The 54322-nt window shown below is 60.1% G+C and carries 55 protein-coding genes; 21 read left to right on the top strand and 34 right to left on the bottom strand.

The window, feature by feature from the left end:
* Positions 1-135 precede the first annotated feature (135 nt).
* The 3 genes from ACRER8_RS05770 to ACRER8_RS05760 form a co-directional block, all read right to left on the bottom strand.
* Entirely contained in the window at positions 136-732 is a 597-nt protein-coding gene (locus tag ACRER8_RS05770) for a YceI family protein (RefSeq protein ID WP_431745386.1), read from the bottom strand.
* A 32-nt stretch (positions 733-764) separates the two neighbouring features.
* Positions 765-1316: a cytochrome b gene (locus ACRER8_RS05765; protein ID WP_431745385.1), complete on the bottom strand. Its 552-nt coding sequence runs from the start codon at positions 1314-1316 to the stop codon at positions 765-767.
* Between the two features lie 348 nt (positions 1317-1664).
* Positions 1665-3440 carry a flavin monoamine oxidase family protein gene (locus ACRER8_RS05760; protein WP_431745384.1) on the bottom strand — a complete coding sequence of 592 codons (1776 nt, stop codon included), beginning with the start codon at positions 3438-3440 and terminating at the stop codon, positions 1665-1667.
* A 222-nt stretch (positions 3441-3662) separates the two neighbouring features.
* Between ACRER8_RS05760 and ACRER8_RS05755 the strand changes: the two genes are divergently transcribed.
* Both ACRER8_RS05755 and ACRER8_RS05750 read left to right on the top strand, forming a co-directional pair.
* A complete protein-coding gene (locus tag ACRER8_RS05755) occupies positions 3663-5069 on the top strand; it encodes an adenosylmethionine--8-amino-7-oxononanoate transaminase (protein ID WP_431745383.1) in 1407 nt (468 codons plus the stop codon).
* Positions 5070-5217: 148 nt separating this feature from the next.
* Positions 5218-5937, top strand: coding sequence for a 16S rRNA (uracil(1498)-N(3))-methyltransferase (locus tag ACRER8_RS05750; protein WP_431745382.1), 720 nt, complete (start codon positions 5218-5220; stop codon positions 5935-5937).
* A gap of 281 nt (positions 5938-6218) precedes the next feature.
* Here ACRER8_RS05750 and hydA read toward each other — a convergent pair whose 3' ends face one another.
* The 8 genes from hydA to trhA form a co-directional block, all read right to left on the bottom strand.
* Positions 6219-7655 carry a dihydropyrimidinase gene (gene hydA / locus ACRER8_RS05745; RefSeq protein ID WP_431745381.1) on the bottom strand — a complete coding sequence of 479 codons (1437 nt, stop codon included), beginning with the start codon at positions 7653-7655 and terminating at the stop codon, positions 6219-6221.
* 13 nt (positions 7656-7668) lie between these two features.
* Positions 7669-8565, bottom strand: coding sequence for an allantoinase PuuE (locus tag ACRER8_RS05740; protein ID WP_431745380.1), 897 nt, complete (start codon positions 8563-8565; stop codon positions 7669-7671).
* A 54-nt stretch (positions 8566-8619) separates the two neighbouring features.
* On the bottom strand, positions 8620-9492 hold the full coding sequence (locus ACRER8_RS05735; RefSeq protein WP_431745379.1) for a MurR/RpiR family transcriptional regulator: 873 nt from the start codon (positions 9490-9492) through the stop codon (positions 8620-8622).
* Between the two features lie 18 nt (positions 9493-9510).
* On the bottom strand, positions 9511-10758 hold the full coding sequence (locus ACRER8_RS05730) for a cysteine desulfurase-like protein (RefSeq protein ID WP_431745378.1): 1248 nt from the start codon (positions 10756-10758) through the stop codon (positions 9511-9513).
* Between the two features lie 22 nt (positions 10759-10780).
* On the bottom strand, positions 10781-11515 hold the full coding sequence (locus tag ACRER8_RS05725; protein ID WP_431745377.1) for an amino acid ABC transporter ATP-binding protein: 735 nt from the start codon (positions 11513-11515) through the stop codon (positions 10781-10783).
* A complete protein-coding gene (locus ACRER8_RS05720) occupies positions 11512-12189 on the bottom strand; it encodes an amino acid ABC transporter permease (RefSeq protein ID WP_431745376.1) in 678 nt (225 codons plus the stop codon). The genes ACRER8_RS05725 and ACRER8_RS05720 overlap by 4 nt, the downstream gene beginning before the upstream one ends.
* A 52-nt stretch (positions 12190-12241) precedes the next feature.
* Positions 12242-13018 carry a transporter substrate-binding domain-containing protein gene (locus ACRER8_RS05715; RefSeq protein ID WP_431745375.1) on the bottom strand — a complete coding sequence of 259 codons (777 nt, stop codon included), beginning with the start codon at positions 13016-13018 and terminating at the stop codon, positions 12242-12244.
* A 368-nt stretch (positions 13019-13386) separates the two neighbouring features.
* A complete protein-coding gene (gene trhA, locus ACRER8_RS05710; protein WP_431745374.1) occupies positions 13387-14004 on the bottom strand; it encodes a PAQR family membrane homeostasis protein TrhA in 618 nt (205 codons plus the stop codon).
* 165 nt (positions 14005-14169) lie between these two features.
* Between trhA and ACRER8_RS05705 the strand changes: the two genes are divergently transcribed.
* Entirely contained in the window at positions 14170-15090 is a 921-nt protein-coding gene (locus ACRER8_RS05705) for a LysR family transcriptional regulator (protein WP_431745373.1), read from the top strand.
* Between the two features lie 174 nt (positions 15091-15264).
* On the opposite strand, the gene madM is transcribed toward ACRER8_RS05705, so the two are convergent.
* From madM to pilG, 16 genes are all read right to left on the bottom strand, one after another.
* On the bottom strand, positions 15265-16029 hold the full coding sequence (gene madM / locus ACRER8_RS05700) for a malonate transporter subunit MadM (RefSeq protein ID WP_431745372.1): 765 nt from the start codon (positions 16027-16029) through the stop codon (positions 15265-15267).
* Between the two features lies 1 nt (position 16030).
* Positions 16031-16465 (bottom strand): malonate transporter subunit MadL, encoded by a 435-nt coding sequence (gene madL, locus ACRER8_RS05695; RefSeq protein ID WP_431745371.1) that lies wholly within the window; start codon positions 16463-16465, stop codon positions 16031-16033.
* A 67-nt stretch (positions 16466-16532) separates the two neighbouring features.
* Entirely contained in the window at positions 16533-17468 is a 936-nt protein-coding gene (gene mdcH, locus ACRER8_RS05690; protein WP_431745370.1) for a malonate decarboxylase subunit epsilon, read from the bottom strand.
* Positions 17465-18103 carry a malonate decarboxylase holo-ACP synthase gene (locus ACRER8_RS05685; protein WP_431745369.1) on the bottom strand — a complete coding sequence of 213 codons (639 nt, stop codon included), beginning with the start codon at positions 18101-18103 and terminating at the stop codon, positions 17465-17467. The genes mdcH and ACRER8_RS05685 overlap by 4 nt, the downstream gene beginning before the upstream one ends.
* A complete protein-coding gene (mdcE, locus tag ACRER8_RS05680) occupies positions 18097-18900 on the bottom strand; it encodes a biotin-independent malonate decarboxylase subunit gamma (protein ID WP_431745368.1) in 804 nt (267 codons plus the stop codon). The genes ACRER8_RS05685 and mdcE overlap by 7 nt, the downstream gene beginning before the upstream one ends.
* Positions 18897-19748 (bottom strand): biotin-independent malonate decarboxylase subunit beta, encoded by an 852-nt coding sequence (locus ACRER8_RS05675; RefSeq protein ID WP_431745367.1) that lies wholly within the window; start codon positions 19746-19748, stop codon positions 18897-18899. The genes mdcE and ACRER8_RS05675 overlap by 4 nt, the downstream gene beginning before the upstream one ends.
* Positions 19741-20040: a malonate decarboxylase subunit delta gene (locus tag ACRER8_RS05670; protein WP_431745366.1), complete on the bottom strand. Its 300-nt coding sequence runs from the start codon at positions 20038-20040 to the stop codon at positions 19741-19743. The genes ACRER8_RS05675 and ACRER8_RS05670 overlap by 8 nt, the downstream gene beginning before the upstream one ends.
* A 1-nt stretch (position 20041) precedes the next feature.
* Positions 20042-20944, bottom strand: coding sequence for a triphosphoribosyl-dephospho-CoA synthase (locus ACRER8_RS05665; RefSeq protein ID WP_431745365.1), 903 nt, complete (start codon positions 20942-20944; stop codon positions 20042-20044).
* Complete coding sequence (gene mdcA / locus ACRER8_RS05660) at positions 20944-22617, bottom strand: malonate decarboxylase subunit alpha (RefSeq protein WP_431745364.1); 1674 nt, start codon at positions 22615-22617, stop codon at positions 20944-20946. Before mdcA ends, ACRER8_RS05665 begins: the two co-directional genes overlap by 1 nt.
* 102 nt (positions 22618-22719) lie before the next feature.
* Positions 22720-23862 carry a Fic family protein gene (locus tag ACRER8_RS05655; RefSeq protein ID WP_431745363.1) on the bottom strand — a complete coding sequence of 381 codons (1143 nt, stop codon included), beginning with the start codon at positions 23860-23862 and terminating at the stop codon, positions 22720-22722.
* A 167-nt stretch (positions 23863-24029) separates the two neighbouring features.
* The gene (locus tag ACRER8_RS05650) at positions 24030-24521 is read right to left on the bottom strand and encodes a chemotaxis protein CheW (RefSeq protein WP_431745362.1); all 492 of its coding nucleotides are present in this window, start codon (positions 24519-24521) and stop codon (positions 24030-24032) included.
* Entirely contained in the window at positions 24514-30519 is a 6006-nt protein-coding gene (locus tag ACRER8_RS05645; RefSeq protein WP_431745361.1) for an Hpt domain-containing protein, read from the bottom strand. Before ACRER8_RS05645 ends, ACRER8_RS05650 begins: the two co-directional genes overlap by 8 nt.
* 36 nt (positions 30520-30555) lie before the next feature.
* Entirely contained in the window at positions 30556-32598 is a 2043-nt protein-coding gene (locus tag ACRER8_RS05640) for a methyl-accepting chemotaxis protein (RefSeq protein WP_431745360.1), read from the bottom strand.
* Between the two features lie 179 nt (positions 32599-32777).
* The gene (locus ACRER8_RS05635; protein ID WP_431745359.1) at positions 32778-33317 is read right to left on the bottom strand and encodes a chemotaxis protein CheW; all 540 of its coding nucleotides are present in this window, start codon (positions 33315-33317) and stop codon (positions 32778-32780) included.
* A gap of 16 nt (positions 33318-33333) precedes the next feature.
* Positions 33334-33699, bottom strand: coding sequence for a twitching motility response regulator PilH (pilH, locus tag ACRER8_RS05630; RefSeq protein ID WP_093468272.1), 366 nt, complete (start codon positions 33697-33699; stop codon positions 33334-33336).
* 45 nt (positions 33700-33744) lie between these two features.
* Positions 33745-34155: a twitching motility response regulator PilG gene (pilG, locus tag ACRER8_RS05625; protein WP_110949460.1), complete on the bottom strand. Its 411-nt coding sequence runs from the start codon at positions 34153-34155 to the stop codon at positions 33745-33747.
* Positions 34156-34418: 263 nt separating this feature from the next.
* On the opposite strand from pilG, the gene gshB reads away from it, so the two are divergent.
* From gshB to ACRER8_RS05590, 7 genes are all read left to right on the top strand, one after another.
* Complete coding sequence (gshB, locus tag ACRER8_RS05620; RefSeq protein ID WP_431745358.1) at positions 34419-35375, top strand: glutathione synthase; 957 nt, start codon at positions 34419-34421, stop codon at positions 35373-35375.
* Between the two features lie 268 nt (positions 35376-35643).
* Positions 35644-36546 carry an energy transducer TonB gene (locus ACRER8_RS05615; protein ID WP_431745357.1) on the top strand — a complete coding sequence of 301 codons (903 nt, stop codon included), beginning with the start codon at positions 35644-35646 and terminating at the stop codon, positions 36544-36546.
* Between the two features lie 264 nt (positions 36547-36810).
* On the top strand, positions 36811-37380 hold the full coding sequence (locus tag ACRER8_RS05610) for a YqgE/AlgH family protein (protein WP_431745356.1): 570 nt from the start codon (positions 36811-36813) through the stop codon (positions 37378-37380).
* Positions 37380-37820 carry a Holliday junction resolvase RuvX gene (ruvX, locus tag ACRER8_RS05605; RefSeq protein WP_431745355.1) on the top strand — a complete coding sequence of 147 codons (441 nt, stop codon included), beginning with the start codon at positions 37380-37382 and terminating at the stop codon, positions 37818-37820. Before ACRER8_RS05610 ends, ruvX begins: the two co-directional genes overlap by 1 nt.
* A gap of 81 nt (positions 37821-37901) precedes the next feature.
* Positions 37902-38423 (top strand): bifunctional pyr operon transcriptional regulator/uracil phosphoribosyltransferase PyrR, encoded by a 522-nt coding sequence (pyrR, locus tag ACRER8_RS05600; RefSeq protein WP_431745354.1) that lies wholly within the window; start codon positions 37902-37904, stop codon positions 38421-38423.
* A 10-nt stretch (positions 38424-38433) separates the two neighbouring features.
* Complete coding sequence (locus tag ACRER8_RS05595; RefSeq protein WP_431745353.1) at positions 38434-39438, top strand: aspartate carbamoyltransferase catalytic subunit; 1005 nt, start codon at positions 38434-38436, stop codon at positions 39436-39438.
* Entirely contained in the window at positions 39435-40706 is a 1272-nt protein-coding gene (locus tag ACRER8_RS05590; protein ID WP_431745352.1) for a dihydroorotase, read from the top strand. The genes ACRER8_RS05595 and ACRER8_RS05590 overlap by 4 nt, the downstream gene beginning before the upstream one ends.
* A 198-nt stretch (positions 40707-40904) precedes the next feature.
* Here ACRER8_RS05590 and ACRER8_RS05585 read toward each other — a convergent pair whose 3' ends face one another.
* Complete coding sequence (locus tag ACRER8_RS05585) at positions 40905-41324, bottom strand: NINE protein (protein ID WP_431745351.1); 420 nt, start codon at positions 41322-41324, stop codon at positions 40905-40907.
* A gap of 250 nt (positions 41325-41574) precedes the next feature.
* Here ACRER8_RS05585 and ACRER8_RS05580 point away from each other — a divergent pair, with 250 nt between their 5' ends.
* The gene (locus ACRER8_RS05580) at positions 41575-42315 is read left to right on the top strand and encodes a C40 family peptidase (RefSeq protein ID WP_431745350.1); all 741 of its coding nucleotides are present in this window, start codon (positions 41575-41577) and stop codon (positions 42313-42315) included.
* A gap of 158 nt (positions 42316-42473) precedes the next feature.
* Here the strand turns inward: ACRER8_RS05580 and ACRER8_RS05575 are convergent, their stop codons facing one another.
* Entirely contained in the window at positions 42474-43508 is a 1035-nt protein-coding gene (locus tag ACRER8_RS05575; protein WP_431745349.1) for a type IV pilus twitching motility protein PilT, read from the bottom strand.
* 54 nt (positions 43509-43562) lie between these two features.
* Here ACRER8_RS05575 and ACRER8_RS05570 point away from each other — a divergent pair, with 54 nt between their 5' ends.
* The 9 genes from ACRER8_RS05570 (at position 43563) to ACRER8_RS05530 (ending at position 50414) form a co-directional block, all read left to right on the top strand.
* Positions 43563-44249, top strand: a complete 687-nt coding sequence (locus ACRER8_RS05570) for a YggS family pyridoxal phosphate-dependent enzyme (RefSeq protein WP_431745348.1) — start codon at positions 43563-43565, stop codon at positions 44247-44249.
* A gap of 25 nt (positions 44250-44274) precedes the next feature.
* Positions 44275-45093, top strand: a complete 819-nt coding sequence (gene proC / locus ACRER8_RS05565) for a pyrroline-5-carboxylate reductase (protein WP_431745347.1) — start codon at positions 44275-44277, stop codon at positions 45091-45093.
* 10 nt (positions 45094-45103) lie between these two features.
* Entirely contained in the window at positions 45104-45694 is a 591-nt protein-coding gene (locus ACRER8_RS05560; RefSeq protein ID WP_431745346.1) for a YggT family protein, read from the top strand.
* 330 nt (positions 45695-46024) lie between these two features.
* Positions 46025-47164, top strand: coding sequence for a homoserine O-succinyltransferase MetX (gene metX / locus ACRER8_RS05555; protein WP_431745345.1), 1140 nt, complete (start codon positions 46025-46027; stop codon positions 47162-47164).
* Positions 47165-47171: 7 nt separating this feature from the next.
* Positions 47172-47792 carry a methionine biosynthesis protein MetW gene (gene metW / locus ACRER8_RS05550; protein ID WP_431745344.1) on the top strand — a complete coding sequence of 207 codons (621 nt, stop codon included), beginning with the start codon at positions 47172-47174 and terminating at the stop codon, positions 47790-47792.
* A 23-nt stretch (positions 47793-47815) separates the two neighbouring features.
* The gene (locus tag ACRER8_RS05545) at positions 47816-48265 is read left to right on the top strand and encodes a DUF4426 domain-containing protein (RefSeq protein WP_431745343.1); all 450 of its coding nucleotides are present in this window, start codon (positions 47816-47818) and stop codon (positions 48263-48265) included.
* Positions 48262-48858, top strand: a complete 597-nt coding sequence (rdgB, locus tag ACRER8_RS05540) for an RdgB/HAM1 family non-canonical purine NTP pyrophosphatase (RefSeq protein WP_431745342.1) — start codon at positions 48262-48264, stop codon at positions 48856-48858. Before ACRER8_RS05545 ends, rdgB begins: the two co-directional genes overlap by 4 nt.
* The gene (hemW, locus tag ACRER8_RS05535) at positions 48855-50069 is read left to right on the top strand and encodes a radical SAM family heme chaperone HemW (protein ID WP_431745341.1); all 1215 of its coding nucleotides are present in this window, start codon (positions 48855-48857) and stop codon (positions 50067-50069) included. Before rdgB ends, hemW begins: the two co-directional genes overlap by 4 nt.
* Before the next feature lie 21 nt (positions 50070-50090).
* A complete protein-coding gene (locus ACRER8_RS05530; RefSeq protein ID WP_431745340.1) occupies positions 50091-50414 on the top strand; it encodes a DUF3392 domain-containing protein in 324 nt (107 codons plus the stop codon).
* 67 nt (positions 50415-50481) lie between these two features.
* On the opposite strand, the gene ACRER8_RS05525 is transcribed toward ACRER8_RS05530, so the two are convergent.
* The 5 genes from ACRER8_RS05525 to ACRER8_RS05505 all read right to left on the bottom strand — a co-directional run bounded on the left by ACRER8_RS05525 (position 50482) and on the right by ACRER8_RS05505 (position 53544).
* Positions 50482-50922, bottom strand: coding sequence for a hypothetical protein (locus ACRER8_RS05525; protein ID WP_431745339.1), 441 nt, complete (start codon positions 50920-50922; stop codon positions 50482-50484).
* A gap of 230 nt (positions 50923-51152) precedes the next feature.
* On the bottom strand, positions 51153-51866 hold the full coding sequence (gene trmB / locus ACRER8_RS05520) for a tRNA (guanosine(46)-N7)-methyltransferase TrmB (protein ID WP_431745387.1): 714 nt from the start codon (positions 51864-51866) through the stop codon (positions 51153-51155).
* Positions 51867-51921: 55 nt separating this feature from the next.
* Positions 51922-52716 (bottom strand): thiazole synthase, encoded by a 795-nt coding sequence (locus tag ACRER8_RS05515; RefSeq protein ID WP_431745338.1) that lies wholly within the window; start codon positions 52714-52716, stop codon positions 51922-51924.
* 69 nt (positions 52717-52785) lie between these two features.
* Positions 52786-52986, bottom strand: a complete 201-nt coding sequence (thiS, locus tag ACRER8_RS05510) for a sulfur carrier protein ThiS (RefSeq protein WP_431745337.1) — start codon at positions 52984-52986, stop codon at positions 52786-52788.
* A 174-nt stretch (positions 52987-53160) separates the two neighbouring features.
* Complete coding sequence (locus ACRER8_RS05505) at positions 53161-53544, bottom strand: DUF423 domain-containing protein (protein ID WP_431745336.1); 384 nt, start codon at positions 53542-53544, stop codon at positions 53161-53163.
* A gap of 79 nt (positions 53545-53623) precedes the next feature.
* On the opposite strand from ACRER8_RS05505, the gene mtgA reads away from it, so the two are divergent.
* Positions 53624-54322 (top strand): monofunctional biosynthetic peptidoglycan transglycosylase (mtgA, locus tag ACRER8_RS05500; protein ID WP_431745335.1); only part of this gene is annotated, 699 nt, incomplete at its 3' end.

Raw genomic sequence — 54322 nt, 5'->3', positions numbered from 1 at the left:
GGCGAAGGCTGTGTGTCAGGTACATAAATGCCAGCTGACACACCACGTTCGCCAGCAAGCCACTCCTACGATGGCCCAGTGAAGCCTCCAACAAAAACGCCGACCCTGAGGTCGGCGTTTTAGTAGCAGCCCGTCTTACCTGGCTTTGACGCCTTCGAACGTGATGTCCAGGGTCATGGTGTCGGACTGTGGACCCAGGTCCATCATCTTGCCGAAATCAGAGCGTTTGATGGTAGTGGTGCCTTCAAAGCCTGCGCGGTAGCCGCCCCACGGATCGTTGCCTTCACCCAGGAAGGTGGTCTTGACGGTAACCGGCTTGGTCACGCCGTGCAGTGTCAGGTCGCCGATCACGTCAGCGGTGGTCTTGCCATCGGCATTCTTGCCAACGTTGGTGATCTTGGTGGAAACGAACTTGGCGTCAGGATAGGTCACGACGTCCAGGAAGTCCTTGCTGCTGATGTGCTTGTTACGCTCGGCGTGGTTGGTATCAACGCTGGCGGTTTTCACATCGATGCTGATCTTGCTGTCTTCAGGCTTAGCGGCGTCGAAGCTGAACGTACCGCTCCAGTCCTTGAACGTGCCGTAAATGAAGCTGTAGCCCAGGTGGCTGATCTTGAAGTTGATGAAGGCGTGCTGGCCTTCCTTGTCGATGGTGTAGTCAGCAGCCATGGCCTGACCGGCCGACAGCAGCGCAGTACCGAGAGCCAGTGCAGCAAGGGTCTTTTTCAACATACGTCGTCTTCCTGTTTGAGTTGAATTGAGCATCAGGCCTTGCGGCCAAGCATACGAATAAACGTTGCATCACGATCGATGAAGTGATGCTTCAGGGCAGCCAGTCCGTGGAGTACGGAGAAAATCACCAGAATCCAGGCCAGGTACAGGTGCACTTCACCGGCAACGTCCGCCTGGTCGGGCAGTCCGCTGATCAGCGCTGGCACTTCGAATAGTCCAAACACCGGTATCCCGACGCCTTCAGCGGTGGAAATCAGGTAGCCGGCGAACATCACCAGAAACAGATCCAGATAGAGAAACGCGTGTCCCCATTTGGCGGCGAGCCGCACGAAACGGCTGTGACCGACCGGAGATGGCGGCGGTGGGCTGACGAAGCGCCAGACCACACGGATCAGCATGAGGAGAAACAGCACGATACCGACGCTCTTGTGCAGATCAGGACCGGCCTTGCGCCAGCTGTCGTAATAGCCGAGGCCGACCATCCACAAACCCAGGGCGAACATTCCGAACACAGTCAGCGCGACGCCCCAATGCAAAACGATGCTGACCCAGCCGTATCGAGAAGAAGAGTTGCGTAACTGCATGATTGATTTCCCTGTAGAAGCTGAGCGAAAGACTATCGGTTTACCTATCGAAAGAAAGCGCAAAATTTCGCTTTGAAATATCAGAAAATACGATAGAAATTTTCTGTCATATTTTTCTTCACAGTGGATTAACGCAACGTTATGCGGGGTCTGGGCCTAACAATTCACCGTAGGAGCGAATTCATTCGTGATGCAGCAGTACAGCCGATAAAGATCTAGCGGATGTACCGGCCAATCACGAATAAATTCACTCCCACAGGTTGTGGAACACCCAAGCCCCCGCCGTTATTCACCAGACGAAAAAAAAGCGCGGTATTAACCGCGCCTTTTCATTTCAGCAGCTCAGTATCAGTTCTTACCATCGGCCGCTGGGGTTGCAGCCTTATCGCTTGCCGGCTTGGCCGGGGCTTTCTTCGCTGCATCGGCTTTGGCAGGCGCCTTGTGTGTGGCTGCCGGTTTGGCCGGAGCCTTTTTAGCGGGCTCTTTCTTGACCGGTTCTTTTTTCGCTGGCGCCCTCTTCGCAGGTTCCACCGCGGGCTTGGCAGGTTCGACCACCGGAGCAGGCGGTGGCGTAACAGGCGCAGGCGCTGGAGCCGGTGCAGGGGCTGGCTCCGGTGCCTTCTCGACCGGTTTGGGTTCTGGCTTGGAGCCGCCGAACATGTTGGAGAAGAAGCCGCCGATACCGCCGCCACTTTCTTTGGCAGGTTCAGGCGCTTTCGGTGGCGCAACCTTCACAGGCTCGAACGATTTACCCGCTGCCAGATCCTGCACTTGGCCTGCCGCGCGCTGACCCGTGCGCAATGCTCCTTCGAGCGTGCCAGGGTACAGGCTGTCGGTGTGTTCTCCAGCAAAGGCGACACGCTGCAGCGGCTTTTCCCACAAGCGCCAGTATTTGCTGATCTGGCCCGGACCGAACGCCAGATACGCCCCGCCGGTTGAAGGATCGACACTGGAGCGACGGATTTCATAACCGGTAAACGCACCGCGAGCCTGCGGATAGAAAGCGTGCAGACGAATCAGCACTTGGTCCACCAGCTGTTTGTCGCCAAACGCCTGCATGATCCGTGCGTTGTCGCCCGACAGGTTGATCACGGCATTGGCACCGCCTTTCAACGCAGGCTCGATCCAGAGCATGCCCAATCCGGTGTTGCTGTAGATCTCACCGGACATGCGCGCCTTGCTGTCCCAGACCGGCGTCTTGAACTTGAGCATGATCTGGTCATGCCAACCATAGTTGGTGCTCTTGATCGCGCCCTGATGCTGCGCGTCCAGCGCCGGGGTCAGTTGAATCCTGCTCAGCGCGCGCAGCGGCACGGCGAGGACCACGTACTCGGCTTCATAACCCACCGAGCCGACCTTGACGGTCACGCCATCCTTGTCCTGATTGATGGCCGATACCGGTGAGTTGGTCTTGATCACTTTCAACTGTTTGACGAATTCCTCGGCCAACACTGCGCTGCCACCCGGCAGGCGTGCAGCACGACGATCACGGTCGTCGATATCGCGATTCACGCGAGACTGCTGAGCCAGATACAGCAACGACAGGCGCGAAGGCTCGTCATAACGGGTGCGAATCTGCTGATTGATCAGCTGTCGCGCGGTCGGCGGCAAGGCCAGACGATCCAGCCAGTTGGCGACGTTGATCTGGTCCAGCGCGAACAAAGTGCTGTTGGCCGCCGGGTTTTCCGGATCGGTGATCGAACGGGCCATGTCATCCAGCGCCGCTTCATAGCGCTTGATCGCTTCGGCGGTTGCAGGTTGTTTGGTGGCCAGATCCGCAGCAGAGAAATACTCGCCCTCGATCAGATAGCCGGGAGTGCGCACGAATTCCGGGGCAGGAACGGCTTTGAGCTTGAAGCGATCCAGGTACTGATTGAGCACTGGCTGCGCCTTGGCATTGCCGATCCACTCGCCACCTGCCAGGCCCGAACGGCCGCCGACAGCAGGTTTGGCTTCCAGCAAGGTGACTTGCCAGCCCTTGTTTTGCAGCTCATAAGCCGCCGTCAGACCCGCCAGGCCACCACCAACGACGATCGCCGTATGCGGTTTATCCACAGCGAGCGCCGAAGCGCTGACCAGCCCAACCATCACCAGCGCACAGGCGCGCAGCCAACCAGAAAGCATTCAGCAAACTCCGGATTAAACGAGGGAATTGTCGGATTTTATTGTCCGATTCTTCGAAGAGCGCGAAGGATACGCCAGCCGTGATACGCCCGCCAGCAATGTCCGTCGGGCTTATTTCTGGCGCCAGTCATGCGCTAAAGGTTGTCCCGCTGCCATGCATTGCATAGGCTTGCGCGATTGTTTCGCCCTCGCCTTGCGCGAGCCGTTAGCTGGAGATTACCGATGGGCCTTAATAACGACTGGATGCAGCGCGACCTCAAAGTCCTGTGGCACCCCTGCACCCAGATGAAAGATCACGAAAACCTGCCTCTGATACCGATCAAGCGCGGTGAAGGGGTGTGGCTGGAGGACTTCGAAGGCAAGCGTTATCTCGACGCTGTCAGCTCTTGGTGGGTCAACGTTTTCGGCCACGCCAATCCGCGCATCAATCAGCGCATCAAGGATCAGGTCGATCAGCTGGAGCACGTGATTCTGGCCGGCTTCAGTCATCAACCGGTAATCGAGCTGTCGGAACGTCTGGTGGCGATGACCCCGGAAGGCCTGACCCGCTGTTTCTATGCCGATAACGGTTCTTCGTGCATCGAAGTCGCGTTGAAAATGAGCTTTCACTACTGGCTCAATCGCGACAAGCCGAACAAGAAACGCTACGTCACGCTGACCAACAGTTATCACGGCGAAACGGTGGCGGCGATGTCGGTCGGCGATGTGCCGCTCTTCACCGAAACCTACAAGGCGCTGCTGCTGGACACCATAAAGGTGCCAAGCCCTGACTGTTACCACCGCCCCGAAGGCGTGAGCTGGGAGGAGCACACCCGCACGATGTTCGCGGTGATGGAGCAGACCCTGGCCGAGAACCACGACACAGTCGCGGCAGTGATCATTGAGCCGCTGATTCAGGGCGCGGGCGGCATGCGCATGTATGACCCTATCTACCTCAAGCTGCTGCGCGAGGCTTGCGATCGTTATGGCGTGCATTTGATTCACGATGAAATCGCCGTCGGTTTCGGTCGCACGGGAACGATGTTCGCCTGCGAACAAGCCGGCATCCGCCCGGACTTTCTGTGTCTGTCCAAAGCGCTGACTGGCGGTTATCTGCCGCTGGCGGCGTGCCTCACCACAGATGACGTCTACGATGCTTTCTATGACGACTACCCGACACTGCGCGCCTTCCTGCATTCGCACAGCTACACCGGCAACCCGCTGGCCTGCGCGGCAGCCCTGGCGACGCTGGATATCTTCGAGCAGGACAACGTCATCGAGAACAACAAGGCCCTGGCCCAGCGCATGAAAACCGCGACGGCGCATCTGGTCGATCACCCGAACGTCGCCGAAGTCCGTCAGACCGGTATGGCTCTTGCCATCGAGATGGTGCAGGACAAGGCCAGCAAAACGGCTTACCCCTGGCAGGAACGTCGTGGCCTGAAGGTTTTCGAACACGCCCTGACCCGCGGCGCGCTGCTGCGACCGCTGGGCAGCGTGGTGTACTTCCTGCCGCCGTACGTCATTACGCCCGAGCAGATCGACTTCTTGGCGGAAGTGGCCAGCGAGGGCATCGACATCGCAACGCGCAGCAGCGTCAGCGTGGCAGTGAGAGAAAACTTCCATCCGGATTTTCGCGATCCGGGTTGATTGAGATAGCAAACCAACCTGTGGGAGCGAATTCATTCGCGAACAATGGTAAGTCCGATAGAGATGTGTCGGCCGTCCAGCCCTATCGCGAATGAATTCGCTCCCACAGTGCGAATGCCGCAACTGAAGAATTCACAGAGAAACAACCATGAGACTCTCCCGCTTTTTCATCGACGCCAACCTGAGCATTGGCGAACACGAACTGCCCGAAGCCCAGGCGCATTACATCGGGCGGGTGTTGCGCATGGCCGAGGGCGATGCGGTGCAGTTGTTCGACGGCTCAGGCATGGAGTTCCGCGCCACATTGGTGGAAGTCGGCAAGAAGCGGGTACGTGTTCAGGTGACCGAAAGCTTTCCGGGCTTGACCGAATCATCGCTGCAGATCCATCTGGGCCAGGGTTTGTCCCGTGGCGAGCGCATGGATTGGGCGATTCAGAAGGCCACCGAGCTGGGCGTAACGCAAATCACCCCTATCGTCAGCGAGCGTTGCGAAGTGCGCCTTAAAGACGAGCGAGCGGAAAAACGCCAGGGCCATTGGCAACAGATCGCGATCAGCGCCTGCGAGCAATGCGGCCGTTCCGTGGTGCCAGTGGTCAACCCGCCGGTGACGCTCAGCGACTGGCTGAAACACACCGAAGCGGATCTGAAACTGGTACTGCATCCGGTGGCCGAGCCGCTGGTCAGCCATGAAAAGCCGGCGACCCTGGCGTTTCTCATCGGCCCGGAAGGCGGTTTGAATGATGCCGAGGTGGATCAAGCGCAGGACGCAGGCTTCCATGCCGCCCGCCTCGGCCCGCGCGTGCTGCGCACAGAAACCGCACCGGTCGTGGCGCTTAGTGTCGCGCAGCAGTTGTGGGGCGATTTTTAGTCCCAGGTGACGCAAATCATCCTGTGGGAGCGAATTCATTCGCGAGAGAGCGCTACATCCGATGAGGATGTAGCGCCTGAACTATCGATTCGCGAATGAATTCGCTCGCACAGGTTTTGTGGCCGCACACTACACATCTTGCGGGAGCCGGCCTGCTGGCGAACGCGGTCTATCAGACACATCAATGGCGACTGGTACTCGCGTCGTCAGCAAGCGACTCCTACAGTCAGGCCCGCGTTGACAATCCCCGTCGGCCGGTCAATGCGTTTGAATCCCGGCATTCATTCCGGCAATTCCGACTGCCTCCGCCGTGCCTTCGCCGGTTCAGGCCGAGCGCAGGGCAGAAACTCACCCCTGCCCGGCGCACCCAGCGCGCTGCCATCCCAGACCGGTTCCCCGCGTGCGAAAGTCATCGCGGGCCAGGCACTCAAACGCATGCCCTGATAGGGGGTGTAGTCCACGTTGTGGTGCAGCCGCTCGTTGGTCAGCTCGAAGTCCAGGCCTTCATCCCAGATCACCAGATCCGCGTCGGCGCCAATAGCGATGCTGCCTTTGCGCGGGTACAAACCGTACAGCCGCGCGGCATTGGTAGCGGTCAGCGCGACAAACTCCTGCGGGCTGATTCGTCCCTTGCAGACGCCCTCGGACCACAACAACGCCATGCGCGTCTCGATCCCGGGAATGCCGTTGGCGACCTCGGAAAACGGCGCATCCGCGCCATGGGCGCGCTTGCCGTCCGAGCCTGCGTAACGAAACGGCGCGTGATCCGATGAAAACACCTCGAACGAGCCATTCTGCAGGCCGTCCCAGATCACCTGCTGATTCCCGGCGTCTCTGGGAGGCGGACTGCAAATGCATTTCGCGCCTTCAAAACTGTCATCGCAGCCCAGCGAATCCGCCGTCAGAAACAGGTACTGCGGACAGGTTTCGCCATAGACCTTCAGGCCATGACTCTGCGCCCAGCGAATTTGCTCGATGGCTTCGCGACCCGACACATGCACGATGAGAATCGGCACATCGATCAGCTCGGCCAGCGCAATCGCGCGATGGGTGGCTTCTCGCTCGACCAGCATCGGTCGTGACGTGGCGTGATAACGCGGCGCGCTGTGACCGGCAGCCAATAACCGCTCGGTGAGCCAGGCAATGCAGTCGCTGTTCTCGGCGTGCAACATCACCATCGCGCCTTCGGCACGGGCCACCGAAAGGGTTTCCAGGATCTGCCGATCATTGAGTTTCAGCGCGTCGTAAGTCATGTAGATCTTGAACGAGGTGTAGCCCTCTGCGATCAGCTCCGGTAGTTCGCGGCGCAGAACGTCTTCAGTGGGATCGGTGACGATCAGGTGAAACGCGTAATCGATCAGCGCACGGCCTTCGGCGCGGCGGTGATAGTCCTCCACCGCGGCGCGCAGGCTTTGTCCCTTTTGCTGGCAGGCAAACGGAATCACCGTTGTCGTCCCGCCGCAGGCCGCAGAGCGTGTTCCACTTTCAAAATCGTCGGCCATCACTGAACCATCGCCGGTCGGCTGATCGAGGTGAACGTGGCTGTCGACGCCGCCCGGCGTCACGCTGCGGCCCAGCGCATCGACTTCTCGCGCCGCGCCCTGCAAACCCAGACCGAGCGCGGTGATGCGGCCGTCCTGCACGCCGATATCGCACAAAAAACTGTCCGCGGCAGTCACCACATTGGCGTTGCGGATGATCAGGTCGAAAGCCTGCATGTCGTGCTCTCCCTCAGACGCGGGTCAGCCAGGCCCTGGCGATTTCTTCGCGGGTGGTGAACCAGACGCCGCCGTGGCTCTGGGCATACTCAATGAAGCGTTTGATAGCACGCACCCGGCCGGGACGCCCGACCATGCGTGGGTGCAGCCCGATCGACATCATGCGCAAGCCGTCGGCAGCCTCTTCATACAAAACGTCGAAACTCTCTTTCATGTATTCGAGAAAATCCGAAGCCTGGGACAACCCCGGCGAATTCCAGTAACGGAAGTCGTTAACGTCGCTGGTATAGGGCACGACCAGATGTTGCTTGCCCTCGACATCGACGAAATACGGCACGTCGTCGTTGTAGGCGTCGGAGTCATACAGAAAGCCGCCCTCCTCGGCCACCAACCGCCGCGTGTGCACGCTGGCGCCGTAACGGCAGTACCATCCCACCGGGCGCTTGCCGCAGGTGCGCTCGAAAGACTCGATCGCCAGACGAATGTGCTCGCGCTCTTCGGCCTCGCTCAGACGGAACACCTCTTCCCAGCGATAGCCGTGGCTGCAAATCTCATGGCCCAGTTCAACCGCTGCTCTGGCGACATCCGGGTTCTGCTCGAAGGCCACCGCGCAGGCATGGAAGGTCGCCGGGACGTTGGCCTGTTGCAGGATGTCGAGAATGCGCCAGATACCGACCCGGGCGCCGTATTCGTACATCGACTCCATCGCCAGATTGCGCACGCCATCGGGAAACTGATAGCTGCCCCATTCGGTCATGCTTTCCTGATCGGGGTCGCCCATCGCCAGCGAGCGCTCCGAACCCTCCTCGTAGTTGATGACGAAGTTGATGGCCAGTCGCGCGCCGTTTGGCCAAGTGCCTTGCGGGCGCTGCCGGCCGTAGCCGACCAGATCTCGAAGAGGTAAAGCCATGGAACCAGTCTCCTGCAACGTCAGAACATTCGGCAAAAACCGCCAGGCGACGCCTCAGCAGTCGATATTTTTCAGGGCATCGTGATCAGGGCCGTCGAGGTTCTGGCCGTCGCGAAATGCCAGGCCCATCGCCAGCGTCTGGGCAATGCAGAACGCGGCGGTCAGCGAACGAAAACCCAGGAGTTCGGCGTCGTTAACCTCGATCATTACCGATGCCTTCTGCCCGACAGGGCTGAGAATGCTGTCGGTAATTGCCACGATCGGCGTCCCGGCAGCGACCGCCTGCTGGCACGCATCGATGGTTTCCTGCGCGTATGGCGGAAAACTCACCGCCACCAGCACGTCATCGCCGTGCAATGCGCCGACCTGTTCACGCAAGCTGCCGCCCAGGCCGCTGATGTGCACGGCACGACGCCCTACACGACTGAGGGCATAGCTGAGGTAGGAAGCCATCGGAAACGAGCGGCGCATACCGACCACGAACGTCGTGCGCGCCTGCTGCAGCAGTTCGATGGCCTTCTCGATGGCCTCGACCTGTTCGCCTTCGGCCAAATGCTCCAGCGAGACGATGTTGGCCCGACTGAACGCGGTAAGCATGGCGCCGACATCCGTCGGATCGTCCAGCAACTGCTCGCCGCGATAGTGACGAATACGCTCCTTGAAGCTGCCCTGTCCGGCCTGCTGCAAAGGCTGTTTGAACAGTTTCTGCAGGTCGCTGAATCCACCGAATCCCAGGCCTTGCGCCAGCCGAATGAATGCCGAAGAGGGGATCCCGGAAATCTTCGCCAGCGCGGCCACGGTGTTAAGCGCAACGTCGTGCGGGTGCTCGGTCAGGTAATGCGCCGCATCACGCTGCCGGGCCGTCAGCCGCTCCTGATGTTCGACGATGGCTGAACGCAGCTCGGCGAGGGTTTGAGGTACAGGCATAAAGTCGCTCGATAAAAGTCAGGATGGACGCAGTTCAGTGATCGCCTCGCCCAGGTGCTGAACCAGACGATTCAACTCATCGACGCTGTTGTAGTGGGCAATCGATACACGAACCACGCCGCCGTAAGGGGTCAGCCCAAGCTGTTCGATCAGCCTGCGGGCATAGAAGTCACCAAAGCGGATACCCATGCGATGGTCATCGACGCGACGCACGATGGCTTCGGACTGAACGCCCTCGACGATGAAGCTGATGGTCGGCACACGGTCGCCATGGCTCACGCAGGATTTACCGATGATGCGTACGCCAGGTGTTTCCCGCAGGAATGCAAGCAAGGTCTCGGCCAGCAGATCTTCCTGCACTTCGAACGCATCGAACGCCGCCTGCATCAACTCGCGTTGGGTGCCGCTGGCGCCGAGGCGTCGGCCAATTTCGATCAGGTAGTCGCTGATGCCGATACAGCCATAGGACAGCTCGTAGTTGAGATTGCCCGGCTGCAGCTTGTAGGGAATGACCTCCTGACCGATGAAAAAGTGGTTCAGGCTTGGTAGCTCCAACAATGCCTCGCGTTTGCCCCACAGCACCGCGAAGTGCGGGCCGAAGGTCTTGTAGAAGCTGAACACGTAGTAATCAGCGCCACTGGCTTGCACATCGACCAGGCGATGTGGCGCATAGGCCACGGCATCGACGCACAACTTGGCACCCACCGCATGGACCTTTTGCGCGATTTCGGCCACGGGGTTGACGCTACCCAGAATGTTCGAGGCGTGGGTCATGGAAACGTAGCAGGTCTTTCCATTGAGCAACCCATCGAGGTCGGCCAACTCCAACTCCATGCTTTGCGGGCTGACTTCCCACACGCGCAGGGTCGCGCCGCGCTCTTCGCAGAGCCGCACCCACGGACCGATATTGGCTTCGTGGTCGCAGTTGGTGACGACGATTTCATCCCCCGGCTGAATCGATGGCGCAATCGCGCGGCAGAGGATTTGCAGTAGGTGCGTGGTCGAGCCGCCCATCACGCACTCTTCCGGGTAGCGGGCATTGATCAGCTGCGCCACTGATTCACGCGCGGCCATCACTCGCGCCCCGGCGTCCACAGACTCGCTGTAGGACGCGCCCAGTTGCACCGCGCTGTTGAGCAGATAATCAGTGATCCGGTCGGCTACCGGTTTGAGCACGGCAGAACCGCCTGCGTTGTCCAGATAGGCATAACCGCTGCTCAGCGCGGGAAATTGGCTGCGTACGTAATCGATGTCCAAGGCATTCAAGGGAGTGTTCTCCAAGGTCTGATCAGTGATGCAGGATGGCCTGCAAAAACGCGCGCGTTCTCGGCTCTTGCGGGGCCGTGAAGAAATCGTGCGGATTGTTCTGTTCGATGATTCGGCCGTTTTCCATGAAGATCACCCGATCGGCGACCTTGCGCGCAAAGCCCATTTCGTGGGTGACCACAACCATGGTCACGCCGGAGCGAGCAAGGTTCTGCATGACGTCCAGTACTTCGCCGACCATCTCTGGATCAAGCGCCGAGGTGGGTTCGTCGAACAGAATCACCCGAGGCTCCATCGCCATGGTGCGCGCGATGGCAACCCGCTGCTGTTGACCGCCCGACAACTGGCCGGGGTATTTGGCGGCGTGGGCGCCCATGCCGACCTTTTCCAACAACAGTCGTGCACGCTCGTTGGCATCCCGGCGCGACATGCCTCGCACGCGCACCGGCGCCAACGCCACGTTGGCGAGCACGGTCAGGTGCGGATACAGATTGAAATTCTGAAAGACCATGCCAACTTCGCAGCGAATGTTCGCCAGTTTCGGTCCATTTTCGACGCGCTGACTGGCCACGCGGATGTCACCCTGCTGGTATTCCTCAAGCAGGTTGATGCAGCGGATCAGTGTCGACTTGCCCGAGCCAGACGGCCCCAGAATCACCACCACTTCGCCCTGATCGACCGTCAGGTTGATGTCGGTCAGCGCCTGAAACGGCCCATAGAACTTGTCGAGGCGTTCGATCTCAATGACGGTGCTCATGCGCTTTTCCTCCCTGCGCCGCTGCGCCGCTCGTTCCAGCTCACCAGTTGCACCAGCGGCAACAACAGCAGCAGATACATGACCGCCGCGCCTACCAGCGGCGTGGGGTTGGCCGCCAGCGCTTGGGCTTGCGTGGCTTGTTTGAGCAGATCGGGCATTGCCACCACCGATGCCAGGGCAGTGTCTTTCATGACGTTGATGCAGTTGCTGGTCATCGGTGGCATCACAATGCGCATGGCCTGGGGCAGGATGATGTCGCGCATGGTGTTGAAGAAGCTCATGCCCTGGGATGCCGACGCTTCGAACTGCCCTCGCGGGATGGCTTCGATGCCTGAACGAAAGATTTCCGCCGAATAGGCGCAGGACACCAATGACAGCGCTGCCGTGGCCGCGGCAAACGACGACAGCCGAATGCCCACGAAGGGCAACGCGTAATAGATCAGTACCAAGAGAACCAGCAGCGGGATCGAACGCAGCACATCGATGTAAACCCGCGCCAGCGCACGAATGGGCGCGTAGGCATAGAGGCGCAGCATGGCCAGCAACAAGCCGCCAACCAGGCCGAGAATGATGCTGATCACGCCCAGCATCACTGTCACGCCAAGGCCGCGCAGCATCAGTGGCAGCGCATCGACGAAGACGCTCCAGTTAAAGAAAGTCTCTAACAACTCCATTGCGATTCCTTGGTGTCGGGCAGCGGCTGGCGCGGACGTTGAAGATCAGACGTTACTTGAGCACATCGACCACTTTGACGGTGCTCGACTCAGGGTCTGCGTCAGCGCCGAACCATTTCTTGTGCAGGTCGGCGATCACGCCTTCCTTCTTCATGGTGGAGATGATGTCGTTGACCTGACCGGCGGACGCCCAGCCCTTGGCATGCATCAGCGAATATTTTTCGCCTGTGGGAATGCGCGCGACCACTTTGTACTGTGGCTTGTCCTTGATGTAGTACAGCACCGCAGGAATATCGCTGATGTAACCATCCATGCGGCCGGACGCGAGATCGAGCATCGCAGGAGACAGACCTTCGTAACGTGAGACTTCCTTGAACTTGTACTCGGCCTGATGGGCATTCACCCACATATCGCCCGTTGAGCCGGTGTCGACCCCAACGATCTTGCCATCCATGTCCTTGAGGTCCGTGATGTCGGACTTGGCCAGCACCGACAGCGATTGGTCACTGTCGTAGTACGGTTGGGCGAAGCCGACCGATTCAAGGCGTTTCGGGGTGATGGTGATCGAAGAAATGGCGATGTCCGCGCGTTTGGACTGCACCGCGCTGAACAGGCCATTGAATGGGATGTTGACGAATTCGACCGTCTTGCCGGCGCGCTTGGCGACTTCCTTCACGACATCGACTTCAAAGCCTACGATATCGCCCTTCGCATCCTGAAATTCCCAGGGGACGTTGCCGACGTTGGCGCCGACGGTCCAGTCCGCAGCCCAAGTGGAAGCGGAAAATGCGGTCGCCACGGCCATGCTCAAGAGTACTTTCACATTCATGTCTTGCTCCCCGATTAATCAGTCAGTCCAAGAAGGCCGCCTCACCACTTGAGCAGGCGTTTCGAGGCTCAGACTATGATGACGAATCAAATAATTCAACAAATAAAACAAATGAATTAAATGCTTCAATCAGGTGCGAAAGTATTCAGCTTTGGTGCGACGGCGCTAGCACATACAGGCTGTGGGATGAGCAGAAAGTGATCAGTGAATGTAAGACCTACATGCACTGAAGGAGCGCATGAATGTGCAGATCACTCTGTAGGAGCCGGCTTGCTGGCGAACGCGGTGGGTCCGATGCGTCAATGTCGACTGACACTCCGCATTCGTCAGCAAGCCGGCTCCTATAGACCTATAGAAAAGCGGCAGCGCTACAGCACGTACCAGGTAATCGCCACGAAATGCAGCAGACTCCCGGCGATCACGAACAGATGCCAGATCCCGTGCCAGTGGCGGAAACGCTTGTCGTAGGCAAAAAAGATAATCCCCACCGTGTACAACACCCCGCCCAGTGCCAACCAGGTAAACCCGGCGGTTCCCAAGGCGGCCGTCAGCGGCTTGACTGCCACCAGCACGATCCAGCCCATCACCGCGTAGATCACGATGGACATCACTCGGGCTTCTGAACGCGGTTTGATTTCTTGCAGAATGCCGATCACCGCCAGTCCCCAGACGATCCCGAACAGCGTCCAGCCCCAAGGCCCGCGCAGGGTCACCAGGCAAAATGGCGTGTAGCTGCCCGCGATCAACAGATAGATCGAAAAGTGATCGACCTTCTGCATGATCGCTTTCGCCCGGCCACGCACGCTGTGATAAACCGTCGAGGCGCTATAGAGCATCACCAGCGCCACGCCATACACCGCCACGCTGACGATCTTCCACACATCACCGGCCAGGCTGGCGATCACCACCAGCCACACTGCGCCGATGGCCGCCAGAACCGCGCCCACAAGGTGGGTCCAGGCGTTGAATTTCTCTCCGTAGTACATCCGCAAAAACCTCTCTCAGTTGCACGACATTCGACAAGGCTCCAGTTTATGACCCGAAAGCGCAATGCGTGTGTCAGGGTTAATGAGAATTTAATGCAGCCAGCGTTGTTCGAGTTCGGCACAATCGGCCATTCGAATAACAAAAATCCGCCGCGGAAACACACGATGCAGATCGACGAAGAACTGACCCTGAAGAAGCTGGAGATTTTTCTGGCATTCATGCGCACCGGCAATCTGGCACGCGCGGCAGTGGACTTGCAGACCAGCACCGTCAGCGTTCATCGAGCGATCCATTCACTGGAAAACGCGTTGCGCTGCCCGCTGTTCAAACATGAGGGGCGCAATCTGACGCCGCTGGAAAGCGCTTATGTGCTGGAGGAACGAGCACAGAAACTGGTGCAGGAAGTGTTGAGCACGGTCGAGCAGACCCGAGCCGCCGCCGGATTCTCTGCCGCGCGTTTCAAACTCGGCGCGTTGTACTCCTTGACGGTCAAGACCGTGCCGCAACTGATCATGGGCCTGAAGATCCGCCGTAGCGAGCTGAACATCGACTTGATTCTGGGCTCGAACATCGACCTGTTTTACAAGCTGAAGAACATGGAGGTCGACGCGATCCTGGTGTCACTCAACGAGAGCGTCAACGATCCGGATTGCGAGCAACTGCCGCTGTTTTCCGACGACATCTTCCTCGCTACCCCCGCCGACTCGCCCTTCGCGAGACAGAGCGAGGTGGACCTGAGCGATCTGCGCGAGGCGACGTTCATCACCCTGACCCAGGGTTTCGCCACCCATCGCGACGGTGCGCGTGTGTTTCAGCAAGCGGGGTTCGAGCCGAAAGTGGCGATGCAGGTCAACGACATCTTCACGTTGCTGAGCATGGTCAGCTCCGGGGTGGGGTATGCGCTGCTGCCCGGCCGGATCGCCGCCGTGTACGAAAACCGCGTACGTCTGATACCGCTGCAGGCGCGTTATCGCATGTTGCAGCATATCGGGCTGGTCTTCCTCAAGGCGCGGGAGCGCGATCCGAATCTGCTGGCGTTGCTGGCGGAGTGTCGGATGTATTCGAATCGGTTGGAGCAGGGTTAGCCCCTGCCTCATGTGCGATGCGCGGTTCGACCTGTGGGGGCGAATTCATTCGCGAGAGGCCGGTACAGCCGACCCACTTACATCGACTGAAAAACATTCTGCGCGAATAAATACGCTCCCACAGTGAATGCAGCACGCACACGTATTTTTCCATATCCGCAAAAACTGGGCTTCTTATCCCAAAATCCCGCGAACGATGAAATACAGCAGCGAAGGCCCGAGCAAGCAGCCTAATCCGGTGTGAAACGTCGCGGTCAGCGCGCCGTACGGCACCAGGCGTCGATCCGTTGCCGCAAGCCCTGCGGTCACGCCACTGACGGTCCCTGCCAGCCCGCCAAACACCATCGCCGAACGCGGGTTGTCCAGGCCCATCCAGCGTGCGGCCATCGGCGTGCCGACCATCACCAGAATTGCCTTGATCAGGCCGGTCGCGATCGACAGCGCCATGACATCGGACGTAGCCCCCAACGCGGCACCTGTCACCGGTCCAACAATGTAAGTCACCGCGCCCGCGCCGATGGTGGTGATACTCACTGCATCGCGATAGCCGAACGCGTAGGCCACACAAGAGCCGACGATAAACGGCAGCACGGTGCCGAGAAACAGCGAAATCGCGCCGATCAGACCGGCTTTCTTCGCCTCGGTAGCCTGCACCTCGAAGGCCGTGGCGACAATGGCGAAGTCACGCAGCATCGCGCCGCCCATCAAGCCGATCCCGGAAAACAGCGCCAGATCCGCCAGCCCCTTCTGCCCGCCGGTCATGACCCCGCCGACCCAGGCCAGCACAAGGCCGATCACGATAGCGATGGCCGAGCCGTGAATACGGCCGAAGGTCAGTCGCTTGGACAGCACCACGGAAATCCACATCACCACCCCCACCACCGCGAAGGCAGTGACCAGGCCCTGGCTGATCAGGTCTTTCTGAATGAGATCCCACATATCAGCGGCCTCCGGCTGGCGAAACGGTCGGCGCGATCGCCGAAGCCTGCTCTACGGGTTCGTCTTCGCGGGGCAACGGTTCGCCCTTGTTGGTGCGACTGATGACAGCGATCGTGCAGGCGCAGATCACTACCGAACCAATCGCAGCAATCACCGCAATCGGGCCACCCTTCAATGCTGTAACGACGTTCTGTTGTGCGGCCATGGCCACGACCACCGGAATGTACATCGCGCCCCAGAAGCCGACGCCCATTTCGCAGCCTTCGCTCATGCCACCGCGTTTTTGCATGTAGAGGCGGGCGCAGATCAGCAGGATCATCGCGATCCCGACTCCGCCCACGTTAGATTTGACGCCCAGTAGCACACCGAGCAGATCACCGAGAATCACCCCCGCGAGGGTGCAGATTGCCAATAACGCAACGCCATAAATAACCATTGTTCTTATCCTCAATTTGCATCGTCGAAGTTGTTGTTTTTGTGTTCCTTCGAAAGCAGCAACCGGTTTATGAGTGGCGACGTTCCTCCTCTCGCGACAGCGCGCTCAGCGTATCCAGCCGGGCGCCCTGAAAGGCGACTGCGGATCCTTGTTCGAAGACTCGTCGCGCCAGCCCGGTGAGCACGGTGCCGGGCGGTAATTCGATCTGCAGCCGGGCGCCGCGCTCGTAGGCGGTTTGCACGGTGCTGCGCCAGTCGATGACCCGGCACATGTTGAACGCCAGGTCTTCACGCAATTTGTCGGCCGTGAACAGCGGTCGAGCCGTGCTGCCACTCAGATATCTCAGCTTCGGCGCCTGGACAGAAACCTTCGCCAGGGCATCGGCGAGAACCTGCGCGGGTTCGCTCAACAGCTCACAATGTGACGGCACGCTGACCGCCAGCCGTTTGGCCGTTGCAGCCCCCTGCTCTTTGGCCAACGCGGCGATTTCGGCCATCGCCTGATCACTGCCCGCAACTACGAATTGATTCTCGGCATTGATGTTTGCCAGATAAACCGGCGTGTCCTCGCTATGGACTCGCTCGACCAGCGCTTCTACCGTGCCCTGATCCAGTCCGATCAATGCCGTCATGCCATAGCCCTGCGGATAAGCGTTTTGCATCAGTTCACCGCGCAGCGCCACCAGCCGCACTGCGTCGGCGAAGGTCAGCGCACCAGCGACCACAGCTGCCGGATAAGCACCAATCGACAGGCCGGCGACATAGGCCGGCGTACTGCCCTGAGCCATCAACATGCGAGAACAGGCCACGCCAGCGATCAACAGGCACAGCTGAACGGCGCGGGTCGACTGCAAAGCCTCAGGAGTATCCAGATCCATGACGTTTTCATTCAGTGCATCGCCGGCTTCGCGCAGGCATTCGGGTATCAAAGGATCATTCGGCAGCGCGTGGAGCATGCCCGGCTGCTGCGCGCCCTGACCCGGAAACACCCAGAAGCTGCTCATGCCGCGCGCTCCTGAAGTTGCCACGGGTTGCTCACCAATCGCGCGCCATCATCGGCCTTGAGCAACACCTGACGCGCCGACCCGGCCCACTCACGCAACGCCACGGCGCCGGCCGGGGTTTGCAGTTGCAGGTCGATACGACAGACCGCGCTATCCAACACTCTGACCAGGTCAGCCGCCTGCTCGCGGCTGAAGAATTCGTCAGTGCGCAGGATCAAATCCAGATCGCTGTCCTGATGCAAAACCCGAACGCCGCTCGCCAGTTCAAAACCGACACTGCCTGCTACGCCCCACGGCAACGCTTGCGCATGCATGATCGGACGAATCTGCCGCAGCGCGTGCAAAGCCGGCCAATCAGCTGCTGCGTTATCCGCCGCGTCGATCAACTGTTCAGGCTGAACCCGTCGCGTGATATCGGCCATCTTCATCAGCGTTGCAAAACGCTGATCCCGCGAATACCCACGCACGCCAACTGCCACCCGACCTTCTACGACCTGTGCCCGACGGACTACCACCGGACGCCCCAGCGTCAACACCTCTAAAGCCCACGTCGGAGCGTCGGCAGGCAAGGCCGCCACAGGCATGCCCCACAACAGATCATGGGGCCGCACCGGCAGCTCGATGCGCATTACCACTGCGCCCGCAGCAGTTCACGCACTTTCGATGAGGCGCTGCGATTGGCCGCGCCCAGTCGCGAACTCAGGTCATTGCCGCCGCGCTGAACGTCCTTGACCGCTGCGATCAGGCATTCCTTTATAGCGGCGATATCTGCGGCGGACGGTTGCTCGATCTGACTCACCGACAGTGTTTCCCAAAGCAAGCCAAGCCCTGCGTAGCTGTCGATGTCGTAAGCCATTGGCGCAATGCTCGCGGCGAGCTTCTCCAGTTCCTCCACGCTGCGCATCGTCACCCGCGCAGCCGACGCTTTGCCCATCGCGTGTACCATCACGCCCGGATCACGCAGGGCAATCAGCCGATTGGCCTGATAACCGTGGGCGAGAAACGCCCCTGACATTGCCTTGCCCACCAGCAAGCCAATCACCGGATGCCCGGCCAGACGCGCGCGAGCATAGGCGTCGACCGCGCCAGCCAGCGCCTGATGAATGCCCAACGCTTCTTCCCGACGACCGTAAGCCTGGCTCGGCACGTCGATGATCGCGACCAGCGCTCGCTTGTTCGGATTCTGTCGATCCAGCTCGATTGCAGCGTCGACGGCTTTTGCCAGGCCCCAGCCCTCCAGCAACCCGACTTCACCGCTTTGTGCGCGAGGAAATCGGTTTTCAGGATCGGCGACTACGGCCAGAAAGCGCGCGGGTTGATCGCCGAGTGTGCCGTCGGCGGCCTTCACTGAAGTGGGCAGACCGACGACTTCCGCAGCGCCGGCACTCAGCGCGTTGAACCAGTTCAAGCCACGGATGGAATAGCTATTCACGGCTGCTCTCCTTGATACAGGCTACGCACAGCGGCGGGATCGATCTGGGTAGTCGTGTCCAGCTCGGCCAGACGTTGCAGGAACACAGCGTATTGGCTGCTGCGCTCTTGCTCGGGTTTGCCCTGTTGCAACAGGCCTTCAACCTGCTGCTGAATCGCCTCGATGTCATCGGCGACGTACGCGTCCACCAGGCCGCTGGCAAAGCGTTGCTCACCGCCAGTCAGGCTCCAGATGAAGGGCCGGTCGCGGGAATCGTATTCTTCGATGCCCGCCTCCTGCTCAATCACTTGCGGGCCGTTCAAGCCCAACCGCGCTTCCTGAGTGACCACCAGATAACTGCACAAGCCGGCGGCGATGGACATGCCGCCGAAGCAACCAACACTGCCCGCCACCACGCCGATCACTGGTTGGTAGCGGCGCAAGTCAACGATAGCGGCGTGAATTTCAGCGATGGCGGCGAGACCCAGATTGGCTTCCTGCAAACGTACGCCTCCGGTCTCCAGCAACAGCACGGCTGCCGTGGGAATGCCTTTGCGATTGTCTTCGGCCGCGAGCTCCAGCGCGCCGGCCATTTTCGCACCGCCGACCTCGCCCATGCTGCCGCCCTGAAAAGCGCCTTCGATGGCGCAGATCACCACCGGCTGACCACCGATCGAGCCTTTGGCGACGACCACGCCATCATCGGCTTGCGGCACGACGCCCTGCCGGGCGAGCCAGGGCGACGTGATGCGTGCGAACGGATCGATGAGTTCACGAAAGCTGCCTTCGTCGAGCAGAGCGCGGGCACGCTGCCGGGCGCCAAGCTCGACGAAGCTGTGTTGTTTCAATAGGCGAGCGCTGTCAGTCATGGCCGATCTCCTCGAAGCCTTGCTCCAGACGTAGGCGAACCACGCCAGGCGTCGCGCCGAAATCGTGGATGTCGATGCTCAGTGCGGGAGGCATTTGCCCATCGAACATACGCTCGAACAGATGCTGCCACCGCGCTGAACTGCCGTTGACCGAGGTCAGCACCTGGATGGTCAATTTGCCCGGCAAGCCAGGTTCAAGCAGTACTTCGAGGTCACCGGAGCCGACACAGCCCACCAGCGCACGCCCTATAGGCGGCTGACCGGCAGGAAATTCAAAAGACAAAGTTTCCATTTCAAATAGTCCTCGCTTCATCGCCGAGCGCAGGCTCAAGGCAATCGATAAACAGGCAAGCGGCAAGCAGATCGGCAGCGCCACCGGGGGATGCGTTCAAGCTCAGTAATTGCCGATCAAGCGCGTGCAGCGCGCGACGACCGCTGAGAGTTGCGCTACCACCTGCATCCAGAACCCGTTGGGCGCCCAGCTGCATGGTGCGCAAGCCTTGCTCGCCTGCGCGATAGAGCACGCAGGTGTCCGAGAGTGTGGTCATGATCGCCAGCAGCGCATCGAGCCGCGCGTTCTGTTCGCCATGACGGGCAGCGCGGCTACGTTTGAGTTGCGGTAGGCCGGTTTGAGTGACCGCCGGGAAGCCCATTTGCGCTTGCTCGCGCGCGCCCATCGCGCCGAACCTGCGAGCAACCTCAGCGCCATGGCTGTTGAATGCGGGCTGCTGACGATCTTCGATCAGCGCCAGACAACCCGCACGCAGGCCGAGTCCGGCAGGCGACAGATCCGAAGGATCCAGTGCCGCCGCCGTGACCAGCAAACCAAGCGCCCAGATCGCGCCGCGATGAGTGTTCACGCCGTCGGTGGTGCGCATCATCGCCGCTTCGCCTTCGCGCCCGATGCGGCCGATTGCTTCTCGCAAAGGCTGGCCAATCTCGCCGATCTGGATCGCGGCTTCGGCCATTTCCTTGAACGCGGGCCACAGCGACAGCGCCGAAGAGTGCATCAAACCCAGATGCAAATCCTGGTGCGCACCACTGCTGCGGCGATCGACCAGCGCGGGTTTGGGCGAGAGATCGGCTTCGTCGATCAGCGCATCCACCGCCAGATCGGCCAAGCGCTCGGCCAGGGACAACGCAGGTGGCGCGTCCGTGAACGCTACGTTAGTGAAAGCTACGTTGAGTGCAGGCATCACCAGCTCCTGAATTTCGCGGGCGGGTTGTACAAACCACCGGACCATTCCACCAGCTCGGCGATGCTTTTGGCCGCCAGCAGTTCTCGACTGGCGTCGGTGCGGCGAATGCCCAGATCCTCAGGCAACGCGATCAACCCTTCGCGACGCATGCGCGCCGTGTCCTTGGGGTTGTGGCGCAGGCCGATGGCAGTCACGCCAGCCACGGCAGCAATCATTGCCTGACGCTCTTCCAGACTGCGTGCCTTGTACAAATAAGCGATGCCTTCTTCGGTCAACAGGTGGGTCACGTCATCGCCGTAGATCATGATCGGCGCCAGCGGCATACCGCTTTTCTTCGCCACATCGACCGCATCAAGGGTTTCGACGAACGTGGGTTTGCCGCCCTCCTGGAATGTCTCGACCATCTGCACGACGAGCTTTTTGCCACGCTCCAGATAGGCGTCGGTGTCGGGATTCTGCTGGCGCATATCCAGCCAGGCGGGCGTGCTGTGACGACGACCGTGAGGGTCATGCCCCATGTTCGGCGCGCCCCCGAAACCGGCCAGGCGCCCGCGGGTCACGGTCGAGGAATGGCCGTCGCCGTCCACTTGCAAGGTCGCGCCGATGAATAGATCCACCGCGTACTGCCCGGCCAGCTGACACATCATGCGGTTGGAACGCATCGAACCGTCGCGGCCGGTGAAGAACACATCGGGCCGCGCCGCGATGTAGTTCTCCATACCCAGTTCGGTGCCGAAACAATGCACGCTCTCGACCCAGCCGCTTTCGATGGCGGGGATCAGAGTCGGGTGCGGATTGAGCGTCCAATTGCGGCAGATCTTGCCTTTTAGTCCAAGGGATTCGCCGTAAGTCGGCAAAATCAGCTCGATCGCGGCAGTGTTGAAACCGATGCCATGGTTCAGCGACTGAACGTTGTGTTTCTCGTATATCCCGCGAATCGCCATCATCGCCATCAAAACGTGGACCGGCTTGATGTGGCGCGGATCGCGGGTGAACAGCGGCTCGATATAAAAAGGCTTGTCAGCCACCACCACGAAGTCGACCCACGAAGCAGGGATGTCCACTCGTGGCAGGTCGCTCACGTCGTCGACCAACTGATTGACCTGCACGATAACGATGCCGTCGCTGAACGCGGCCGGTTCGATCAGGGCCGGGGTGTCTTCGGTGCTGGCGCCGGTGTAAATGTTGCCGGCGCGGTCGGCCATGAAACCGGCGGACAGCACGACGTTGGGAATCAGGTCGACCAGCAGGCGGGAATACAGCTCGATGTACGTATGAATCGCCCCCACTTCCAGCAGGCCGTCTTCCAGCAACTGGCTGATGCGCAGACTCTGCGTACCGGCGAAAGAGAAATCGAGTTTGCGGGCGATGCCGCGTTCGAAGAGGTCCAGGTGCTCGGGACGACCGACACTGGGCATGATCATGTGCAAATCATGCAGCTTGCCCGGATCGGCCTTGACCAGCGACCGGGAGAGGAAATCCGCCTGCTTCTGGTTGTTGCCTTCAAGCACCACACGGTCACCCGGCGCAATCAATGCCTCCAGCGCCGCGACGATCTTGTCGGTGGGCAGAACCACGCCATCGGCGAGGGAACGCACTTGCTCGAGCCGCCGCAGCTTTTCGCTGCGACGACGCGACCAGCGCGGGTCAAGTTTCGTTGTTGTAGTCATGCTGACTCCACGAGTTCGCTGTCGTGGGCCACATTAGGAGTTATGAGCTGGAGGTATCAATCAAGCACAAGGTTGGATCGTTACGGTTGGAGTAATGATTGCTCACCAGTCGATTTGATAACGTGTACTACGCCCCCCGCCAGGCAGCTTCAGCAAGCAGCGCTTCTCCAGCAAATCTGCCAGATGACGGGTCGCGGTGGCTTTGCTGACCTTGGCGACGGCTTGATACTGCGCCGCGCTGATACCCGCTTCGAATCCGCCGCCGGCCTTTTCGGACAATAGATCGCCATTGAGCAAACGGTTAAGCACTTTGATCTGTTCCGCAGACAAACCGTCGTCTCGATGTTTTTGCCAGAAGCGCGCCTTGGCCAACACCCGGTCAACTCGCTGCATGGCTTGCTCCAGCGTATGGAGCAGGGTTTGCAAAAACCAGGTCAGCCAGGGCGTGAGGTTCAAATCGCCACGTTGAGTGGACTCAAGAATCTGGTAATAGCCTTGTCGGGTGCTGAGGATGCTTGCAGACATGGCGTAAAAGCGGATCGCTTGATTTTCGGCCTGAGCCATTGCGAGATCCGTTATGGCACGAGTCAGGCGGCCATTGCCGTCGTCGAAGGGATGCAAGGTCACAAACCAGAAATGCGCGACGCCAGCGCGAATGAGCGGGTCCAGCGTAGGGTCGGACCGGCTGCTATTGAACCATTCGAAGAAGTCGTTCAGCTTCTTTTCCAACCCATCACGGGGGGGAGCCTCAAAGTGCACTATGGGTCGATCGATACGGCCGGACACGACCTGCATGGGTTCTGCGCCCCTGAGCGCTCCAACCCGCATGCCATTGCTCAGTAACGATTGTGGGTCAGGGAACAGCAGGCTGTGCCAGTACATCAAGCGGCTGGGGTCCAGGGGTTTCTCGTGCCGCTGGGTGGCATCCAGCATTAATTCTGCAAGCCCTTCACTGCGCGCAGTGACTCGTTCACTGCTGGCGAGCCCCAGCCGTTTAGCCAGCGAAGAACGCACCGAGCCGACGTTCAGCTGCTCGCCCTCGATGGCGGACGAAGTGATGACGTTCTGCAGCAAGGCATCAAGTTCGGTTTGCGCGCTGTCACCTACGTCCGATGCGCGGATCATGCCCAACAGTTGCCCCTGTGCCTGGGTGCATGCCCTCAATAACGGCGCCAACGGCTCTACGTCCCATGTAAACGTGGGCCAGCCAGGGTGTTGCCAGATCCATTTGATCGAGTCGTTCACCGGGACCTCTGGGCTATATGAGCCGAATGGGAACATATTCGGCTCGCTTAATGAGCCGAATATGCAGATTATTCGGCTCATAGTCCAGTATCGGGGCTTGGGGGAAGCGGTAAATATTTACCACTTTTAGGCGATATAGCCAGATAGCCTATGGCCTCGCCACTGCCTCAAATCCCCGGCCCCACCACCTGCACCAACCCCGCATCCACCAACCATTGCTCAAGCGCCACAAGATCCGGGATCTTTGCCACGGTCTCGCCCACTTGCACCGCCGCCAGTTCCAGCTCGGCGAGCGGTACATCGACGTAGCTCAATTGGCTGTCGAGCTTGCAGGAGCGCGGGATGCCCTGTGTCAGCAAGGCGATGAATTTCAGGTCCGGGCGCCCACCCAGCGCGTTGAGCACCACGATTCGGGCGCGGCCGCCCACGCGTGCGCGACTTCCGCAGGCCGCCTCGAAGCTCAGTAACGGCAGGCTGCGATGGCGCCAGTTGATCGGGCCCAGGTACCACTGCGGTGCAGCGGGATCGGCGATGCTGTCCTGATAATCGATCAATTCCGCGACAGCGACGTTGGGCAGCAACAAATGCCGATCGCTCAGAGGTATGAGCAGTCCAGTCAGGCTGGTCAGGCGCGTGGTTTGGGTGGTGGTGTCAGACATGCACGTGGCTCCAGTGGGCAATGCTCTCCAGCAGAGCCGCTTCCTGATAAGGCTTGCTCATGTAATCGTTCACCCCAAGCGCCATGGCGCGGTCGCGGTGTTTCTGGCCAGAGCGCGAGGTGATCATGATGATCGGTAAGTGCTTGAGCGCTTCGTCTTCGCGAACTTTGCTGGCGACTTCAAAACCGTCCATGCGCGGCATTTCGATGTCCAGCAACATCACGTCCGGGGTGTGCTCCTGCAACAGCGCCATGGCGTCAACCCCGTCCTTGGCGGTCAGTACGTTCATGCCGTTACGTTCCAGCAGACGCCCCGTCACCTTGCGCACGGTAACCGAGTCGTCGACCACCATCACCAGCAACGGACGCGCCTGTTCAATCTCGACATAGCGGGACGGCGCCTGCCCTGAAACCAGCAACGCCAGCATCCGCGCGTGCAGACGCCGGATGTGGGCGAACAGATCGAGAATCAGCACCACGCGACCATCGCCAAGAATCGTCGCGCCGGAAATCCCCTGCACCCCGGCGAATTGCGGGCCAAGGTTCTTCACGACGATTTCCCGCGAACCCGCCAGCGCGTCCACTTGCACCGCCACCCACTGATCATGCACGTGAACCAGCAGCACCGGTAGCGGTTGGGTCTGGCCGATCAGCTTTGGTGGCTGGCCGTTGTTGAGCAGCTCACCAAGGTAACGCAGTTCATAAGTTCGCCCGCCGTACTGATAGCGCGGCGGCGTGGCCTGGTACCAGCCTTCCAGCTCGCTGGGCATAACGCGCACGATACCTTCAACGCTATTGAGTGGCACGGCGTACTGCTCTTCGCCGCACTGCACCATCAGCGCCCGGTTAACCGATACCGAGAACGGCAGACGAATACGAAAACGCGCGCCCTGCCCCGATGTCGAGTCGATGATCATCGAGCCGCCCAGCTCCTTGACCTCCGCATGCACAACGTCCATGCCCACGCCCCGCCCGGAAATCTGAGTGATGGTTTCGGCGGTGGAAAAGCCAGCCTGCAGAATGAACTGCAAGGTATCGTGCTCGCTCAGCTCGGCGTCAGGACCGATCAGGCCGCGCTTGATTGCCTTGCGCCGCACGGCTTCAAAGTCCACCCCGGCGCCGTCGTCGCTCATTTCGATGACGATGTCGCTTCCTTCGTGAGCCAGGCTCAGCGTGATGCGCCCTACCTCGGGCTTGCCCGCCGCCACGCGTTTTTCAGTGCTTTCCAGACCGTGATCGATGGCGTTGCGCAACATGTGCTCCAGTGGCGCGACCATCCGCTCCAACACGTTGCGGTCCATCTCGCCCTCGGCGTTGACCACATCGAAGTTGACCTTCTTGTTCAGCTCACCCGATACCTGCCGCACAATCCGACGCAGGCGCGGCACCATACGCTCGAATGGCACCATGCGCGTGCGCATCAGGCTTTCCTGCAACTCGGTGTTGACCCGCGCCTGTTGCAGCAACAGGGTTTCGGCGTCATGGGTTCGGGTGTCGAGGGTTTCCTTGAGGTCCATCAGGTCGGATGCAGATTCAAACAACGCACGGGACAGCTGCTGAAGCTGTGAGTGACGATCCATTTCCAGCGGGTCGAATTCTTCGTAGCCCAGTCGCTCAGTGTGATGATCGCGACTGAGAATCCGGCCCTGAGTCTCGATATCCAGCCGCCGCAACTGATCGCGCATCCGCTCGATGGTGGTTTCCATCTCGGCGAGGGTGATCTGGGCGTCGCTGACCTGCTGTTCGATACGGCCGCGGAAGATCGAAGTTTCACCTGCCAGGTTTACCAGATCCTCCAATTGCTCGGCCGGCACCTTGACCGTTTCCGGTCCCGCACGCTCGCTGTCGGCGTCCGGTGCCGCCGGAGCGGGTTCAGCGGCAATCTGCGCGTCAAGCGTTGGCGCTTCCGGCGCTTTGGCTACGACTTCCTGAACGCTGCCCGATGATGAATAGTGCGTGATGCTGTCCATCAGCAGCGCCGGGTTGGGCAGCGGCTTGTACCCGCGGACGGCGTCGACCATGTCGGCCAGCATGTCGTGGCCGCTTTGCAGCAGGCCGTTGAGCAGCGCACTGTTTTTCAGCTTCCCGGACGCCAGGCCCTCGTACAACGATTCCAGCTCATGGGCCAGATCACCGATGGGGACAATTTCCACCATGCGCGCGCCGCCCTTGAGCGTATGCAGATCACGCAGCAGGTTTTCCACTTCCACGGTGTTTTGCGGATCGGCCTGCCAGCGTACCAATGCGGCACTCGAGCTTTCGATGATGTCGTCGGCTTCTTCGAGAAAGATCTCCAGCAACTCGGGATCACGTTCGTCCAGCGACTGAATCATCGATCCGACGTTACGCGGTTCGACTTCGGCAGCGGCGACACTGCCGCTGGATTGGCGGAATTGGCGAATCGACTCGATCAGCGCCTCGGGAGGCGCCAATTTGGTTCGGTTCTGCAGCTGTTCGAGCATCATTGCCAAGTGATCGTGGCTTCGCATCAGCAAATCGGCCAGCGCGGGCGTGTAGCTGCAGCGCCGATCGATCAAGCCTTCGTAAAGCGATTCGAGCTCATGCCCCAGATCGCCGACCGGCCCGATTTCAGCCATCCGCGCGCCGCCCTTGAGGGTGTGCAGATCACGTTGCAGCGACGACAACGGCAGCGGGTTTTCCGGGTCATCCAGCCAGCGCTGCAAGGCGTGGCCCGCACTGTCGAGGATATCGACGGCCTCTTCGAGGAAGATATCGACGATTTCCTGATCGATCTCATCGCGCGGCGGCTGCTCGATTTGCTCAGGCTGGCTGTCGAGGCTCTCGGTGGCCTGGCTCAGCTCTGTGACGCTGGTCGCCAGCCCGCCATCGCTTTTGATGACTCCCATCGCGTCGGGGTCCAGCGCCTCTTCCAGTAACTCATGCAACGCCCGCACGCGCTCCGGACACGGATCGACCTGCTGTCCGGCGGCGACCTGATCGAGCATGTTGATCAGTGCTTCATGGGCATTTTCGGCTTCATGAAAAAACCGCTCGCTGACCGCAAGGCTGCTCTCTTCCACTGCGCCATACAGATCGAGCAAGGCTTCACACAATTGATCCATTTGAGACAGGTCGGCCATGTGCGCACCGTGGCCGAGCATGGTCAGCTCATCGAGCAGCGCATTGAGTTCCTGCCGCTCGCCAGGATGCTGCTGCCAGCGTTTGAGCAGGTTTTCGGCGTCCAGCAGGATGTCCATGCCTTCGGCCAGGAAGCTGGCGATCAACTGCGGATTACGACGTACACGCAGGCCATTGTTGTCAGCGCTCAGGGCTGCGGCCATACGCTCGTCGAGTAGATCGTGGGCGGCGGCGATGAGCTGCGCGGCACCTTCGATAGGCATCAATGGGTCGACGTGCAGCTGCGTCAGCCCTTGATGAAACAGCGGCTCGGCCGAACGCAACAAGGCGATCTCGGATTGACCCACGGCAATCAGATTGGTCTTGAATTCACGCACCAACTGATCCAGCGGGCTTGCCAGTTCCGCTATCGGGAGCACACCCGCCATGTAGGCGCTGCCCTTGAGGGTGTGCAGCGCGCGCAGCAAGTCATCGCTAAAGGACGGCGATGGGTCATGCTGTGCCGCGTCAAGGTAGCGATCGAGAACGTCCAGATGGGTCTGGGCTTCCTGGCGAAAAATCTCCAGCAACTGCGGGTCGAAGCCTTCTTCTTCGGCTTGCGTCTGCACTGTTGGCGCAGGTTGCGCAGGCTCGTCGCTTTCCCCTTGGGCCAGCGCATGGGCGCGTGCGGCTAATTCATCCACATCATCACGCTGGCGTTGAACGTCTTCGGCAAAGTCACGAATCACGTCCGGCAGCAGGGCCAGCACGTCCTGCAGCACTTGCTGAACCTGCGCATTCGGCTCGACGCTGCTCTCCAGCACGCGATTGAGCAGGTTTTCCACCGACCAGGCCAGTTCGCCGAGCACCAGCGCCCGAACCATGCGCCCGCTGCCTTTGAGGGTGTGGAAGGCTCGGCGGATTTCACCCAGCGCCGAGAGATTCCCGGTATCGGCCAGCCAGCGCGGCAGGTATTCAAGCAGCGCCTGGAGTACCTCGTCGGCCTCTTCGAGAAACACGTCGCGCAGCTCATCGTCCACCGCCTGCTCGCCCTTGGGGGGTGGCAGCAGACTGGCGGGCACGTGGCGCGCGGGCGGGTTGACAGCTGACAGGGGGCTGGCCAGCACTTCGGCGATGCTCGGGTTGAGACTGGCATTGAGCGTGGCCTGCTGCTCGCGCAGCTGCTGAAGCTCCTCCTGGCTGACGACCTCGTCGAGTACCGGCACATCGGCCGTATCGGCGACCGGGGAATAACCGAGTTTGGCCAGGCTGTCCTGCGCCAGATCAAGCACATGTTCGCCGGGCGCTTCCGGGTCTTCGGCCATGCGTTCCAGGTAATATTCGATGCCGATAATGACATCGGCCAGATGGTCCAGTTGCGACCAGGCTGGACGCTCATTGTCGTTCAATAAATGCTCGACGATGTATTCATTGCAGGCTGCCAACAGGCCGGAAGCACGGGCCAGCGGGATCATTGCCAGCGCGCCACGCACCTGTATGAGTTGCTCGGTTACCGGTGCCAGACGCTGATGGTCGAGTTCGCCGTCGATGTAATCGTCGATGACATCCTTGGCTTGCTGCAGCACGGCGCGCGCTTCCTTGATCACCAACTGATGAATCTGGCTCAGATCGGTGGTGGGCAAGCGGCTTTCTTCCGGGCTGCTCTGATCGACGGTCCCGGCCATGCCCGCCAGCGTCGCCTCGACATAGAGCAAGGCCCCGGCGACATCCATCAGGGTCGGGTCGCTGGGTTCGCGTTGGCCTTGAGCCATGCCTTGAACCACCGCCAGCTGGTCGATGATTACCTTTCGCGGCTGGCCGAAACCCAGCACCGCCAGGGTATCGGCGATCTGCCGGAGCGGCGGCAGGAGAGCGTTGAGCTCGCTGACATGCAGGCGATCGCCACGCACGAAAACATCGAGCCGTTCCTTGGTGCGTACCAGTTCGTCGCACAGCGCAACGATCACCGAGCGCATGGCATCGCGATCGGGGCCGGCCATGCGCGCGCGCTCTTCATCCACCAGCGCGCTTTCCGGCAACGCGTCGGCCAGGCCGTACTGATCCTTCAATTCCATCATCCTATGGGCCTGGCTGTCGGATTTGGCGATGTAGAACAGCAGGCTTTTGAGCAGCTCATCCGGCGCTGGCTGATTGATCCCGGCGATGCCCTGCTCCAACAAGCGCTTGAGTTCCTTGTCGGCATCCTTGAACAGACTGCGCAACGCAGGGCCGTTGGTGAAATTGCCGCTGGCCATGGTCTCGACCAGCGCCGAAGCGATACGCCACAAGGGCTCCAGTGGCGCGTCCTTGCACAGCGCTTCGAGCCGCGCGAACACCTTGGTCATGTAACCCAGTTGCGTCTGCACATCCTGTTCACGCAACAGACCGACCAGTGCGGTCTGCAGCGTCTGGCGCAGCTTGCGCAGTTTTGCCGGCAATTCCGGGCTGTCACGCTCTGCGAGGGTTTGATCATCGAGTGCGGGGATTGACAGCAGTTGGGGCGAAAACAGGCTGGTTTCCGAGAGCAGGCTCTCGCCCCGGGCGCTGCGCAGGTCGTTGAGCAAGGGCAGTACCACCAGCGGCAGGTCGCGGCGGGCCGAATGCGCGCGGTCCAGATAGATCGGCAATTGGGTCATTGCCTGATCCAGCAACTGAATGGCTTCGGTTTCCTGAACCACATGCCCTTGCTTCAGGGCCAATGCCAGCTGTTCGATTTCTTCGGCAAACAGGGCCGCGCCGTAGAACTCGATCATCTGCAGGCTGCCATGAACCTGGTGAATGAACTCCAGGCAGACATCCATAGACGCAGGGTCGTGCGGGCGCGCGACGAAGACGTCCAGCGCCTGCCGGGCATGCTTGAGGGTTTCGGCTATTTCACCCTTGACCCACTCCAGGGCCACATAGTCGTGACGGTCAGGCATGGTAGCTCCCGTTGCCCAAATCTTGTGACCTGACGATCAATGCTGATCCCGCGAAGGCGGCAGTTTAAAACCGGACACCGAACGACGCATCTCGCTGGCCATCTTTGCCAGATTGCCCATGCTCTGCGCAGTGGCCGCCGTTCCCGATGTGGTCTGCGTGGTGGTCTGCTGGATCACCGTCATGGTCGCGGAAATCTGCTGACCCAGCGTCGCCTGCTGCTGAGCGGCGTTGGTGATGCTCTCGACCAGCGCAGCCAGCACCTTGGAAACACCTTCGATTTCTTCCAGGGCAACACCGGCATCCTGCGCCAATCGAGCACCTCGTACCACCTCAGTGGTGGTTTGCTCCATCGAGATTACCGCTTCGTTGGTGTCATTTTGAATGGCGCGAACCAGCGTTTCGATCTGCTTGGTCGCCGACGACGAACGCTCGGCCAGACGCTGCACCTCGTCTGCCACGACTGCAAATCCCCGACCGGCATCGCCCGCCATCGAGGCCTGGATCGCGGCGTTGAGAGCAAGAATGTTGGTTTGATCGGCAATGTCGTCGATCAGGCTGACAATATCGCCAATTTCCTGGGAAGACTCACCCAAGCGCTTGATCCGCTTCGAAGTGTCCTGAATCTGTTCACGAATGTTGTCCATGCCGTTGATGGTGTTGTGCACCACCTCGTTGCCTTTATTGGCAATCGCCACGGAACGCTCGGCAACTGCCACCGACTCCGACGCATTGGCCGACACCTGCTCGACCGAACGGGACATGTCATTGACCGCATTGGACGCCGCGGCGATCTGCAATGCCTGATGCTCGGAGGCCGCAGCCAGCTGGGTGGCGGTGCTTTGGGTGTCCTTGACCGCTCCAAACACCTGCTCGGCCGTGAGGTTGATGGTCGCAACCAGTTCGCGCAGCTGATCGATGGAATAGTTGATGGAGTCTGCAATGGCGCCGGTGAAGTCTTCGGTTACGGAAGCGGCTACGGTCAGGTCGCCATCGGCCAGGTCTTCGATTTCGTCGAGCAGGCGCATGATCGCGGTTTGGTTGCGCTCGTTCTTTTCGGCGGTTTCACGCAACTGTCGATTGGTTTCCCGAACCATGACCAGACCGATCAGGATGATCGATGCCAGCGCCAACAAGCCCAGCACGTAACCCACGTAGATATTCGCGGCACGACCACCCGCCATGTGCTCGAAGCTGTTGGCAAGCACCGACGCTTCATCGAGCAGGGTCTGGGAGAGCGTGAAGATGCTCCCCGCCGACTCGCGCACATCCAGCAGTTCCGGCGACGTTTCCAGAATTTCGTCGACCGATCCCGAAACGAACTGGAACAGCTCGGAAATTTCGGCCAATCGCGCCCGGGCGTCGCGGTCTTCGACTTGAGTGATTTTCAGAGACGCGTTGCCCTCAAGCATGCCGTTGAGCACGCGACCGAACTGGCTGGCGTCGCGACCGAAGGCATCGGCTGCCTGAACCGCGGTTTCATCGCCCGACAGCACAGTGTTCACTGCACCGAGAATCCGCTCCGCCAGCAGCGACTGACGCTGAGCGACGGCCACTTGGCTCGCGGGCGCGCGGGTTTGCAGAAGAATATCGACGACCTTTTCCGACTCGATCTGCAATTGCGGAATGGTCTCGGCCAGGGTCGCCGCGACTTGGTGCAGGGACAACACGGTCTGCTCGCGAGCAAGGATGACATCGGTGCTTTTGCGCAAGTTTTCCCAATCGATCTGCACGGCTTTCAGTTCATCGGCAACAGCGGAAGGCGCCGCTGGCAAGCCGGTGTTCTTGTCGCCCTTCTTCAGATACCCCCAGCGCGTGTCGAAATCATTGCGCGCATCGGCCAGCAGCTTGAAAGCGGCGGCCTTGCCAGCGGCGGCTTCGGTGGCGTTCTTGGCGATACGCTGGGACAGCACCCGCAACTCGCCCGCGTGACCGATGTACTGCTTGTCGTAGTTGGACTGCGTGCTCAGGTACGCAAAATTGACGAACAGCAGCATGATGAAAACGATCAGTCCGACGAACAGGGCGATGATTTGCGAGCGGCTGCGTGCGCCCTCCAGTGACTTGCCGGTATTACTCATTTCTCAGGGCTCCGCCTGAAGATCAGTGTGCATTGCGGACGCCTGGATACTCGCGATCCGAAACTGTGGGAGCGAATTCATTCGCGATATGGTCGTACAGCCAATAAAGATGTGTCGTCCGAACTGCCGACTCGCGAATGAGTTCGCTCCCACAGAGTGATCTGCGGTGTCGGATGGAATCACAGTGCGACATCCATGAAACCCGGCGACTGCACAAGGGCTCTGGGGCTGAAAACCCGCCATGCCTGCTCGCGCAGGAAACGGCCTTGAATGTACGGGGCGATATCGGGTTCGCTGTCGTTCGGCGACTCCGGCATCAGGCTGCGCTCATTGAAATGCTGCATGCCCAGCACTTCGTCGACCAGCAAGCCGGCGAAGACGTCCTGATGATCGATTACCAGCACGCGGCGCTGCTTGCGCAAGGGCGACAGCTCGTGGCCGAAAAAGGCGTAGAGGTCCATGATCGGCAGCAGCCGTCCGCGCAGGTTGGCGATGCCTCTGATCCAGGGTTTGACTCCCGGCAGCGCGGCATAACGGGGTTCATGGAGGATTTCATCGACCTCACCCATGGGCGCGACGTAAAAGCGCTCGCCCATGCGAAAACCGATGCCGCTCCAGCCCTGTTGCCGAGTTTCCTGCAAAGGCAGACCGGCAGCCAGCGAGCGGCACCGCTGATCGATGTCGAGTAGCAGCTGAAAGGCGGTCTGTGACTGAGCCATGGTCGCTTGCCGGGCTTCAGCCCGCCAGAACCGCGTTCAGGGTTTTCATGAGGGTTTCTTCGTCCACCGGCTTGGTCAGGTAATCCCGCGCGCCCTGGCGTTTGCCCCAGACCTTGTCGGTTTCCTGATCTTTGGTGGTGATCATGATCACCGGGATCATGTTGGTGTCGGCATCCTTGGTCAACTGACGAGTCGCCTGGAAGCCATTGAGGCCGGGCATCACGATGTCCATCAATACCGCATCGGGTTTTTCCTGACGCGCCAAGGCCACGCCGTCGGCACCGTTTTCGGCCTTGAGGACCTGATGGCCGTGCTTTTCCAGCATCCCGGTCAGCTTATACATTTCGGTCGGCGAATCATCGACGATCAGAATTCGAGCCATGGTGCTTCCCCATAGAAACAGCCGTCCTCGATTAAAGGAGCGGCATCAAGATAGTTGTTGTTCTACTGCAACGAACCCCGGCACGTGAGCCTTGATCGCACTGAGCAGTTCTTCCTTGCTAAACGGCTTGGTCAAAAACTGATCGGAGCCGACGATACGCCCCTTGGCCTTATCGAACAGCCCGTCCCGGGAGGACAACATGATCACCGGCGTAGACTTGAATGCCCGGTTGTTCTTGATCAACGCACAGGTCTGATACCCGTCGAGTCTGGGCATCATGATGTCGACAAAAATGATTCTCGGATGATTATCAGCGATCTTGGCCAGGGCATCGAAGCCATCTACAGCGGTGATCACTTCGCAGCCGACGTTCTTCAACAGGGTCTCGGCGGTACGACGAATCGTTCGGGAGTCGTCGATGACCATGACTTTCAATGGGGCTGAATGCTGTTCCATATCTGCTCTACCATCGCCACGGCGATTCAGATGGGTTTGCCTTCTGCCTGGCTTGTGGTGCTGTTCGAAACGCTGCCCCCCATTTAGAGGGGTCTAGGACAACCAGCGTGACGCCGGATGCCGAGCCTTTTTAGCACACTCCAAGCGCTCAATCCATAAAGCATCTACGCCACTCTTGCCCCTTGACCGCAAGCCAGCGCAGCGCCACCCTGACGCCTGTTTTCAGGCCCGCCCGGGCCATTACCGGACAGAGGATATTACCCATGAGCGTTCGCGTTGGAATTGTCATGGACCCCATCGAGCGCATTTCCTACAAAAAGGACAGCTCGCTGGCCATGCTCCTGGCGGCGCAGGCGCGCGGCTGGTCGCTGTTCTATATGGAGCAGCAGGATTTGTATCAGGTTGCCGGTCAAGCCCGCGCTCGCATGAAACCGCTGAAAGTCTTCGCGAACCCTGAGCACTGGTTCGAATTCGAAGCTGAAACAGACAGCGGGCTGGACGATCTGGACGTGATCCTGATGCGTAAGGATCCGCCGTTCGACATGGACTTCATCTACACCACCTACCTGCTGGAACAGGCAGAGCGCGCGGGCACGCTGATCGTGAACAAGCCGCAGAGTCTGCGTGACTGCAACGAGAAACTGTTCGCCACGCTTTTCCCGCACTGCGCGCCGCCGACACTGGTGAGCCGTCGCGCCGACATCCTCCGCGCTTTCGCTGTCGAGCATGGCGACGTGATTTACAAGCCATTGGACGGCATGGGTGGAACCTCGATCTTCCGCCACCGCGCTGAAGACCCGAACCTGTCGGTGATCCTCGAAACCCTGACTGTCAACGGTGCGCATCAGATCATGGCTCAGGCGTATCTGCCGGCAATCAAGGACGGCGACAAGCGCATTCTGATGATCGATGGCGAGCCGGTGCCGTATTGCCTGGCGCGCATTCCGGCCGCTGGCGAGACCCGTGGCAATCTGGCCGCCGGTGGCCGTGGCGAAGCACGCCCGCTGACCGATCATGACCGCTGGATCGCCGCTGAAATCGGCTCGAGCCTGCGTGAAAAGGGCCTCTTGTTCGTGGGTCTGGACGTGATCGGTGAACATCTGACCGAAATCAACGTCACCAGCCCAACGTGCATTCGTGAAATCGACAATGCGTTCGGCACGGATATTGGCGGGATGTTGATGGATGTGATCGAGAAGAAGCTTAAGGCGCGCGCATAAAGCCGCAAGCAAAGCTCACCCTGCGGGGGCGAATTCATTCGCGATGCTGGGCCACATCCGATAGAGATGTATCGGATGCAGCGCCCTCTCGCGAATGAATTCGCAACCACAGATGGTCATGGGCGCTACAAGTCCTACTCACCGCCCGCTAATCGGCCCACAAACATCAAAAGCCCGAGAAGCCGCTGACATTGCGTTATCATGCGCGGCCTGAATTTCGCCTTAGGTTGGTTGTAGCAATGCTGGCTCAAGTGATTGCGGAGCGTCGATGAACGCTGCGGTCGACAGTGATCTCCCGATGGCCCTGACCCGCACCCATGTGCGCCCGGCCGATCGTCTGGGGTTTACCCTGATGATCGCAGCGCTCGTGCATCTGGCGGTGATCCTCGGCGTGGGCTTTACCTACGTCAAACCGGAAAAGATCAGCCAGACACTGGAAATCACCCTCGCCCCCTTCAAAAGCGACAAAAAGCCCAAAGACGCGGATTTCCTCGCTCAGGAAAACCAGCAAGGCAGCGGCACTCTCGACAAGAAAGCCGTGCCCAAGACCACCGAAATCGCGCCGTACCAAGACACCCAGATCAACAAGGTGACGCCGCCTCCGGCCGCCAAACCGGTGGTCAAGCAGCAAGCGCCGAAGACTGCCGTGGCCACAAAGGCCCAGGCGCAGCAGAAGACGGTCGCCAAACGCGATGAAGTCAAAGCGGACGAACCGAAGAAAGCCGCGCCGACCTTCGACAGCTCTCAACTGAACAGCGAAATCGCCAGCCTGGAAGCCGAACTGGCTGATGAGCAGCAGGCCTACGCGAAAAGGCCGAAGATCCATCGTCTGAGCGCGGCTTCGACCATGCGCGATAAGGGCGCCTGGTACAAAGAGGACTGGCGCAAGAAGATCGAGCGCATCGGTAACCTGAACTATCCCGAAGAAGCCCGGCGCAAGCAGATTTACGGCAGCCTGCGGATGATGGTGTCGATCAACCGCGACGGCTCTTTATATGAAGTGCTGGTGCTTGAGTCCTCCGGCCAGCCGTTGCTGGATCAGGCCGCGCAGAAAATCGTCCGCCTGGCAGCGCCTTTTGCACCGTTCAGCGGTGATCTGGCTGACATCGATCGGCTGGAGATCATCCGCACCTGGAAATTCGCTCGCGGCGACAAGCTGTCCAGTAATTGATCGGACACGATCCAGCAGGCACCACACATCTCCTGGGGGGCCGAATTCATTCGCGAGGCGGCAGCCCATCCAATACAAACGTGTTGGTCGTACAGGGCCAATCGCGAATGAATTCGCTCCCACAGACCCTGCATTCCAAAACAACATCCGACTCGCTCGCTGCCCCCCCCGCCAACATGAAACCCGACCCACGTCGCGATTTATCCACCGACGCGTCGGTTCTGCCAGTTGTCACATCAGCCCCACGGCGCCACACTAGGGCTCATGAAAAACGTCACTCCGTCGTACCTCAAACATCAATTTCTGATCGCCATGCCCCACATGCACGATGAGAACTTCGCTCAGACCTTGACCTATATCGTCGAGCACAATGCCAATGGCGCCATGGGCCTGGTGATCAACCGGCCACAAAGCCTGTCGCTGGCGGACATTCTCGAGCAACTGCGCCCCGAACTGCCGCCTCCGGCTCGCTGTCAGCACATTCCCATCCATGTCGGCGGTCCGGTGCAGACCGATCGCGGCTTCGTGCTGCATCCGACCGGCCCGCTGTTTCAGGCAACGGTCGATCTGGGCGGCATTTCGCTGTCGACCTCGCAGGACGTCCTGTTCTCCATTGCCGACGGCTACGGACCTGATCAAAATTTGATCACCCTCGGTTACGCAGGCTGGGATGCCGGGCAACTGGAGGCAGAATTTGCCGCCAACGCCTGGCTGAACTGCGCCTTTGACCCAGCCATCCTGTTCGAACTCGAGAGCGAACAGCGCCTGGACGCCGCTGCCGCAAAACTGGGCATCAATCTGAACCTGCTGACCAGTCAGGCGGGCCACGCCTGATGGCCGGATTGCGCCTGCTACTGGGTTTCGACTACGGCAGCAAACAGATCGGCGTTGCGGTTGGCCAGGTCGTCACCGGCCAGGCCCGTGAGCTGTGCACCCTGAAGGCCCAGAATGGCGTGCCGGACTGGGACAAGGTGCAAGCCCTGATCACCGAATGGAAACCGGACGCCATCGTCGTCGGCCTGCCGCTGAACATGGACGGCACGCCCAGCGAAATGAGCGCCCGCGCCGAGAAGTTCTCGCGCAAGCTCAATGGCCGCTTCAACCTGCCCGTCTACACCCACGACGAACGCCTGACCACTTTTGAAGCCAAGGGCGAACGCATGTCCCGCGGCGGTCAGCGCGGCAGCTACCGCGACAACCCGGTGGATGCCATCGCGGCAGCGCTCTTGCTGCAAGGCTGGCTGGAAGAAAACAGCGCACTGTTCGACACCTGAGCGATTTACACTGCATCGAATTGAATTAGAGCTTTAGCCCGCGCCACCAAGGAATACGGCCGAGCCTCTGAAGGAGCAACCATGACCCTGCCCAACCCCGCCGAACTGATCAGCCAGATGGCGATCGATCTGAAAACGCATCTGAATAAACGTGGTATCAGCGAGCCTCGCTTCATCGGCATTCGCACCGGCGGCGTGTGGGTCGCGCAGGCCCTGCTCGAAGCGCTGAACAGCCAGTCGCCGCTGGGCACTCTGGACGTTTCCTTCTACCGCGACGACTTCAGCCAGAACGGCCTGCACCCGCAAGTGCGCCCCTCGGAACTGCCGTTTGAAATCGAAGGCCAGCACCTGGTGGTGATCGATGACGTGCTGATGAGCGGGCGGACCATTCGCGCGGCCCTCAACGAACTGTTCGACTATGGCCGCCCGGCCAGCGTGACTCTCGTTTCGCTGCTGGATCTGGACGCCGCCGAGCTGCCGATTCGTCCGAATGTGACCGGCGCGACGCTGAATCTGTCTCCAACCGAGCGCGTCAAGCTGTCCGGCCCGACACCGCTCACGCTTGAACTGCAAGACCTTTCCACCGATTCCGCCGCCCTCTAAGAGTCCTTCGATGACGCCTCCAGACGCCAAGCGCCCGCTGCAGCTGAACCATCAGGGTCAGCTGCAACATTTTCTCTCGCTCGACGGTTTGCCCCGCGAACTGCTCACCGAAATCCTCGACACCGCCGACTCGTTCCTTGAAGTCGGCGCCCGGGCGGTGAAAAAAGTCCCGCTGCTGCGCGGCAAGACCGTGTGCAACGTGTTCTTCGAGAACTCCACCCGCACTCGCACCACGTTCGAACTGGCGGCACAAAGGCTGTCGGCGGATGTCATCACCCTGAACGTCTCGACCTCTTCGACGAGCAAGGGCGAGACCCTGTTCGACACGTTGCGTAACCTTGAGGCCATGGCCGCCGACATGTTCGTCGTACGTCACGGCGACTCGGGCGCGGCACACTTCATTGCCGAGCACGTATGCCCGCAGGTGGCGATCATCAATGGCGGCGACGGGCGTCACGCGCACCCGACACAAGGCATGCTCGACATGCTGACCATCCGCCGCCACAAAGGCGATTTCAAGGATCTCTCGGTGGCTATCGTCGGCGATATCCTGCACTCCCGTGTGGCGCGCTCGAACATGATCGCGCTCAAGGCGCTGGGCTGTCCGGACATCCGCGTGGTCGCACCGAAAACCCTGCTGCCGATTGGCGTCGAGCAATATGGCGTTACGGTCTACACCGATCTCGCGCAAGGGCTGAAAGACGTCGATGTGGTCATCATGCTGCGCCTGCAACGCGAGCGCATGTCCGGTGGCCTGCTGCCGAGCGAGGGTGAGTTTTATCGCCTGTTCGGCCTGACCACCGCGCGACTGGCCGGTGCCAAGCCGGACGCGATCGTCATGCACCCCGGCCCCATCAACCGGGGCGTGGAAATCGAATCGGCGGTGGCCGACGGCGCGCATTCGGTGATCCTCAATCAAGTGACCTACGGCATCGCCGTGCGTATGGCCGTACTGTCCATGGCCATGAGTGGCCAAACCGCACAACGCCAGTTCGAGCAGGAGAACGCGCAGTGAAGTTCAGCATCCTCGGCGCTCGCGTCATCGACCCTGTCAGCGGTCTGGATCAAGTCATCGATGTTCACCTGGAAGCCGGCAAGATTCTCGCCCTGGGCGCAGCGCCTGACGGCTTCACTCCCTCGCAGACCATCGACGGCCAGGGCCTGGTTGCAGCGCCCGGCCTGGTGGACTTGAACGTGTCCCTGCGTGAGCCGGGCTACAGCCGCAAGGGCAGCATCGCCAGCGAAACCCGCGCAGCAGCGGCCGGTGGCGTGACCAGCTTGTGCTGCCCGCCGCGGACCAAACCCGTTCTCGACACCTCCGCCGTGGCCGAGCTGATTCTGGATCGCGCCCGCGAAGCCGGCCATAGCAAAGTGTTCCCCATCGGCGCGCTGAGCAAAGGCCTGGAAGGCGAACAACTGGCCGAGCTGATCGCCCTGCGTGATGCGGGCTGCGTGGCGTTCACCAACGGCCTGACCAACTTCACCAGCAATCGCACGCTCTGCCGCGCGCTGGAGTACGCCGCGACGTTCGACCTGACCGTGATCTTCAACTCGCAGGATCATGATCTGGCCGCCGGCGGTCTGGCGCATGACGGCGCGACGGCAGCGTTCCTCGGTTTGCCGGGCATCCCGGAAACCGCTGAAACCGTAGCCCTGGCTCGCGATCTGTTGCTGGTCGAACAAAGCGGCGTGCGCGCTCATTTCAGTCAACTGACCAGCGCCCGCGGTGTTGCCCTGATCGCTCAGGCCCAAGCCCGCGGGCTGCCGGTGACGGCCGATGTGGCGCTGTATCAGTTGATTCTGACTGACGAAGCACTGATCGACTTCTCCAGCCTCTATCACGTGCAACCGCCGCTGCGCACTCGCGCCGACCGCGACGCCCTGCGTGAAGCGGTTAAGTCGGGGGTGGTTCAGGCGATTTCCAGCCACCATCAGCCGCACGAACGCGACGCCAAGCTCGCACCCTTTGGCGCGACAGAGCCGGGCATCAGCAGTGTTGAATTGCTGCTGCCACTGGCGATGACATTGGTGGAGGATGGCCTGTTGGACCTGCCGACGCTGCTGTCGCGCCTCAGCGCTGGCCCAGCCGCAGCCCTGCGCCTGCCTGCGGGGCGTCTGGCCGCTGGCGCCGCAGCGGATCTGGTGCTGTTCGACCCGGCCGCTTCGACCGTGGCGGGCGAGAAGTGGCTGTCCAAAGGCGAGAACTGCCCGTTCCTCGGCCATTGCCTGCCGGGAGCGGTGAAGTACACCTTCGTCGATGGACGGATCAGCTATACCGCTTAGTCCTTAATCGAAACACCAACCTGTAGGGGCCGGCTTGCTGGCGAACCCACTGGGTCAGACACCTCACAGTGACTGGCCTGACGCATTCGCCAGCAAGCCGGCTCCTACAAGTAGCACGGTGTAGATCAGGCACATCAACAGTGGCCGGCCTGACGCATTCGCCAGCAAGCCGGCTCCTACCGTTGTTAAGCGGCGCTATCAGCGACGCTGTGCGTTCTTCACCGAAATCTGGTCATTCAGCGTCCAGAAGTCATACAGCACGCCCAGAAAGAACAGGCCGCCTGTCAGCAGGTAAATGATCCCGCTGATCCATTTGCCCTGATACATGCGGTGCACCCCAAATACGCCGAGAAACGTAAGCAGAATCCAGGCGAGGCTGTAGTCGGTGGGACCAGCGTTGAATCTCATGTCCGCTTCGCGATCCATCGACGGGATCAGAAACAGGTCGATTAGCCAGCCAATTCCCAGCAGTCCCAAGGTGAAAAACCAGATCGTTCCGGTCACTGGCTTGCCGTAATAGAAGCGATGAGAGCCTGTGAAGCCGACGATCCACAGCAGATAACCCATGACTTTGCTATGGGTGTCCGAACGCTGACCGTCAGGGTAATAGGTGTTCATTGGTTACCTCTTTCGTACCGATAGAAAAAAATATGCGGAACTTTTGTGACTTTGATGACGCTCTCCGACGTATGGTTTGAACCTCTGCGCGTTCGTGCAAACCCTTGTTCTGTAAGGTGAAGGCCACAGTGATGTGACAGTTTTGCGGTCAACTTTGACTTTGGGGCCAATAAATTGTTCGACAAATGGGCTCGGAAATCATGAAAAAGCTGTTATAAAGTTGCGCGCTGACCAACATGAGCCCTGCCTAATGCGTCCATTTTTCAAGACATGGCTAACTATTTGCCTATTTATGCCATTGGCCGCCCACGCCACCAATCGTGAGCAAACGCTACCACCGAGCTTCACTGGCTTTACAGCGAAAAATCATTCTTCGCTAACGTCGCCAACTTCATCAGCTTCGGTAGCCAGCAAAACAGTCACCCAAGAGGCCCTCGAAGAAACGGCAATGCCGCTCGAGATCTCAGGCAAGAAAAACCGGGCGACCAAGGGCAAGAAAGCCCAGAGTTCCCATAAGATTTCGCCGAACACCGTCGCCCTCGCCACGCCAGGGTTGATGGGAAACAAACAGAGCAGCAACGTGGTCAACCGGGCCGTCAAGGCCATTGGTACTCCTTATCGTTGGGGCGGCACCAGCCCGACAAAAGGTTTTGACTGCAGTGGTCTGGTGAAATATGCGTTCAATGACGTGAGCGAAGTGGATCTGCCGCGTACTTCCAATGCCATGGCCGAAGGTCACGGGCAGAAGGTCGATCGCAAGGATCTGAAACCAGGCGACTTGCTGTTCTTCAACATCAAGAGCCGTCAGGTGAACCACGTCGCCATTTACCTGGGTGATGATCGCTTCGTGCACGCGCCTCGCCGTGGCAAGTCGGTGACGATCGATACATTGAAGAAGCCCTACTGGGACAGCCACTACGTGGTCGCCAAGCGCGTCCTGCCGAAACAGCCGCCGAGCAAAAAAGGCACGGTGCGGATCGCGCAACGCTGACAGCAGGCGGTTTGTCTGACGACACTAGACCTGCGTAATGCAATACCTGTGGGAGCGAATTCATTCGCGATACGTTGGTACAACCGATGGAAACTCATCGAATGTACAGACCAATCGCGAATGAATCCGCTCCTACGGTTGTTTGTGTCGCCTGGCAGTTAAAAGTTATCCGGTGTCTTCGCTTTCTCGCGAGCGCTCTCCCGCGTGATCAGCCCTTTGGTCAGCAGATCTTTCAGACACATATCCAGCGTCTGCATCCCCAACGAACCACCGGTCTGAATCGACGAATACATCTGCGCCACTTTGTCCTCGCGGATCAGGTTTCGGATCGCCGAGGTGCCGATCATGATCTCGTGGGCCGCGACTCGGCCGCCACCAACCTTCTTCAGTAGCGCTTGGGAAACAATCGCGTGCAACGACTCGGACAGCATCGAGCGAATCATCGATTTTTCCTGAGCCGGGAACACATCCACGATCCGGTCGATACTTTTCGCCGCCGACGTGGTGTGCAGCGTGCCGAACACCAGGTGCCCGGTTTCCGCTGCGGTGAGCGCCAGGCGGATAGTTTCCAGGTCGCGCAGCTCGCCCACCAGAATCACGTCCGGGTCTTCCCGCAGCGCTGAACGCAAGGCTTCGGCGAAGCCGTGGGTGTCGCGGTGGACTTCACGCTGGTTGATCAGACTCTTCTTGGATTCGTGGACGAATTCGATCGGGTCTTCAATCGTCAGGATGTGGTGATGCTTGTTGGCGTTCAGGTAATCGACCATCGCCGCCAGCGTCGTCGACTTGCCTGAGCCGGTGGGACCGGTGACCAGCACCAGTCCACGAGGGACGTCTGTAATCTTCCGAAATACTTCCCCCATACCCAGATCTTCCATGCTCAGGACCTTCGAAGGAATGGTCCGGAATACGGCACCTGCACCACGATTCTGGTTGAACGCGTTGACCCTGAAGCGCGCAACGCCGGGCACTTCGAAGGAGAAATCGGTTTCCAGATCTTCCTCGAAGTCCTTGCGTTGCTTGTCGTTCATGATGTCGTAGATCAGCGCCTGGACTTCTTTCTGGTCCAGCGCTGGCAGGTTGATCCGCCGCACGTCGCCGTCGACACGAATCATCGGTGGCAGCCCGGCAGAGAGGTGTAAGTCCGACGCGCCTTGCTTGGCACTGAAGGCAAGCAGCTCGGTAATATCCATACAGCTCCTCATCACATAGAATGCCGCAGACTTTAGCCCTGCTGGCGCAAATCAATGTCCACGATAGCAGAGAACATTTCAACGCTCGCTGAGCGAATTCACCACGCAGCACAGGCCGCACAGCGCGACCCGGCGTCCGTCGGCCTGCTGGCCGTGAGCAAGACCAAACCGGCGAGCGATCTGCGCCAAGCCCATGCCGCCGGATTGCACGACTTCGGCGAGAACTATTTGCAGGAAGCCCTCGGTAAACAGGCCGAATTGAGCGATCTGCCCTTGATCTGGCATTTCATCGGCCCCATCCAGTCAAACAAGACTCGCGCCATCGCCGAGCACTTCGCCTGGGTACATTCAGTGGATCGTCTGAAAATCGCACAACGTCTGTCCGAACAACGTCCCGCCGAACTGCCCCCGCTCAACATCTGCATCCAGGTCAACGTCAGTGGCGAAGCCAGCAAGTCCGGCTGCAGCCCCGAAGACCTGCCTGCGCTGGCGCAAGCCATCAGTGCCTTGCCCAATCTGAGATTGCGCGGCTTGATGGCAATTCCCGAGCCGACCGAAGACAGCGACGAACAGAACGCTGCATTTGCCGCCGTGCGCAGCTTGCAAGACCAATTGAATCTGCCGCTGGACACTCTTTCCATGGGCATGAGCCACGACCTGGAAGCCGCCATTGCACAAGGCGCGACCTGGGTGCGGATCGGCACTGCCCTCTTCGGCGCCCGTAACTACGGGCAGCCTTAACCTTTGCCTCAAAGGAAAATCGTTCATGAGCAAGACCCGTATCGCGTTTATCGGTGCAGGAAACATGGCTGCCAGCCTGGTTGGCGGCATGCGTGCCCAGGGCGTCGAAGCTGACTTGATCCGCGCCAGCGATCCTGGCGCAGAAAGCCGCGAGCGCATCGCCAGGGAACACGGCATCAAAGCCTTCGCGGACAATGCCGAAGCCGTCGAGGGCGCCGATGTGGTGCTGTTGGCGGTCAAGCCGCAGATGATGAAGACCGTCTGCGAAGCACTCAAGCCAGCCTTGAAGCCCAATCAACTGGTGGTTTCCATCGCCGCCGGCATCACCTGCGCCAGCATTAAAACGTGGCTGGGCGAACAGCCTCTTGTGCGCTGCATGCCCAACACCCCAGCCCTGCTGCGTCAGGGTGTGAGCGGTCTGTATGCCACCGCCGATGTGTCCGAAACCCAGCGTCAGCACGCCGAAACCCTGTTGTCCGCGGTCGGCATCGCGCTGTGGCTGGATGAAGAAAAGCAAATAGACGCGGTGACTGCCGTTTCCGGTAGCGGCCCTGCGTATTTCTTCCTGTTGATCGAAGCGATGACCGCAGCGGGGGTGAAGCTGGGCCTGTCGCACGAGGTCGCCGAGAGACTGGCCGAGCAGACCGCCCTGGGCGCCGCCCGGATGGCAACCAGCAGCGATGTCGATGCGGCTGAGCTACGTCGCCGTGTCACTTCGCCTGCGGGCACAACCGAAGCCGCGATCAAATCGTTCCAGGCCGACGGTTTCGAGGCGATCGTCGAGAAGGCGCTGGGCGCCGCAGCGCATCGCTCGGCTGAGCTTGCCGAACAGCTGGGCAAATAAGGAGCAATTCATGAATGCACTCACCGGCGCTACGATTTTCGTCATCCAGACGCTGATCAGCCTGTACCTGACCATCGTTTTGCTGCGCTTCGTGCTGCAACTGGTCAAAGCTAACTTCTACAACCCGCTCAGCCAGTTCGCCGTGCGCGCGACCCAGCCGTTGCTCAAGCCCATCCGGCGCATCGTCCCGAGCGTCCTCGGTCTGGACACGTCTTCTCTGTTGCTGGCGATCGTGGTTCAGGCATTGCTGATGGCGTTCGTGCTGATGATGACCTACGGCACCATCGGCGATGTGCCGCATCTGCTGATGTGGTCGATCATTGGCATCACTTCGTTGCTGTTGAAGATCTTCTGGGTGGCAATGATCATCATGGTGATCGTGTCGTGGATCGCACCCGGCTCCCACAACCCGGCCGCCGAACTGGCCTACCAGATCAGCGAGCCGATTCTGGCGCCATTCCGCCGCATCATCCCGAACCTCGGCGGCCTGGATATCTCGCCGATCTTCGCGTTTTTGGCGATCCAGGTGCTGCAGTCGTATGTCATGCCGGAACTGGCAGCCTACGCGGGTATGCCGCAAGAGTTGTGGCGGTTGATTTAATTCCCCGGCACGGAGTCGCCCCTGTGGGAGCGAATTCATTCGCGATTCGGTCGTATATCCGGCGGATATCCATTGGATGTACCGGCCTCTCGCGAATAAATCCGCTCCCACAGTAAAACCCCGCACATCTGCAGGCTTTGCGGCGGCTTATCGATGGCATTCGTGAGCAAGCTCACTCCCACAGAGGCCACGTTTGTTCAGCAATAGCGCGTCGCGTCAGCAAACGGGAAAACCCCTCAGATCCTCATATGGCCAACCGGCCCGTTGTTTGCTTGCCGCTACCCTGCGCGATCTTTAGACTTACGCCTCATTTCAGCGAGAGCAGGGTCGATGTCCACGGTCTTTCCCGAAGATTCTGTCGGTCTAGTCACGCCGCAAACGGCGCATTTCAGCGAGCCACTGGCTCTGGCCTGCGGTCGCTCGCTGGCTGCCTACGACCTCATCTACGAAACCTACGGTCAACTTAACGCAGCCAAAAGCAACGCGGTGCTGATCTGTCACGCCTTGTCCGGGCATCACCACGCCGCCGGCTACCACAGCGCCGAAGACCGCAAGCCGGGCTGGTGGGACAGCTGTATCGGCCCCGGCAAGCCGATCGACACCAACACCTTCTTCGTCGTCAGCCTGAACAACCTCGGCGGCTGCAACGGCTCCACCGGCCCGAGCAGCATCAACCCGGAAACCGGCAAACCCTTCGGCGCCGACTTCCCGGTCCTGACAGTCGAAGACTGGGTCCACAGCCAGGCGCGTCTGGCTGACAGCCTGGGCATCCTGCAGTGGGCAGCCATCGTCGGAGGCAGTCTGGGCGGCATGCAAGCGCTGCAGTGGACCATCACCTACCCTGACCGTGTGCGTCACTGCCTGGCTATCGCGTCGGCGCCCAAGCTGTCGGCGCAGAACATCGCGTTCAATGAAGTCGCGCGTCAGGCGATCCTCACCGATCCGGAATTCCACGGCGGCTCGTTCCAGGAAATGGGCGTGATCCCCAAGCGCGGCCTGATGCTGGCGCGCATGGTCGGCCACATCACCTACCTGTCCGATGACTCCATGGGCGAGAAATTCGGTCGTGGCCTGAAAAGCGAAAAACTCAATTACGACTTCCACAGCGTGGAGTTTCAGGTCGAAAGCTACCTGCGCTATCAAGGCGAAGAGTTCTCCGGGCGTTTTGACGCCAACACCTACCTGCTGATGACCAAGGCGCTGGATTATTTCGACCCGGCGGCCAACTTCAATGACGATCTGGCGGCAACATTCGCCAACGCCACATCGAAATTCTGCGTGATGTCGTTCACCACCGACTGGCGCTTCTCGCCGGCCCGCTCGCGGGAGCTGGTGGACGCTCTGATGGCGGCGAAAAAGGACGTTTGCTATCTGGAGATCGACGCACCGCAAGGCCACGACGCCTTCCTGATGCCGATCCCGCGCTACCTACAGGCCTTCACCAGCTACATGAACCGAATTGCACTCTGAGGACACCATGAGAGCCGACCTGGAAATCATCCAAGACTGGATACCGGCAGGCAGCCGCGTGCTCGACCTCGGCTGTGGCAACGGCGAATTGCTGGCCTGGCTGAAGGACCACAAACAGGTGACCGGCTACGGCCTGGAAAACGACGCCGACAACATCGCGCGCTGCGTGGCGCGGGGCGTCAATGTCATCGAACAGGACCTGGACAAGGGCCTGGGCAACTTCGCCAGCAACAGCTTCGACATCGTGGTCATGACCCAGGCGCTGCAAGCCGTGCATTATCCTGACCGGATTCTCGACGAAATGCTGCGGGTCGGTCGCCAGTGCATCATCACCTTCCCCAACTTCGGTCACTGGCGCTGCCGCTGGTATCTGGCGAGCAAGGGCCGGATGCCAGTATCCGAGTTTCTGCCCTACACGTGGTACAACACGCCCAACATCCACTTCTGCACTTTCGAAGATTTCGAAGAACTGTGTCGGGGCCGCTCGGCGAAGGTCATTGATCGGCTGGCGGTGGATCAACAGCATCGTCATGGTTGGGCCAGCAAGCTATGGCCTAATCTGTTGGGTGAGATCGGCATCTATCGGGTCAGCAGCCCGGGTCTGCAGGACCATCAGATCGCCGTGTGATCCCGACACACAGGAGAATGATCATGGCTCGCCTGATCGCAATGTTGAGCGTGCTGATGACGCTGCTGGCCACGCCGTTGATGGCCGCTGACAGTGCCAGCCCGAACCGGCAGCAACAGGTCGGCGACGTGATCATTCACTACAACGCATTCGCTTCTAGCATGTTGCAGCCCTCAATTGCCGAGCAAGCCGGGCTGATTCGCAGCAAAGGCCAGGGCGTGATCAACATCACCGCTATCCGGAACGGCAAGACCGTTCCTGCCAGCGTCAGCGGCACGATCAAGGATTTGACTGGCCGTGAAAAGCCTCTGAGCTTCAAGCCCTTCAACGAAAACAGCGCGGTGAATTACCTCGCGCAATTTGCGGTTGAGCCGGACAGCTCGGCGACCTACATCTTCACCATCAACGTGAAGGCCGGTGACGACGACGCGCACACGCTCAGCTTCAACCAGGAAATCTTTTCGGATCAATGATGAATTTCACCCAACTCGTACTGGCCAGCCACAACGCCGGCAAACTCAAGGAACTCCAGGCCATGCTCGGCGGCAGCGTGCAGCTGCGTTCGATTGGCGAGTTCAGTAGCGTCGAGCCTGAGGAAACCGGTCTGTCGTTCGTCGAGAACGCCATTCTGAAGGCGCGTAACGCGGCACGTATTTCCGGACTGCCAGCGCTGGCCGATGATTCGGGACTGGCCGTGGACTTCCTCGGTGGCGCGCCGGGCATCTACTCGGCGCGGTACGCCGATGGCAAAGGCGATGCGGCCAACAACGCCAAACTGCTCGACGCGCTCAAGAACGTGCCTGAAGAACAGCGTGGCGCTCAATTCGTATGTGTATTGGCGCTGGTTCGGCATGCCGACGATCCGCTGCCGATCCTCTGCGAAGGCCTGTGGCACGGGCGCATACTGACCGCTGCCAGCGGCGAGCACGGCTTTGGCTACGACCCGCTGTTCTGGGTGCCGGAGCGCAATCTGTCCAGCGCCGAACTGACCCCGGCCGACAAGAACCAGATCAGCCACCGCGCCCGCGCAATGGCGATTCTGCGTCAGCGTCTGGGATTGAAATGAGTCAGGACTCCACCACCCGGCCGCTGATTCTCGGCGCGGCCGGTTTCAGCTCGGAGCAACCGAGAAACCCGTTGCCCGAGTTGCCTGCGCTGTCGCTGTACATCCATATTCCGTGGTGCGTGCGTAAATGCCCGTACTGCGACTTCAATTCCCATACCGCAAGCGCCGTACTGCCCGAACAGGAGTATGTCGACGCACTGCTGGCCGATCTCGATCAGGACCTGCCGCACGTCTACGGCCGCGAACTGAGCACGATTTTTTTTGGTGGCGGCACGCCGAGCCTGTTCAGCGCCGATGCGTTGGGTCGGTTATTGAAGGGGATCGAGCAGCGCATTCGTTTTGCTCCGGACATCGAGATCACGCTTGAGGCCAACCCCGGCACCTTCGAGCAGATCAAATTCAGCGCTTACCGTGGACTGGGGATCAATCGCCTGTCCATCGGCATCCAGAGTTTTCAGGAAGCCAAGCTCAAGGCGCTCGGGCGCATTCACAATGGTGATGAAGCCGTGCGCGCGGCCGACATGGCGCGTCAGGCCGGATTCGACAACTTCAACCTGGACTTGATGCATGGTCTGCCGGATCAGTCGCAGGACGACGCGCTGGGTGATCTGCGCCAAGCCATCGCGCTGGCACCGACGCACCTTTCCTGGTATCAGCTGACCCTCGAACCGAACACCGTGTTCTGGAATCAGCCGCCAACCCTCCCGGAAGATGACATCCTTTGGGACATCCAGGAGGCCGGTCAGACGCTGCTACGGGAAAACGGCTACGCGCAATATGAGGTCTCGGCTTATGCGCAGTCAGGCCGTGCGGCTCGACACAACCTGAATTATTGGAGCTTCGGCGACTTCATCGGCATCGGCGCCGGCGCCCATGGCAAACTCAGCCACCCCGATGGCCGCATCGTGCGCACCTGGAAGACCCGGTTGCCCAAGGATTACCTGAATCCTGCGAAGACATTTCAGGCGGGCGAAAAGCTGTTGCCGCTGGATGAAATGCCCTTCGAATTCCTGATGAACGCGCTGCGCCTGACAAATGGCGTGGACGCTGCATTATTTCAGCGCCGCACCGGTCTAAGCGTCGATTCGCTCGCCAGCGCGCGGCGGCAGGCCGAAGAGCGGGGCTTGCTGGAAGCAGATCCAACGCGGCTGGTGGCGACTGCGCGGGGTCAACTGTTCCTCAATGACCTGCTGCAGTACTTTCTTCTTTAAGGCTCAACCAAAGGAAACTGAATGGACCTCGTACTCGACCTGCTGGCCACTGTTTCGCGCTGGAGTCGCAGCAACCTTTCGGAAATCGCTCTGGCGTTGGTGGGGTGTTTGCTGATCCTGTTCGGCGCCGATATCAAGGGCTGGATCGAAGGTCGTCTGAGCAGCTTTGCCGGGGCCTTGCGCGTGCCGGTCATGGCTTTGCTGTGCACCATCGGCAGCGGCGCGGCACTGATCTATGCAACGCCCTGGGTGGTGCGCGGGCTGGGCCAGTTCAATAACTACAGCTTGGCGCCGGTGCTGTTGGTGGTGCTGATATTGATTGGGGTTGTGGCAGACAGGAAGTGATCGAAAAACGGTCGCGATTCAGACCTGCCGTTCCCACCCGCCTTGTCAGGCAGGTGGGAGGCCTCCATCAGCGGATGCTTTGGATGCTGCCTTTGTTACCCGTGACCTTCACGTTTACCTGCTTAAAGATGATGTAGTCGTTGACCGTCACTTCGTAGCGTGGAGCCACGATCAAGTCGGAGCCGGATGACTTGACAGCTTTGTAGGCTGCGGCAGCTTTAGCGCTGGCTATCGGGTCTGGCAGCGGCAGACCCATGCTGCTACCGCTGGCGCCGCCATAGGAAACACCATCGGCGAACTGAGTGTCGCCACCGATATTCAGCCAGCCGAACAGGACGTTGGTGGAGGATTCGCCACTGATGGTCTCACCGACTTTCACCTCCGCTTTCAGATCAGTTTTCACCTCGCCCGTCAGCGATGCGCTGGGCTGGCTCATGTTGTAGCTGACACAGCCACTGGTGGTGGCGATCAGCGTGGCTACCGCGGTCACTTGCCAAAACTTTTTCATTGTTACTTCCCGTTATCAATTGTTAATCGATGCGACGACGGGAATATAACGACGAGTTTTGGAGGGCGATGTCAGACCGTTCTGAAGGAGGTGTGGGCTTAGTCGCGAGATTAGCCCAGCGCCAACCACGCACGTCCGAAGGACCTGAACAAAGCGTTATCAGAGGCGCAAATCAGAGCCGTCGCGAATGTACGAGCAGCTCTTGATAGCGTGGGAATGGCGGGGTTGGCTTACGCCAGTTTTTCGAACTTCAAATCCCAAACCCCATGCCCTAGACGCTCACCACGGCGTTCGAACTTGGTGATCGGGCGTTCGGCAGGGCGCGGGACGCACTTGCCGTCTTCGGCCAGGTTGCGATAACCCGGCGCGACATTCATCACTTCCAGCATGTATTCGGCATAGGGTTCCCAGTCGGTGGCCATGTGCAGAATGCCGCCGGGCTTGAGCTTGCTGCGCACCAGCGCTGCGAACTCGGCCTGCACGATACGGCGCTTGTGGTGACGTGCCTTGTGCCAGGGATCCGGGAAGAACAGCATCAGACGATCAAGGCTGTTATCGGCCACGCAACGGTTGAGCACTTCGATCGCGTCGCAATCGTAGACGCGCACGTTGGTCAGGCCCTGCGTCAGCACGCCATTGAGCAGCGCGCCGACGCCTGGACGATGCACTTCGACTCCTATGAAATCCTGCTCCGGCGCAGCCGCTGCCATTTCCAGCAGCGAATGGCCCATGCCGAACCCGATCTCCAGGGTGCGCGGCGCAGAACGACCGAACACCTGGTCGAAATCCACGGGCGCATCGGCCAGCGGCAGCACGAACAACGGCTTGCCCTGATCCAGGCCGCGTTGCTGGCCTTCGGTCATGCGGCCGGCACGCATCACGAAACTCTTGATGCGCCGATGATGGCTGTCATCGCCCTGGGCTTTACCGTCTTCGTCGTTCATCACTTCGTCGTCCGGAAGTGGGTCGGGCAATTGCGAATCAATCATCAACAGGCTCTTACTTGATCAGACCATCCAGCGGCGAGGACGCGCTGGCATAGAGTTTTTTCGGCATACGGCCAGCCAGGTAAGCCATGCGGCCGGCCAGGATGGCGTGTTTCATGGCTTCGGCCATCAGCACAGGTTGTTGCGCGTGAGCGATGGCCGAATTCATCAGCACCGCTTCGCAGCCCAGCTCCATGGCGATGGTCGCGTCGGAGGCGGTACCCACACCGGCATCGACCAGTACCGGGACTTTAGATTCTTCAAGGATGATCTGCAGGTTGTAAGGGTTGCAGATCCCGAGCCCGGTGCCGATCAGGCCCGCCAGCGGCATCACCGCGCAGCAGCCGATCTCTGCCAGTTGACGCGCAATGATCGGGTCGTCGCTGGTGTACACCATCACATCGAAACCGTCCTTGACCAGCGTTTCAGCGGCCTTGAGGGTTTCGATCACGTTGGGGAACAGTGTCTTCTGGTCGGCCAGGACTTCGAGCTTGACCAGGTTGTGGCCGTCGAGCAATTCACGGGCCAGGCGGCAGGTGCGTACGGCCTCGATGGCGTCGTAGCAACCGGCTGTGTTCGGCAGGATCGTGTAGCGGTCCGGCGGCAGCACGTCCAGCAGGTTCGGTTCGCCCGGGTTCTGACCCAGGTTGGTCCGGCGCACTGCGACAGTGACGATTTCGGCGCCCGAGGCCTCGATGGCCAGGCGAGTTTCTTCCATGTCCTTGTACTTGCCAGTGCCGACCAACAGGCGCGACTGGAAAGTACGACCGGCCACGGTGAACGGCTTGTCGCTACGAACATTGCTCATCGGAAATCCTCTTTACGGTTGAGGTTCTTGCAGTTCTTCTGGATCGACTGCGGCTCTGGGCCTGAGCGCCTAGCCGCCGCCGATGGCATGCACCACTTCGACCTGATCGCCCTCGGTCAGCGTCGTGGAAGCATGCTGGCTGCGCGGGACGATATCCAGATTGAGCTCGACCGCTATTCGACGCCCGGTCAGGTCCAGACGGGTCAGCAACGCCGCAACGGTCTCACCGTCGGGCAGTTCATAGGATTCACCGTTCAACTGAATGTGCATGCGAATGGCAGCCATCATTTTTAGGGGGCGAGCATTCTAGCCCGATCAGCCGGGATGACCAAGGCAAAGGCGCGCCATTCGTCTTGGGGAGGATTTCATGGGATGAGCCCCACGACGCCAATGTTCGGTGGCGCGTCACAAGATCACCGGACTACGGACGGGTTCAGCGTTGACTTACAGCGTATCGACGCCCAGCCGCCACGCCGTCCACCCCAGAATGAACCAGCCAATTAGGAAGCACAGCCCGCCAATCGGGGTGATGATGCCCAGCTTGCTAACGCCGGTCAGGGTCAACAGATACAGGCTTCCGGAGAACAGCAAGATACCCAGCGTGAACGCGATGCCTGCGTAACTGACCAGCCGGCCCTGAATTTGCGTCGCCAGGACCGCCACGCCAAAGATCGCCAGGGCGTGAACCAACTGGTAAAGCACACCGGTATGAAAGATCGCCAGATACTCCGGGGTAAGGCGGTTTTTCAGTCCGTGGGCTGCGAACGCGCCAAGGGCCACGCCGGTGAAGCCGAAGAAAGCGGCCAACATCAGAAAGGTTCGTAACATGTGAAGCTCCAGGCAAAGTCGTTCAATGGCGCACGGTCTGTATAATGGCCCGCTCAACCGGTTCGGCCAAGCCATCTCTATGCTGCGTTTCCTCCTCCGTCGTATCGCCAAAGGCCTGCTCTGGTTCGCAGCAGCGAGTGTCGTGCTGGTTTTGATCTTCCGCTTCGTGCCCCCGCCTTTCACTGCGCTGATGGTCGAGCGCAAGGTCGAATCCTGGTTTGACGGTCAGCCCATCGATCTGCAACGTGACTGGCAACCGTGGGAGAAAATCTCCGACGACCTGAAAGTCGCCGTCATCGCCGGTGAAGACCAGAAGTTCGCAGAGCATTGGGGTTTCGACATTGAAGCCATTCGCGCCGCACTGTCTCACAACGAGTTGGGCGGCTCGATTCGGGGGGCCAGCACCCTGAGCCAGCAAGTGTCGAAAAACCTGTTTCTGTGGTCGGGACGCAGCTATTTGCGCAAAGGACTGGAAGCCTGGTTCACGGCGCTGATCGAAGTGTTCTGGTCCAAGCAGCGGATTCTCGAGGTCTACGTCAACAGCGTCGAGTGGGACGACGGCGTGTTCGGCGCGCAGGCTGCCGCGCAGCATCACTTCCACATCAATGCCAGCCAGCTCTCGACGCAGCAGGCCAGTTATCTGGCGGCAGTGTTGCCCAATCCTCGGGAATGGAGCGCCAGCCGTCCAAGTAGCTATGTATCGCGGCGTGCCGGGTGGATTCGCCAGCAGATGCGGCAATTGGGTGGGGACGATTACCTGGTGGGGTTGAATCATCGC

It is taken from the genome of Pseudomonas sp. (assembly GCF_050739935.1).
Taxonomy (GTDB): Bacteria; Pseudomonadota; Gammaproteobacteria; order Pseudomonadales; family Pseudomonadaceae; genus Aquipseudomonas.
The sequence above is the reverse complement of the archived record's forward strand: the minus strand, read 5'-3'. Positions and strand labels throughout refer to the sequence as shown.

Bases quoted from the DNA above. Each gene is read 5' to 3' on its own strand.
- ACRER8_RS05670 (WP_431745366.1), bottom strand. From the start codon at position 20,040: ATGGAAACTTTGTCTTTTGAATTTCCTGCCGGTCAGCCGCCTATAGGG.
- ACRER8_RS05725 (WP_431745377.1), bottom strand. From the start codon at position 11,515: ATGAGCACCGTCATTGAGATCGAACGCCTCGACAAGTTCTATGGGCCG.
- ACRER8_RS05640 (WP_431745360.1), bottom strand. From the start codon at position 32,598: ATGAGTAATACCGGCAAGTCACTGGAGGGCGCACGCAGCCGCTCGCAA.
- ACRER8_RS05750 (WP_431745382.1), top strand. From the start codon at position 5,218: ATGAGACTCTCCCGCTTTTTCATCGACGCCAACCTGAGCATTGGCGAA.
- mdcH (WP_431745370.1), bottom strand. From the start codon at position 17,468: ATGAGCAGCTTCTGGGTGTTTCCGGGTCAGGGCGCGCAGCAGCCGGGC.
- ACRER8_RS05740 (WP_431745380.1), bottom strand. From the start codon at position 8,565: ATGGCTTTACCTCTTCGAGATCTGGTCGGCTACGGCCGGCAGCGCCCG.
- madM (WP_431745372.1), bottom strand. From the start codon at position 16,029: ATGTGGGATCTCATTCAGAAAGACCTGATCAGCCAGGGCCTGGTCACT.
- ACRER8_RS05705 (WP_431745373.1), top strand. From the start codon at position 14,170: ATGCAGATCGACGAAGAACTGACCCTGAAGAAGCTGGAGATTTTTCTG.
- ACRER8_RS05635 (WP_431745359.1), bottom strand. From the start codon at position 33,317: ATGGCTCAGTCACAGACCGCCTTTCAGCTGCTACTCGACATCGATCAG.
- ACRER8_RS05515 (WP_431745338.1), bottom strand. From the start codon at position 52,716: ATGAGCAATGTTCGTAGCGACAAGCCGTTCACCGTGGCCGGTCGTACT.
- ACRER8_RS05530 (WP_431745340.1), top strand. From the start codon at position 50,091: ATGGACCTCGTACTCGACCTGCTGGCCACTGTTTCGCGCTGGAGTCGC.
- ruvX (WP_431745355.1), top strand. From the start codon at position 37,380: ATGGCCGGATTGCGCCTGCTACTGGGTTTCGACTACGGCAGCAAACAG.
- ACRER8_RS05675 (WP_431745367.1), bottom strand. From the start codon at position 19,748: ATGACTGACAGCGCTCGCCTATTGAAACAACACAGCTTCGTCGAGCTT.
- trmB (WP_431745387.1), bottom strand. From the start codon at position 51,866: ATGAACGACGAAGACGGTAAAGCCCAGGGCGATGACAGCCATCATCGG.
- mdcA (WP_431745364.1), bottom strand. From the start codon at position 22,617: ATGACTACAACAACGAAACTTGACCCGCGCTGGTCGCGTCGTCGCAGC.
- ACRER8_RS05615 (WP_431745357.1), top strand. From the start codon at position 35,644: ATGAACGCTGCGGTCGACAGTGATCTCCCGATGGCCCTGACCCGCACC.
- ACRER8_RS05715 (WP_431745375.1), bottom strand. From the start codon at position 13,018: ATGAATGTGAAAGTACTCTTGAGCATGGCCGTGGCGACCGCATTTTCC.
- trhA (WP_431745374.1), bottom strand. From the start codon at position 14,004: ATGTACTACGGAGAGAAATTCAACGCCTGGACCCACCTTGTGGGCGCG.
- ACRER8_RS05570 (WP_431745348.1), top strand. From the start codon at position 43,563: ATGTCCACGATAGCAGAGAACATTTCAACGCTCGCTGAGCGAATTCAC.
- ACRER8_RS05765 (WP_431745385.1), bottom strand. From the start codon at position 1,316: ATGCAGTTACGCAACTCTTCTTCTCGATACGGCTGGGTCAGCATCGTT.
- thiS (WP_431745337.1), bottom strand. From the start codon at position 52,986: ATGCACATTCAGTTGAACGGTGAATCCTATGAACTGCCCGACGGTGAG.
- ACRER8_RS05505 (WP_431745336.1), bottom strand. From the start codon at position 53,544: ATGTTACGAACCTTTCTGATGTTGGCCGCTTTCTTCGGCTTCACCGGC.
- madL (WP_431745371.1), bottom strand. From the start codon at position 16,465: ATGGTTATTTATGGCGTTGCGTTATTGGCAATCTGCACCCTCGCGGGG.
- ACRER8_RS05610 (WP_431745356.1), top strand. From the start codon at position 36,811: ATGAAAAACGTCACTCCGTCGTACCTCAAACATCAATTTCTGATCGCC.
- ACRER8_RS05755 (WP_431745383.1), top strand. From the start codon at position 3,663: ATGGGCCTTAATAACGACTGGATGCAGCGCGACCTCAAAGTCCTGTGG.
- proC (WP_431745347.1), top strand. From the start codon at position 44,275: ATGAGCAAGACCCGTATCGCGTTTATCGGTGCAGGAAACATGGCTGCC.
- ACRER8_RS05650 (WP_431745362.1), bottom strand. From the start codon at position 24,521: ATGTCTGACACCACCACCCAAACCACGCGCCTGACCAGCCTGACTGGA.
- ACRER8_RS05585 (WP_431745351.1), bottom strand. From the start codon at position 41,324: ATGAACACCTATTACCCTGACGGTCAGCGTTCGGACACCCATAGCAAA.
- ACRER8_RS05545 (WP_431745343.1), top strand. From the start codon at position 47,816: ATGGCTCGCCTGATCGCAATGTTGAGCGTGCTGATGACGCTGCTGGCC.
- pyrR (WP_431745354.1), top strand. From the start codon at position 37,902: ATGACCCTGCCCAACCCCGCCGAACTGATCAGCCAGATGGCGATCGAT.
- pilG (WP_110949460.1), bottom strand. From the start codon at position 34,155: ATGGAACAGCATTCAGCCCCATTGAAAGTCATGGTCATCGACGACTCC.
- gshB (WP_431745358.1), top strand. From the start codon at position 34,419: ATGAGCGTTCGCGTTGGAATTGTCATGGACCCCATCGAGCGCATTTCC.
- ACRER8_RS05665 (WP_431745365.1), bottom strand. From the start codon at position 20,944: ATGCCTGCACTCAACGTAGCTTTCACTAACGTAGCGTTCACGGACGCG.
- ACRER8_RS05575 (WP_431745349.1), bottom strand. From the start codon at position 43,508: ATGGATATTACCGAGCTGCTTGCCTTCAGTGCCAAGCAAGGCGCGTCG.
- ACRER8_RS05525 (WP_431745339.1), bottom strand. From the start codon at position 50,922: ATGAAAAAGTTTTGGCAAGTGACCGCGGTAGCCACGCTGATCGCCACC.
- ACRER8_RS05580 (WP_431745350.1), top strand. From the start codon at position 41,575: ATGCGTCCATTTTTCAAGACATGGCTAACTATTTGCCTATTTATGCCA.
- hemW (WP_431745341.1), top strand. From the start codon at position 48,855: ATGAGTCAGGACTCCACCACCCGGCCGCTGATTCTCGGCGCGGCCGGT.
- ACRER8_RS05760 (WP_431745384.1), bottom strand. From the start codon at position 3,440: ATGCTTTCTGGTTGGCTGCGCGCCTGTGCGCTGGTGATGGTTGGGCTG.
- metW (WP_431745344.1), top strand. From the start codon at position 47,172: ATGAGAGCCGACCTGGAAATCATCCAAGACTGGATACCGGCAGGCAGC.
- rdgB (WP_431745342.1), top strand. From the start codon at position 48,262: ATGATGAATTTCACCCAACTCGTACTGGCCAGCCACAACGCCGGCAAA.
- ACRER8_RS05595 (WP_431745353.1), top strand. From the start codon at position 38,434: ATGACGCCTCCAGACGCCAAGCGCCCGCTGCAGCTGAACCATCAGGGT.
- ACRER8_RS05720 (WP_431745376.1), bottom strand. From the start codon at position 12,189: ATGGAGTTGTTAGAGACTTTCTTTAACTGGAGCGTCTTCGTCGATGCG.
- pilH (WP_093468272.1), bottom strand. From the start codon at position 33,699: ATGGCTCGAATTCTGATCGTCGATGATTCGCCGACCGAAATGTATAAG.
- ACRER8_RS05560 (WP_431745346.1), top strand. From the start codon at position 45,104: ATGAATGCACTCACCGGCGCTACGATTTTCGTCATCCAGACGCTGATC.
- metX (WP_431745345.1), top strand. From the start codon at position 46,025: ATGTCCACGGTCTTTCCCGAAGATTCTGTCGGTCTAGTCACGCCGCAA.
- hydA (WP_431745381.1), bottom strand. From the start codon at position 7,655: ATGCAGGCTTTCGACCTGATCATCCGCAACGCCAATGTGGTGACTGCC.
- ACRER8_RS05645 (WP_431745361.1), bottom strand. From the start codon at position 30,519: ATGCCTGACCGTCACGACTATGTGGCCCTGGAGTGGGTCAAGGGTGAA.
- ACRER8_RS05735 (WP_431745379.1), bottom strand. From the start codon at position 9,492: ATGCCTGTACCTCAAACCCTCGCCGAGCTGCGTTCAGCCATCGTCGAA.
- ACRER8_RS05770 (WP_431745386.1), bottom strand. From the start codon at position 732: ATGTTGAAAAAGACCCTTGCTGCACTGGCTCTCGGTACTGCGCTGCTG.